Origin of the sequence: Streptomyces sp. NPDC096205 (assembly GCF_044763135.1) — a bacterium.
Taxonomy (GTDB): domain Bacteria; phylum Actinomycetota; class Actinomycetes; order Streptomycetales; family Streptomycetaceae; genus Streptomyces.
Genome location: NZ_JBIWFS010000014.1, coordinates 111,892 through 157,097, shown reverse-complemented (window position 1 = coordinate 157,097; position 45,206 = coordinate 111,892). Strand labels below are relative to the sequence as shown.

32 protein-coding genes (1 of these 32 running past the window's edge) are annotated in these 45,206 nt (G+C 71.9%); 13 read left to right on the top strand and 19 right to left on the bottom strand.

Translation table 11 applies throughout. From position 1 onward, the window contains the following. Positions 1–155 precede the first annotated feature (155 nt). Genes ACIQ6Y_RS38595 through ACIQ6Y_RS38575 form a run of 5 tightly spaced genes read right to left on the bottom strand, consistent with a single transcriptional unit; the run spans position 156 to position 5,730 of the window. Complete coding sequence (locus ACIQ6Y_RS38595; RefSeq protein WP_404047358.1) at positions 156–1,466, bottom strand: DUF58 domain-containing protein; 1,311 nt, start codon at positions 1,464–1,466, stop codon at positions 156–158. After that, the gene (locus tag ACIQ6Y_RS38590) at positions 1,466–2,455 is read right to left on the bottom strand and encodes an AAA family ATPase (RefSeq protein WP_404047356.1); all 990 of its coding nucleotides are present in this window, start codon (positions 2,453–2,455) and stop codon (positions 1,466–1,468) included. The genes ACIQ6Y_RS38595 and ACIQ6Y_RS38590 overlap by 1 nt, the downstream gene beginning before the upstream one ends. Further along, positions 2,455–3,654 (bottom strand): DUF4350 domain-containing protein, encoded by a 1,200-nt coding sequence (locus tag ACIQ6Y_RS38585; protein WP_404047354.1) that lies wholly within the window; start codon positions 3,652–3,654, stop codon positions 2,455–2,457. The genes ACIQ6Y_RS38590 and ACIQ6Y_RS38585 overlap by 1 nt, the downstream gene beginning before the upstream one ends. Then, positions 3,651–4,373 (bottom strand): DUF4129 domain-containing protein, encoded by a 723-nt coding sequence (locus ACIQ6Y_RS38580; protein ID WP_404047352.1) that lies wholly within the window; start codon positions 4,371–4,373, stop codon positions 3,651–3,653. The genes ACIQ6Y_RS38585 and ACIQ6Y_RS38580 overlap by 4 nt, the downstream gene beginning before the upstream one ends. Positions 4,374–4,377: 4 nt before the next feature. After that, a complete protein-coding gene (locus ACIQ6Y_RS38575; protein WP_404047349.1) occupies positions 4,378–5,730 on the bottom strand; it encodes a glycerophosphoryl diester phosphodiesterase membrane domain-containing protein in 1,353 nt (450 codons plus the stop codon). A 140-nt stretch (positions 5,731–5,870) separates the two neighbouring features. Here ACIQ6Y_RS38575 and mtnA point away from each other — a divergent pair, with 140 nt between their 5' ends. The 7 genes from mtnA (at position 5,871) to ACIQ6Y_RS38540 (ending at position 14,704) form a co-directional block, all read left to right on the top strand. Next, entirely contained in the window at positions 5,871–7,013 is a 1,143-nt protein-coding gene (gene mtnA / locus ACIQ6Y_RS38570; protein WP_404047346.1) for an S-methyl-5-thioribose-1-phosphate isomerase, read from the top strand. A gap of 144 nt (positions 7,014–7,157) precedes the next feature. Further along, positions 7,158–7,847, top strand: a complete 690-nt coding sequence (mtrA, locus tag ACIQ6Y_RS38565) for a two-component system response regulator MtrA (RefSeq protein WP_355939974.1) — start codon at positions 7,158–7,160, stop codon at positions 7,845–7,847. Between the two features lies 1 nt (position 7,848). Continuing rightward, positions 7,849–9,882, top strand: coding sequence for an MtrAB system histidine kinase MtrB (gene mtrB, locus ACIQ6Y_RS38560; protein ID WP_404047343.1), 2,034 nt, complete (start codon positions 7,849–7,851; stop codon positions 9,880–9,882). Next, positions 9,872–11,713 carry an LpqB family beta-propeller domain-containing protein gene (locus ACIQ6Y_RS38555; protein ID WP_404047341.1) on the top strand — a complete coding sequence of 614 codons (1,842 nt, stop codon included), beginning with the start codon at positions 9,872–9,874 and terminating at the stop codon, positions 11,711–11,713. The genes mtrB and ACIQ6Y_RS38555 overlap by 11 nt, the downstream gene beginning before the upstream one ends. A gap of 156 nt (positions 11,714–11,869) precedes the next feature. Beyond that, positions 11,870–12,751, top strand: coding sequence for a ComF family protein (locus ACIQ6Y_RS38550; protein ID WP_404047339.1), 882 nt, complete (start codon positions 11,870–11,872; stop codon positions 12,749–12,751). Positions 12,752–13,066: 315 nt separating this feature from the next. Then, positions 13,067–13,756 (top strand): ribosome hibernation-promoting factor, HPF/YfiA family, encoded by a 690-nt coding sequence (hpf, locus tag ACIQ6Y_RS38545; RefSeq protein WP_404047336.1) that lies wholly within the window; start codon positions 13,067–13,069, stop codon positions 13,754–13,756. A gap of 201 nt (positions 13,757–13,957) precedes the next feature. Then, positions 13,958–14,704 carry a response regulator gene (locus tag ACIQ6Y_RS38540; RefSeq protein WP_404047333.1) on the top strand — a complete coding sequence of 249 codons (747 nt, stop codon included), beginning with the start codon at positions 13,958–13,960 and terminating at the stop codon, positions 14,702–14,704. Between the two features lie 68 nt (positions 14,705–14,772). Here ACIQ6Y_RS38540 and ACIQ6Y_RS38535 read toward each other — a convergent pair whose 3' ends face one another. Then, positions 14,773–15,945, bottom strand: coding sequence for a winged helix-turn-helix domain-containing protein (locus tag ACIQ6Y_RS38535; protein ID WP_404047330.1), 1,173 nt, complete (start codon positions 15,943–15,945; stop codon positions 14,773–14,775). 47 nt (positions 15,946–15,992) lie between these two features. Further along, entirely contained in the window at positions 15,993–16,568 is a 576-nt protein-coding gene (locus ACIQ6Y_RS38530; protein WP_404047327.1) for a GNAT family N-acetyltransferase, read from the bottom strand. 251 nt (positions 16,569–16,819) lie between these two features. Here ACIQ6Y_RS38530 and secA point away from each other — a divergent pair, with 251 nt between their 5' ends. After that, complete coding sequence (gene secA / locus ACIQ6Y_RS38525) at positions 16,820–19,642, top strand: preprotein translocase subunit SecA (RefSeq protein ID WP_404047324.1); 2,823 nt, start codon at positions 16,820–16,822, stop codon at positions 19,640–19,642. Positions 19,643–19,761: 119 nt separating this feature from the next. Here secA and ACIQ6Y_RS38520 read toward each other — a convergent pair whose 3' ends face one another. Next, positions 19,762–20,805, bottom strand: coding sequence for an Rv3235 family protein (locus tag ACIQ6Y_RS38520; protein WP_404047321.1), 1,044 nt, complete (start codon positions 20,803–20,805; stop codon positions 19,762–19,764). 319 nt (positions 20,806–21,124) lie between these two features. On the opposite strand from ACIQ6Y_RS38520, the gene ACIQ6Y_RS38515 reads away from it, so the two are divergent. Together ACIQ6Y_RS38515 and ACIQ6Y_RS38510 are read left to right on the top strand one after the other, a co-directional pair. Continuing rightward, entirely contained in the window at positions 21,125–21,640 is a 516-nt protein-coding gene (locus ACIQ6Y_RS38515) for a DUF6912 family protein (protein ID WP_404047318.1), read from the top strand. Between the two features lie 58 nt (positions 21,641–21,698). After that, entirely contained in the window at positions 21,699–22,364 is a 666-nt protein-coding gene (locus ACIQ6Y_RS38510) for an HAD family hydrolase (protein ID WP_404047315.1), read from the top strand. Positions 22,365–22,477: 113 nt separating this feature from the next. Here the strand turns inward: ACIQ6Y_RS38510 and ACIQ6Y_RS38505 are convergent, their stop codons facing one another. Further along, a complete protein-coding gene (locus ACIQ6Y_RS38505) occupies positions 22,478–23,044 on the bottom strand; it encodes a DJ-1/PfpI family protein (protein ID WP_404047313.1) in 567 nt (188 codons plus the stop codon). Between the two features lie 642 nt (positions 23,045–23,686). Between ACIQ6Y_RS38505 and ACIQ6Y_RS38500 the strand changes: the two genes are divergently transcribed. Beyond that, entirely contained in the window at positions 23,687–28,621 is a 4,935-nt protein-coding gene (locus ACIQ6Y_RS38500; protein ID WP_404047311.1) for an NAD-glutamate dehydrogenase, read from the top strand. A gap of 67 nt (positions 28,622–28,688) precedes the next feature. Here ACIQ6Y_RS38500 and ACIQ6Y_RS38495 read toward each other — a convergent pair whose 3' ends face one another. Both ACIQ6Y_RS38495 and ACIQ6Y_RS38490 read right to left on the bottom strand, forming a co-directional pair. Beyond that, complete coding sequence (locus ACIQ6Y_RS38495; protein WP_404047308.1) at positions 28,689–29,552, bottom strand: ABC transporter ATP-binding protein; 864 nt, start codon at positions 29,550–29,552, stop codon at positions 28,689–28,691. Then, positions 29,545–30,480 carry an ABC transporter permease gene (locus ACIQ6Y_RS38490; RefSeq protein ID WP_404047305.1) on the bottom strand — a complete coding sequence of 312 codons (936 nt, stop codon included), beginning with the start codon at positions 30,478–30,480 and terminating at the stop codon, positions 29,545–29,547. Before ACIQ6Y_RS38490 ends, ACIQ6Y_RS38495 begins: the two co-directional genes overlap by 8 nt. Before the next feature lie 271 nt (positions 30,481–30,751). Between ACIQ6Y_RS38490 and ACIQ6Y_RS38485 the strand changes: the two genes are divergently transcribed. Beyond that, positions 30,752–31,375: a TetR/AcrR family transcriptional regulator gene (locus ACIQ6Y_RS38485; protein ID WP_404047302.1), complete on the top strand. Its 624-nt coding sequence runs from the start codon at positions 30,752–30,754 to the stop codon at positions 31,373–31,375. Between the two features lie 155 nt (positions 31,376–31,530). On the opposite strand, the gene galE is transcribed toward ACIQ6Y_RS38485, so the two are convergent. Together galE and ACIQ6Y_RS38475 are read right to left on the bottom strand one after the other, a co-directional pair. Beyond that, the gene (galE, locus tag ACIQ6Y_RS38480; protein WP_404047299.1) at positions 31,531–32,511 is read right to left on the bottom strand and encodes a UDP-glucose 4-epimerase GalE; all 981 of its coding nucleotides are present in this window, start codon (positions 32,509–32,511) and stop codon (positions 31,531–31,533) included. Positions 32,512–32,650: 139 nt separating this feature from the next. Then, entirely contained in the window at positions 32,651–33,157 is a 507-nt protein-coding gene (locus ACIQ6Y_RS38475) for a MarR family winged helix-turn-helix transcriptional regulator (RefSeq protein ID WP_404047296.1), read from the bottom strand. A gap of 156 nt (positions 33,158–33,313) precedes the next feature. On the opposite strand from ACIQ6Y_RS38475, the gene ACIQ6Y_RS38470 reads away from it, so the two are divergent. Then, positions 33,314–33,727, top strand: a complete 414-nt coding sequence (locus ACIQ6Y_RS38470; protein WP_404047293.1) for an organic hydroperoxide resistance protein — start codon at positions 33,314–33,316, stop codon at positions 33,725–33,727. 48 nt (positions 33,728–33,775) lie between these two features. On the opposite strand, the gene ACIQ6Y_RS38465 is transcribed toward ACIQ6Y_RS38470, so the two are convergent. The 6 genes from ACIQ6Y_RS38465 to ACIQ6Y_RS38440 all read right to left on the bottom strand — a co-directional run. Beyond that, entirely contained in the window at positions 33,776–35,329 is a 1,554-nt protein-coding gene (locus tag ACIQ6Y_RS38465; protein ID WP_404047290.1) for a hypothetical protein, read from the bottom strand. Between the two features lie 200 nt (positions 35,330–35,529). Further along, on the bottom strand, positions 35,530–37,803 hold the full coding sequence (locus tag ACIQ6Y_RS38460; RefSeq protein ID WP_404047287.1) for a CDP-glycerol glycerophosphotransferase family protein: 2,274 nt from the start codon (positions 37,801–37,803) through the stop codon (positions 35,530–35,532). A gap of 125 nt (positions 37,804–37,928) precedes the next feature. Next, a complete protein-coding gene (locus ACIQ6Y_RS38455) occupies positions 37,929–38,786 on the bottom strand; it encodes a carbohydrate ABC transporter permease (protein ID WP_404047284.1) in 858 nt (285 codons plus the stop codon). Then, positions 38,783–40,132, bottom strand: a complete 1,350-nt coding sequence (locus ACIQ6Y_RS38450; RefSeq protein ID WP_404047281.1) for a carbohydrate ABC transporter permease — start codon at positions 40,130–40,132, stop codon at positions 38,783–38,785. The genes ACIQ6Y_RS38455 and ACIQ6Y_RS38450 overlap by 4 nt, the downstream gene beginning before the upstream one ends. A gap of 7 nt (positions 40,133–40,139) precedes the next feature. After that, on the bottom strand, positions 40,140–41,525 hold the full coding sequence (locus ACIQ6Y_RS38445) for an ABC transporter substrate-binding protein (RefSeq protein ID WP_404047278.1): 1,386 nt from the start codon (positions 41,523–41,525) through the stop codon (positions 40,140–40,142). Positions 41,526–42,080: 555 nt separating this feature from the next. Next, a protein-coding gene (locus ACIQ6Y_RS38440) for an FHA domain-containing protein (RefSeq protein ID WP_404047377.1) crosses the window boundary here: on the bottom strand, positions 42,081–45,206 show its 3' portion. Its footprint extends 75 nt past the window's final position; 3,126 of the gene's 3,201 nt are visible here — the last part of the coding sequence; the start codon falls outside the window, past its right edge; it ends in the stop codon at positions 42,081–42,083.

Sequence of the window (45,206 nt, the reverse complement as noted above, 5' to 3'; positions counted from 1 at the left end):
ACTGCAGGGGGGACCCTGTGGGAGAGTAGGACGCCGCCGAACAATCATTGAAGAAAAGGCTCACACCTTATGGTGTGGGCCTTTTCTGCGTTTACGGGAAAATGCAACCTGCCGTAGGAATAGGAGGGGGCTCTCCGAAGAGAGCCCCTCTGCTCTCAAAGCCGACCAGCCGTCTTCAATGCCAGGTAGGCGTCCGCCAGGGCCGGAGCGAGTTCGTCCGGAGTGGCGTCGACGACCGTGACGCCGTGGCGGCGGAGTTGCTCCGTGGTGCGGTTGCGCTCCGCCTGGGACTGGGCGGCGGCTGCGGCTTCGTAGACCGCGTCCGTGTTGCCCCTCGCTTTGGCCATGCCGGCGATGTGCGGGTCGGCCACCGACGCCAGCAGGACGGTGTGGCGCTGGGTGAGCCGGCCGAGGACGGGGAGGAGGCCCTCCTCGATCGGGGCCGCGTCGAGAGTGGTCAGCAGGACGATCAGGGAGCGACGCGGGGCGGACCGTAGAGCAGTGGCCGTAAGGCCTCGGGCGTCGGTCTCGAGGAGCTCGGGTTCCAGCGTGGCCATGGCGTTGACCAGGGACGGGAGGAGGTCTCCTGCCGTGCGGCCCTGGACGAGGGCGCGGATGCGGCGGTCGTAGGCCAGCATGTCGACTCGGTCGCCGGCGCGGGAGGCCAGGGCGGCCAGAAGCAGTGCGGCGTCCATGGAGGCGTCGAGGCGTGGGGCGTCTCCCACGCGGCCCGCTGAGGTGCGGCCGGTGTCGAGCACCAGGAGGATGTGGCGGTCGCGTTCAGGGCGCCAGGTGCGTACGGCGACCGTGGTCTGGCGGGCGGTGGCGCGCCAGTCGATGGACCGGGTGTCGTCGCCGGGGACGTACTCGCGGAGGCTGTCGAATTCCGTGCCCTCGCCGCGTTGCAGGACGCTGGTGCGGCCGTCGAGTTCGCGCAGGCGGGCCAGCTTCGAGGGCAGGTGCTTGCGGCTGGTGAACGGGGGCAGGACGCGTACCGCCCAGGGGACGACGTGGGTGCCCTGGCGGGTGAAGAGGCCGAGGGGGCCGTAGGAGCGGATGGTGACGCGGTCGGCTCGGCGTTCGCCTCGGCGGGTGGGCCGTAGGCGGGTCGTGGCGCGGCGGCGTTCGCCTGCGGGGACCGTCAGGCGGTGGCGGGAGGCCTCGGCCTCGGTGCCGGGCTGCCAGCTGCTGGGGGGCCAGGCGTCGCGGAGGTGGGCGCGCAGGGGGCGGCGGGACGGGTTGGTGACCGTCAGGGTGACGTCGGCCGTGTCGCCGAGGCGGACCGAGGTGTCGCCGGAGCGGGTCAGGCCGAGGCGGCGTACGGGGGCCGCCAGGGCGTAGTCGCAGGCGCAGGCCAGGGCGAGGGGGCCGTTCACGGCGAGGATGCCCGTCCAGCTGGGCTCCCAGATGCCGACGGGGAGGGAGCCGAGGGCCGCGAGGAGGGCGGCGCGTCCGGTGAGTGCCATCAGCGGGGGACGGGGACGTGGGACAGGATCGCGGTGATGACCGAGTCGGCGGTCACGCCTTCCATCTCGGCTTCGGGGCGCAGTTGGACGCGGTGGCGGAGGGTCGGGAGGGCGAGTGCCTTGACGTCGTCGGGGGTGACGTAGTCGCGGCCGGTGAGCCATGCCCACGCGCGCGAGGTGGCGAGGAGGGCGGTGGCGCCGCGGGGGGAGACGCCCAGGGTGAGGGAGGGCGACTCGCGGGTGGCGCGGCAGATGTCGACGACGTAGGCGGTGATCTCGGGAGAGACGGTCGTCTTGGCGACGGCGGCGCGGGCGGCTTCCAGGTCGGCGGCGGTCGCGACGGGGCGTACGCCGGCGGCCTTGAGGTCGCGCGGGTTGAAGCCGGCGGCGTGGCGGGTGAGGACGTCGATCTCGTCCTGCCGTGAGGGCAGAGGGATCGTCAGCTTCAGCAGGAAGCGGTCCAGTTGGGCTTCGGGGAGGGGGTACGTGCCCTCGTACTCGACCGGGTTCTGGGTCGCCGCGACCAGGAACGGGTCGGGGAGCAGGCGGGGGGTGCCGTCGACGGTGACCTGGCGTTCCTCCATGGCCTCCAGGAGGGACGACTGGGTCTTCGGGGGCGTGCGGTTGATCTCGTCGGCGAGGAGGAGGTTGGTGAAGACGGGGCCGGGCTGGAAGGAGAACTCGGCGGTGCGGGCGTCGTAGACGAGGGAGCCCGTGACGTCGCTCGGCATGAGGTCGGGGGTGAACTGGACGCGCTTGGTGTCCAGTTCCAGTGAAGATGCGAGCGCGCGGACGAGCAACGTTTTGGCGACTCCAGGGACTCCTTCAAGGAGAACGTGTCCGCGGCAGAGGAGGGCGACTACGAGACCGGTGACGGCGGGGTCCTGGCCGACCACGGCCTTGGCGATCTCGGCGCGCAGGGCCTCCAGAGCGGCCCGGGGGTCGCCCGAATGCCCGGTCTGCCCGGCGTTGTCAGTGGTCGGGTCCATCATGGACGGCGTACCTCTCTTTCGAGGGCGTCGAGTTGGTCGGTGAGTGCGATCAGAGCTGCGTCGTCGCTGGGCGGCGGGCCGAAGAGGAGGGTGTGCAGGGGCTGTCCGTCCCGGTGGAGGTGGGTGGACAGAGCCGGCAGCAGGGCTTCGGGGGAGTGTGCCTGGGAGACGGGGACGCCTACGAGGGGAGCGAGGCGGGTGCGGGTGGTGGAGCGAAGAGCGGCGGCCGCGCGGTCGCGGGCGTTGGCCTTGCGGTAGAGGCGGGCTCGGCCTTCGACGGTTTCGGAGGCGCGGATCGCCACGGGGAGTTGTTCGGGCACGAGGGGGCCCAGTCGGCGTGCCCGCCAGAGGGCGGCGAGGGCTGCGGCGATGAAGAGTTGCAGGGTGCCCCAGAGCCAGCCCGAGGGGAGCAGGTCGAAGAAGCCGCGCTCGTCGTCGCCGGTGTCGGTGGCCGAGCTGTCGGAGAGCGAGGGGAGGTACCAGACGAGATGGGGCCGGGAGCCGAGGAGTTGGAGGGCGAGCGAGGCGTTGCCCTGCTCGTCGAGGTGGTCGTTGACGAGGATGTCGGTCGCGCCGAGGACGACCGTGTCGCCGTCCCCGGTCGTGTCGGGGATGCGGACCAGGGTGGGCAGGCGTCTGCTGGGGTAGCACTCGTCGGCGTCGGGGCGGGTGACGGTGTAGCGGATGCCGCCGGTGTCGGCGTCGCCCGCGCGCCGGGCCTCGGGGAGCGGGCAGCCGGCGGAGAGCGTGGTGTCGATGCTGGTTGCGGGGTCCGCGGTGACCCCGGGGGCGAGGCCTTCTACGGAGGCGATGCCGGGGGCGACGAGGACGGTGCGCCCGCCGGAGGCGGCGGTCGCGAGGAGCAGCCGGGCCTGTTGACGGTCGGTCAGCAGGTCGGGGACGGCGACCAGGAGGGTCGTGTCGGGTGCCGCCGCGGCGCGGGCCTCGTCGAGGGTGGTGACCGTGCGGGTGTCGACGCCGCGGTCGGCGAGGAGTTCGGCGACGGCCCGGCTGCCCTGCGGGGCGGCGGAGCGCGGGTCGAGGGCGCCGGTGCGGGTGTCGGAGCGGATGAGAGCGAGGACCACCGCACCGGCGACGAGCAGCGCGAGCGCGAGGGCGATGCCCCGCGTGCGGGTCCACACTTGGCGGGCTGTGGGCGAGACGGACGTGGTGGGGAGCGTGGTGTCGGCGGTCATCCGGCTGCTCCCTGGCGGCTGTTGTCGGCCGTGCTCGCCGTACTGCTGTCGCTCAGTTGGGGTTTGGTGCGTTCCAGGTCGCGGTCGAGTTCGGCGATGTCGCGGTACGACGTCCCGGTCGCTGTGCGGCCGCCGTATGTGACGTCGTCGAAGTGCCGGGCGGCGGCGCGCAGTCGGTCGGTGTGGGCGGGCAGGGCGCGGCCCGCGGCGGCGGCTGCCTCGTCGGCGGTGCGGCCTGGCCGGGCGTCGAGCAGGGCGCGTTCCTCCAGGGAGCGGACGATGGCCCGCATGCGTTCCTGGACGGCCTGGTCGAAGTGGCCCTGGGCGGCGTGTGCCTCTGCTGCGGCGCGATGTTCGGCGGCGCTGCGGGGGCGGTCGTCGAACAGGGCGGGGGCGGAGACGGGGCCGCGCTGCGGCGTGCCCAGGCGCCACCACAGGGCGCCGAGCACGGCGAGGACGGCCAGCACGATGACGACGAGTCCGAGTGTCCCGCCGGGGGCCAGGCCGCCCGCTGCCTCGAAGGTGCTGCCGAGCCAGTCCCAGAAGGCGTCGAAGGCGCGTTCCAGCAGGCTCGGTTCGTTCTCGTGGTACATCCGCTTGGCCAGCTCACGCCGGGCCGCCTCCCGCGCGGGGTCGCGCGGGACGGTCAGGGGCGGCTCGGTGTCACCGGTTCGCGCCAGGATGGGCAGCGCTGCGAGAACTCCCCCCGTCAGGATCACCGCATCAGCTCCCGGTGGGGGCGCCGTGGCCCTGGACGCCGGCGGCGCGGGCCAGGTCGAGGTCGAGGGCCTCGCGGCGGATGCGCTGGTCGATGTAGAGGAGCACGGTCACACCGGCCGAGATCGGGTAGGTGATCATGGAGCCGATCACCGAGCCGATGCCGCTGATGATGAGGTACGTCCAGCCGAACTCGGCGTTGCCGGTGAGGAGGTTGCTGACGCCGTCGTCGCTGACGAGCAGGGCGACGACAGCGAACGGTACGGCGATGACCATGGCGACGACGTTCGCGATGATCACAGCGAGCAGCTGGATGCCGAAGATGCGCCACCAGGAACCGCGGACGAGTTTCACGGAGCGGCTCATGGCCTTCCGGATGCTCTGCTTCTCGAGCATCAGGGCGGGCGAGGCCAGCGAGAAGCGGATCATCAGCCACAGCACGAGGACGAAGGCCCCGGCGAGGCCCAGGAAGACGAGCGTGACCGCGGCGGGCGGGGAGCCGGCCAGGCCGGCGAGGGCGCCGGGCAGGAGGCCCACGGCGAAGATGCCGGTGGCGATGAGCGGCAGCAGCAGGAGCAGGCCGAGCAGCTTGAGCACCTGCGGGCGGGCGTCGCGCCAGGCCTCCTTGGCGGTGACGGGCTTGCCGAGGACGGCGCGGCTGGTGACGGCGGTGAGCAGGGCGGTCACCGCGACCGTGGCGATCAGTGTCACCAGGGACAGCAGGGCCAGGCCGAGCAGGCTCTCGCCCATGGCGCGGGTGACCTCTTCGAGGCTGGCGTCGGGGTCGCTGAGGCTGTCGGTGCTGGCGGTGTCGTTCAGGACGAAGCCCTGGAGCAGGATGACGACGATCTCGGTGAGGACCGCGATGGTCAGCGAGATGCCAAGGACCGTGCGCCAGTAGGTGCGCATGGTGGAGACGGCTCCGTCGAGTATCTCGCCGACGCCGAGGGGGCGCAGCGGGATCACGCCGGGCTTGGCCGCGGGCGGCGGGCCGCCCCAGGGCGTGCCCCAGCCGCCGGGGGCGCCAGGGTGGCCGCCGTACCCGCCCGGACCTGCGGGGCCTCCCCAGCTGCCGGGAGCGCCGGGGGGCGGGGTGCCCCAGCCCGGGCCGGGCGGTGGGGGCGGCGGGGTCCGGCCCTGGCCGGTGGGGGCGGACCACTGTCCGGGCGGCGGTTGCTGCTGCGACCACTGCGCGCCGGGTGCCGGTGGCTGGTCGGCCGGTTGCGCGGGTGCCGTCGGCTGGTCGGCGGGCTGCGTGGGAGTCGGGCGGTCGGCGGGCTCGGGGGAGCCGGATGCGCCGGGTTGCTGCCCGTCGGACGGGGCGGATCCGGGCGAGGCCCAGCCCGGAGTGTCGTTCATCGTCGCTCCTTCACGGTGCCCGTCCGCGGTCGCGGCGGCAGGTTGGCCAACATCGTGCCATGGGGCCGTCGGGGAGGGACCGGCCGCGGTAGGGGCTGTGCACCTTCAATTGTCCGCCGGATACGGGGCAGACTGACCGCATGGCTGATCAGTACGCGCAATCCGGCGAGGACGGCCGGCCGACCGGAATACCTGTCATCCGCTGGGAGGAGCCGCCCGAAGGGCCCGTGGTGGTCCTGCTCGACCAGACGCGGCTGCCCACCGAGGAAGTCGAGTTGGTGTGCACGGACGCGCCCGCGCTGGTGGAGGCGATCCGTTCGCTCGCCGTGCGCGGGGCGCCGCTGCTCGGGATCGCGGGGGCGTACGGTGTCGCGCTCGCCGCCGCCCGTGGCTTCGACGTGGACGAGGCCGCTGTCGCGTTGGCCGGGGCCCGGCCGACCGCGGTGAACCTGTCCGTCGGTGTGCGCCGTGCGCAGGCCGCCCATCAGGAGGCGGTTGCCCGCGGTGCCGGTCCGGAGCAGGCCGCGGTGGCCGCCCTGGCGGCGGCACGGCAGCTGCACCGAGAGGACGCCGAGGCCAGCGCCCGGATGGCCGCGCACGGGCTGGCGCTGCTCGACGAGCTCCTGCCCGGTGGCGGGCACCGGATCCTCACGCACTGCAACACCGGGTCGCTGGTGTCGGGCGGTGAGGGCACGGCGTTCGCGGTGGCGCTCGCCGCGCACCGGCAGGGAGAGCTCAGGCGGCTGTGGGTCGATGAGACGCGGCCTCTGCTGCAGGGTGCTCGCCTGACGGCGTACGAGGCGGCGCGCAGCGGCATGGCGTACACCCTGCTCACGGACAACGCGGCGGGTTCGCTGTTCGCGGCAGGCGAGGTGGACGCGGTGCTGATCGGGGCGGACCGCATCGCGGCCGACGGGTCGGTGGCGAACAAGGTGGGGAGCTATCCGCTCGCGGTGCTCGCGCGCTATCACCATGTGCCGTTCATCGTGGTGGCGCCGGTGACCACCGTGGATCTGGGGACGCCCGACGGGGCGTCGATCGAGGTCGAGCAGCGCCCCGGCTTCGAGGTGACCGAGGTCACAGCGCCTCAGGTGTCGGTGTCCGGACAGGGCGGCGGGATCGCGGTGGCGCCGCTGGGGACGCAGGCGTACAACCCGGCGTTCGATGTGACGCCGCCGGAGCTGGTGACGGCGATCGTCACCGAAGAGGGTGCCGTTTCGCCCGTGACGGCCGAGGGGCTGGCCGAGCTGTGCGCCAGGTCCGGACAGGTGCCGATCGCTTAGGCCGGGGCCGTGCCTGCCGGGGGCAGTGGACGCCGTCGGCGTCCGCCCCGGCGGGCGCGGGCAGACAGTGACCGCGTCGTACGACTATCGTCACTGGCCAGTGACCTCGCTCACCAGCGTGTCTGTCGCCGTTATGAGAATGGGATGATGTCGTTTATGAAGGGACGAGTCCTTGTCGTCGACGACGACAGCGCACTGGCCGAGATGCTGGGCATCGTGCTGCGCGGGGAAGGTTTTGAGCCGTCTTTCGTAGCCGACGGCGACAAGGCGCTGGCCGCTTTCCGCGAGGCCAAGCCGGATCTGGTGCTGCTGGATCTGATGCTGCCCGGCCGCGACGGCATCGAGGTGTGCCGCCTGATCAGGGCGGAGTCCGGGGTGCCGATCGTGATGCTGACGGCCAAGAGCGACACCGTCGATGTGGTGGTGGGGCTCGAGTCCGGGGCCGACGACTACATCGTCAAGCCGTTCAAGCCCAAGGAGCTGGTGGCCCGTATCCGGGCGCGGCTGCGCAGGTCGGAGGAGCCGGCGCCGGAGCAGCTCGCCATCGGTGACCTGGTGATCGACGTGGCCGGGCACTCCGTGAAGCGGGACGGGCAGTCGATCGCGCTGACGCCGCTGGAGTTCGACCTGCTGGTGGCGCTGGCGCGCAAGCCGTGGCAGGTGTTCACGCGTGAGGTGCTCCTGGAGCAGGTGTGGGGCTACCGGCACGCGGCGGACACGCGCCTGGTGAACGTACATGTGCAGCGGCTGCGCTCGAAGGTCGAGAAGGACCCGGAGCGGCCGGAGATCGTGGTGACCGTCCGTGGCGTCGGTTACAAGGCCGGACCGAGCTGACATGTCCGGGGACAGCGCCGCTTCGGCCCCCGGACGCTCCGGGGCCCGTCCCGGGCGGCCTGTCGGCCGGAGGAGGGCGTCCTCGCGCTGGGGACGGTTCCTGGAGGGCGGGCTGCTGCAGGGCGGAGTCCAGGGCAGCCCGGTCCTGAGGTTGTTCATGCGCTGGGTGCGCCGGCCGCTGCTGCCGGTGATGCGGCTGTGGCGGCGCAACATCCAGCTCAAGGTGGTCGTCACGACCCTGCTGATGTCGCTGGGCGTCGTACTGCTGCTGGGCTTCGTCGTGATCGGGCAGGTGCGCAACGGCCTGCTGGACGCCAAGGTGAAGGCTGCCCAGAGCCAGGCCACGGGTGGCTTCACGGTGGCCAAGCAGAGGGCCGACGAGGCCGCCAGCGCCACCGCCGACGACGCGCCCGGGGTGGACGGCCGGCCGGAGCAGAACGTCATCCAATGGATGAGCGACCTCGTCGGCTCGCTCTCCAGCGGCGGTCAGGGCGCGTTCGACGTGGTGACCATGCCCGTCGGGGACGACGGCGGCAGCGGGCGCAGTCCGCGGGCCTCCGGCGGCGTGAAGCCCGACAAGAGCATCCCCGCTGACCTGCGCGAGCGCATCGGGGGCGGCGAGGCCGCGCAGAAGTACACGCGCGTGTACTACAGCGAGCGCGGCAAGGAGTCCCAGCCGGCGCTCGTCATCGGCAAGGAGGTCAACGACCCCAACGGCGACCCGTACCAGCTGTACTACCTCTTCCCGCTCACGCAGGAGGAGAAGTCGCTCAGCCTGGTCAAGGGCACGCTGGCGACCGCCGGTGTCTTCGTCGTCGTCCTGCTCGGGGCGATCGCCTGGCTGGTGGTGCGGCAGGTCGTCACGCCGGTGCGGATGGCCGCGGGGGTCGCCGAGCGGCTGTCGGCCGGGCGGCTCCAGGAGCGGATGAAGGTCACCGGCGAGGACGACATCGCGCGTCTGGGCGAGGCCTTCAACAAGATGGCGCAGAACCTCCAGCTGAAGATCCAGCAGCTGGAGGACCTGTCGAGGATGCAGCGGCGGTTCGTGTCGGACGTGTCGCACGAGCTGCGGACGCCGCTGACGACCGTACGGATGGCCGCCGATGTCATCCATGAGGCACGCGAGGACTTCGACCCGGTGACCGCGCGGTCGGCGGAACTGCTCGCCGACCAGCTCGACCGGTTCGAGTCGCTGCTCGCGGACCTGCTGGAGATCAGCCGGTTCGACGCGGGCGCGGCGGCGCTGGAGGCGGAGCCGATCGACCTCAGGGAGGTCGTGCGGCGGGTGGTCAGCGGGGCCGCGCCGCTCGCGGACCGCAAGGGCAGCGAGATCCGGGTCGTGGGCGACCAGCAGCCCGTCGTCGCCGAGGCGGACGCCCGGCGGGTGGAGCGCGTGCTGCGCAACCTCGTCGTCAACGCAGTGGAGCACGGCGAGGGCAGGGACGTCGTGGTCAAGCTGGCCGCGGCGGGCGGGGCGGTCGCGGTCGCGGTGCGCGACTACGGCGTCGGACTCAAGCCCGGCGAGGCCACGCGCGTGTTCAGCCGCTTCTGGCGCGCCGACCCGGCACGCGCGCGTACCACCGGCGGTACGGGACTGGGTCTGTCCATCGCCCTGGAGGACGCCCGGCTGCACGGCGGCTGGCTGCAGGCGTGGGGTGAGCCGGGCGGCGGGTCGCAGTTCCGCCTGACGCTGCCGCGCACCGCGGACGAGCCGCTGCGGGGCTCGCCGATACCGCTGGAGCCCAAGGACTCGCGGCGCAACCGCGGACTGGACGGGGCGGGGCTGCCACGCGGCGAGAAGAGTGCCACTGTGCCCGCGCAGCAGCCGGCCGGTCAGGCTCCGCTGGACCGGATCGGGCCGCGCACGGCCGCCGCGCCGCCCTCGGCCGATCCCACCGCGCTGCCGGGCAACGGCGCGCGCGTGGTGTCCCGGCCCCCGGGCGGCGCACGGCCGGCGGACGAGCCGCCCGCGTCGCGGCCGGGTACGGCACGGACGGAGCCGGACGAGCAAGGGGAGGCATTTCGTGGGCGCTGACCGCGAGGGGGGCGCCCGGCGGATGCCGCGGCGCGCGGTGGCCTACGCCGCCTGTGGTGTCGTACTGCTGTCCGGATGCGCGTCGATGCCCGACGACGGGGAGCTGCGCGGGGTGGACTACACGCCGCGGCAGGACTCGCAGGTACGGGTGTTCGCGGTGCCGCCGGCGGAGGACGCCACCCCGCAGGACATCGTGGACGGCTTCCTTGAGGCGCTGACCAGCGACGACCCGCACTATGAGACGGCGAGGCTGTATCTGACGCCCGCGGCGGCGAAGAAGTGGGAGCCGGAGCGCTCCACCACGGTCCTCGCCAACGGCATGGAGACCTACGTCGACGCCGCGGAGAACCGGGACAGCGGGTCCTCCTACTACGTGACGCTGAGCGGCACCCAGATCGGCGCGCTCGACGCGCAGGAGTCGTACAGCCCGGCCGGGGGCGACTACCGGCGGCAGATCCAGCTGTCGCGCAGCAAGAAGACCGGGCAGTGGCGCATCACCAGGCCGCCGCAGGGCATCGTGATCGGCCAGTCGGACTTCCAGCGCAACTACATGTCCGTCAACAAGTACTACTTCGCCTCCAACGGCGTGGCGGGGACTCCGTCGCGGCCGATGGCCGTGGCCGACCCGGTGTACGTACGCGAGCGGGTGGACCCCATGACGCACATGGTGCGTTCGCTGCTGGACGGCCCCACGGTGTGGCTCGACCAGGTCGTCAGGACGAGCTTTCCCACCGGCGCGAAGCTGAAGGCGGGCGTGGAGGCGCTGGCGCCCGACGATCAGAACAAGCTGACCGTGCCGCTGAACGACAGCGCCGCGCGGGTCGGGCCGGCCAAGTGCCGTGAGATGGCTGCGCAGTTGCTGTTCACACTGCAGAACCTCACCTCCGCGGTGGACCAGATCGAGCTGGAGGCGGCCGGGCGGCAGCTGTGCCTGGTCACCGACGACGGCGCGGAGGCAGCGGCCGCGCGCGGTGCGACCGAGCGTCCGGGTTACCTGTACTTCCTGGACGGCAGGCACCGGCTGGTACGGATGCCGGCCGGCAGCGAGGACAAGGAGGCGCCGGCGGTGCCGGGCGCGCTCGGCACCGGGGCGAAGCAGCTGTGGGCGGCAGCGGTGTCGCGGCGCGAGGACCTCGCGGCCGGGGTGAGCCTGGACCGCCACGAGCTGTACGTCTCGCCGCTGGAGTCCGAGGGTGCGCTCGGGGAGCCCCTGCTGGTCAGCCAGGGCAAAGCGGAGACCGACCGGCTGACCGCGCCGAGCTGGGACGCCGCGGGGAACCTGTGGGTGGCCGACCGGGACCCGAAGCGTCCGCGGTTGCTGGTGTTCGACGACGGCAAGGGCAAGCCGCTGGAGGTGGAGACGCCCGGGCTCGACGGCCGTATCGACTCGCTGCGGGTGGCCGCCGACGGGGTGCGGATCGCTCTCGTGGTGGAGAAGGACAAGCGGCAGTCGCTGCTGATCGGGCGCATAGAGCGGTCCGACAAGCCGGCCGAGTCCGATGAGCGGGCCCGTATGTCGGTGATCGAACTGCGCTCCGCCACCCCGGTGTTGGAGGAGGTCACCACCATGTCCTGGGTCGGCGAGAGCCGGCTGGTGGTGGTGGGGACCGAGCAGGGGGGCGTGCAGCAGATGCAGTACGTCCAGGTCGACGGCTCCACCCCGGAGGCGCCCGCGCCCGCGGCGCTCACGGGCGTGGAGGAGATCGCCGGGACCGAGGACGGCGGGGCGCCGCTGGTGGCCCACTCGGAGGACGGGATCGTGCGGATGCCCACGGGAGAGCAGTGGCAGAAGGTCGTCAAGGACGGCTCGGCGCCGGTGTATCCCGGGTGACGCGCTGAGATTGTGTACGGCGTTCACGGCCGTTCTGCCGGGCTGGGTCCGGCGGGGCGGCCGTTTTCGTGCGGTCCCTCGCGGGCCGCGGAGTTTTCCACAGGGAGTTATCCACAGGGGTGGCCGGTCGGCGCGGGCGTTGGCACAGTGGTCGCCATGCGGGGGTGGTGGCAGGACCTCACGGATCTGGTGCTGCCGGCCGAGTGCGCAGGCTGTGGCAGGCCGCGTACGGTGCTCTGCCCGGAGTGCCGTGCCGTCCTGAGCGGTGCCGCACCGCGCCGGGTGCGGCCGGTGCCGGAGCCGACCGGGCTGCCGGCCGTGCACGCGGCCGCGTGGTACGAGGACGAGGTACGGGCCGTGCTGCTGGCCCACAAGGAGCGCGGGGCCCTGTCCCTGGCGCGGCCGCTGGGCGCGGCCCTCGCGGGCGCGGTACGGGCAGGCTTGCCCCGTCCGGTGGCCTCGGGGCTCGGGCCCGACCGGCCGGTGCTGCTGGTGCCTGTGCCGTCCGGGCGTGGGGTCGTGCGGGCGCGGGGGCACGATCCCGCGCGGCGGATCGCGCTGGCGGCGGCCGGGGAGCTGCGGCGGGGCGGCACACCGGTCCGGGTGGTGTCCGTGCTGCGGCAGCGCCGGCCGGTGGCCGACCAGGCGGGGCTCAACTCCCGGCAGCGGCAGCGCAATCTCTCCGGTGCGCTGAGCGTGGTGCGCGGCGGGGCCGGGCTGCTGCGGGGCGGCACGGTGGTGCTCGTCGACGACCTGATGACCACCGGGGCGTCGCTGGCGGAGGCGGCGCGAGCCGTGCGCGAGGCCCTGGACGGGGCGGAGGGCGTGGCCGGTTCTGGGTACCGCGATGTGATGACGGCCGTGTACGCGGGGGTGAGTCGGGAAAGGACAGGGGAACAGATGACTGGAGGGACAGAAGGGAGCACGGGCGGACGAGGTGTCGCACCGGGAATGTCAGCGTCGAACACAGCCGGAGACGTGGTCTGCGCGGCTGTGGTCGCGGCCTCGCCTGATGCTTTCGCTATAAACCGGAACTGACTGAGAAGTTGCATCGTTGCAGGTAATGAGAGCGTCAATTCACCTGAACGGAGGTACGGCGCTGTAGAGGGTGACGACATCCGTCCGGGCGAGATATGTTCGGTTGTGAGAGAAAGCCGCAGGCCATCCCTCGCAAATCCGAATGCCGTGCCGCTGGTTTTCCGCAATCACCGCGGCGGCGGGGTGGAGATCCTGCCCATGGGGGAGGAGGAGGTGGAAGTCACCGAGTCCGCGGTTCCGGAACTGGCCGGAACCTGGTGCACAAGGGAGATGCTCCGCCACTGAGAGCGGGGCGATCCGGGAACGGAGTTCTGCGTGGACATCGTCGTCAAGGGCCGCAAGACCGAGGTGCCCGAGCGGTTCCGCAAGCACGTGGCCGAGAAGCTGAACCTGGACAAGATCCAGAAGCTCGATGGCAAGGTGATCAGCCTCGACGTCGAGGTGTCCAAGGAGCCCAACCCGCGACAGGCCGACCGCTGCGACCGAGTGGAGATCACGCTCCGCTCCCGCGGTCCGGTGATCAGGGCAGAGGCAGCGGCCAGTGACCCGTACGCGGCACTCGACCTCGCCGCGGAGAAGCTGGATGCCCGGCTGCGCAAGGAGCACGACAAGCGTCACACGCGCCGCGGGGCCCGCCGGCTGACAGCGGCCGAGGTTCCTGACCACGTTCCGGGCGCGGCGACGCTCAACGGCAACGGCCACACCGTCTCGGACGAGGAGCCGGGCGGAGTGCCGACCAAGAAGATCGGTTCGCTCGAGATCCAGGGCGAGGGCCCTCTCGTCGTCCGAGAGAAGACCCACGTCGCTTCCCCCATGACCCTCGACCAGGCCCTCTACGAGATGGAACTGGTCGGGCACGACTTCTACCTGTTCGTCGACTCCGAGACCAAGGAGCCCAGTGTCGTCTACCGGCGGCACGCCTACGACTACGGCGTGATCCACCTCAGCACCGACACGATGGTCACGCAGCCGCCCTCGCCCGAGGCGGGCGGTTCGATCGGCTGAGCCACCCGGATGACAGATCCGGTGCCCCTGGAGCGCGCGTGCGCCCCCAGGGGCACCGGTGTGCGACCGCACGCGCCCCGCTCTGTCACCTCGGTGTCGTCCAGGCATGAAATCATGGCCGCTACGGCTCAACCGATGGGCCGTTGCCTTGGGTTGGCGATGGCTCAGGACCACAGGCCACGGCCTTCAGGGGGAGGAACGATGGCGGACAGCTTCGGACCGATGCATGACGGGGATGCCGGCGACGGCGTCGCCGGCATGGGCCCGGACACAGGCCCACGACGCGCGGAGCCGATCCGGGTCCTGGTCGTCGACGACCACGCCCTCTTCCGGCGCGGCCTGGAGATCGTGCTCGCCGCCGAGGAGGACATCCAGGTCGTCGGGGAGGCCGGTGACGGGGCCGAGGCCGTCGACAAGGCCGCTGACCTGCTGCCCGACATCATCCTGATGGACGTACGGATGCCCAAGCGGGGCGGTATCGAGGCGTGCACCTCCATCAAGGAGGTGGCCCCCAGCGCGAAGATCATCATGCTGACAATCAGCGACGAGGAAGCCGACCTCTACGAGGCCATCAAGGCGGGCGCGACCGGCTATCTGCTCAAGGAGATCTCCACCGACGAAGTGGCCACCGCCATTCGCGCGGTGGCCGACGGACAGTCGCAGATCAGTCCCTCCATGGCGTCGAAACTGCTGACCGAGTTCAAGTCGATGATCCAGCGCACCGACGAGCGGCGGCTCGTGCCCGCGCCCCGGCTCACCGACCGTGAGCTGGAGGTCCTCAAACTCGTCGCCACGGGGATGAACAACCGCGATATCGCCAAGGAGTTGTTCATCTCCGAGAACACGGTCAAGAACCATGTGCGCAACATCCTGGAGAAACTGCAGCTGCACTCCAGGATGGAGGCGGTGGTGTACGCGATGCGGGAGAAGATTCTCGAGATCCGCTGACGCCGGCCGCTGAGGCCGAGGCTCGACCCAGGCCAGGCCCAGGCCCAGGCCCAGACCCAGGCTGTGCTTCAGCCGAGCAGGCGGGCCAGCTCCGCCGTGAGGGGTTCGCGCAGCTCGGGTGCCTCCACCCGCTCCAGTCGTACGTCCGTGCAGTCCACCCAGCTCGCCGCCTCGACCAGCGCCTGCGCCGCCGGTGCGACCGCCTTCGGGCCCTCCAGGGAGATCTGCCGCGCCACCAGGGTGCGGCCCTCGCGGGCCGGGTCGACCCGGCCGATGAGACGGCCGCCGGCGAGGAGGGGCATCGCGAAGTAGCCGTGGATCCGCTTCGGCTTGGGCACGTACGCCTCCAGCCGATGGGTGAAGCCGAAGATCCGCTCGGTGCGGGCGCGCTCCCAGATCAGCGAGTCGAACGGCGACAGCAGCGTCGTACGGTGCCGTCCGCGCGGGGGTGTGGCCAGCGCGGCCGGGTCCGCCCAGGCCGGCTTGCCCCAGCCCTCCACCGTCACCGGCACCAGGCCCGAATCGGCGATCACCGCGTCCACCTGCTCGCCCTTGAGGCGGTGGTAGTCGGCGATGTCCGCGCGCGTGCCCACGCCCAGGGCCTCGCCGGCCAGGCGGACCAGACGGCGCAGGCACTCGGTGTCGTCCAGCTCGTCGTGCAGCAGATGGCCGGGGACCGCGCGCTCGGCCAGGTCGTAGACCCGCTTCCAGCCGCGGCGCTCGACGCAGACCACCTCGCCGTACATCAGTGCGCGCTCGACGGCGACCTTCGTCCCCGACCAGTCCCACCACTCGCTGGTGCGCTTGGCACCGCCCAACTCGGTGGCGGTCAGCGGGCCTTCGGCGCGCAGCTGCTTGACGACCTGGTCGTAGACCCCGTCCGGCAGCTCGTGGTTCCACTGCGGGCGGGAGCGGTAGCCGCGGCGGCGGAAGGCGAAGTGCGGCCACTCCTCGATGGGCAGGATGCAGGCCGCGTGCGACCAGTACTCGAAGGCGTGCGTGTCCTTCCAATAGGCGTCCTCGACGGTTCTGCGGCCGACCGCGCCCAGACGCGCGTACGGGATCAGCTCATGGGAGCGGGCCAGCACCGAGATGGTGTCGAGCTGGACCGCGCCGAGATGCCGCAGCACCCCGCGCACGCCAGACCTGCGGTCGAGGGCGCCGAGGAAACCCTGGGCGCGCAGGGCCAGGCGGCGGGCCTCGTCGGCGGAGAGCTCTGCGATCGGGCGCGAGGTCGTCATGGCTCGCACGATAGGGCCTGCCACTGACAATGCCTCCTGACCTGCGGCTACGCCCTGGGCGCCGGCAGATACGGGGCCGCGGACGGCAGGCCCATGTCCGAGGGCAGCAGCGAGCCGACCCAGCAGTCGCGGCGTACACCCTTGTTGTTGATTGCCGAGCGCAGGGTGCCCTCCAGGGTGAAGCCGACGCGTTCGGCGACCGCGCGGGAGGGGTGGTTGCCGACCTCGGCCCGCCACTCCAGCCGGTCGACGGCCAGCGACGTGAAGGCCCAGCGGGCGGCGGTCAGCGTCGCCTCGGTTACATAGCCGCGGCCGCGGTGCTCCTTTACCGCCCAGAAGCCGACCTCGCCGACCCCCAGGGCACGCATGCTGATGCCCAGCATCCCCGCCAGCTCGCCCCGCGGCAGGAACACACCGAAGGTGTACATCGAGTCGTGCGTCCAGCCGTCGGGAACCACTTGCTGCGTGAAGCTCTCGGCGTGCTCGCGCAGATACGGCGACGGGAACTGGGGGATCCAGCGCTGCATGTCGGCGTCCTGGGCGGCCGCGAGAACCGCGTCGGTGTCCTGCGGTCCGACCGTGCGCAGCAGGAGGCGTTCGGTGGTGAGCGATACGGGTTCCATCGGCCGATTCTGCTCGTCCGGCCGCGCGCGGGCCATCAGGTTTCGCCCTGTGTGAGCGCGCGATCACATATCGCGCAATTCTTCGCGCCGGTGCGGCACCATCCGATTGCCCCGTCCGTTGTTCTCGGTGAAACAGCCGTCGGCCGACAGGCCTCCCGGCCCAGCCGGGTCCTCGCATACGATGGCCGTTGCTCAGTAAGTCAAATCGAAACCGACCGTCCCAGGCCCGACCGGCAAGGAGACCAACCCCCGTGTCCGTCCTCTCGAAGATCATGCGTGCAGGCGAAGGCAAGATCCTGCGCAAGCTGCACCGCATCGCGGACCAGGTCAACTCCATCGAAGAGGACTTCGTCGACCTCTCCGACGCCGAGCTGCGGGCCCTCACCGATGAGTACAAGCAGCGCTACACCGACGGCGAGAGCCTGGACGACCTGTTGCCCGAGGCGTTCGCCACCGTGCGTGAGGCCGCCAAGCGCGTCCTCGGCCAGCGGCACTACGACGTCCAGATCATGGGCGGCGCCGCGCTGCACCTCGGCTACGTCGCCGAGATGAAGACCGGTGAGGGCAAGACGCTGGTCGGCACCCTGCCCGCCTACCTGAACGCCCTGTCGGGCGACGGCGTTCACCTCATCACGGTCAACGACTACCTGGCCGAGCGCGACTCCGAGATGATGGGCCGAGTCCACCGGTTCCTGGGCCTGTCCGTCGGCTGCATCCTCGCCAACATGACGCCGGCGCAGCGCCGCGAGCAGTACGCGTGCGACATCACGTACGGCACGAACAACGAGTTCGGCTTCGACTACCTGCGCGACAACATGGCGTGGTCGAAGGACGAACTGGTGCAGCGCGGGCACAACTTCGCCATCGTCGACGAGGTCGACTCCATCCTCATCGACGAGGCCCGTACGCCGCTGATCATCTCCGGCCCGGCCGACCAGGCCACCAAGTGGTACGGCGACTTCGCCAAGCTGGTCACCCGCCTCAAGCGCGGTGAGGCCGGCCAGCCGCTCAAGGGCCTCGAGGAGACCGGCGACTACGACGTCGACGAGAAGAAGCGCACCGTCGCCATCCACGAGTCCGGTGTCGCCAAGGTCGAGGACTGGCTGGGCATCGACAACCTCTACGAGTCGGTGAACACCCCGCTCGTGGGCTACCTGAACAACGCCATCAAGGCCAAGGAACTCTTCAAGAAGGACAAGGACTACGTCGTCATCGACGGCGAAGTCATGATCGTCGACGAGCACACCGGCCGTATCCTCGCCGGCCGCCGCTACAACGAGGGCATGCACCAGGCGATCGAGGCGAAGGAAGGGGTGCCGATCAAGGACGAGAACCAGACGCTCGCCACGATCACCCTGCAGAACTTCTTCCGCCTCTACAACAAGCTCTCCGGTATGACCGGTACGGCGATGACCGAGGCCGCCGAGTTCCACCAGATCTACAAGCTCGGCGTCGTCCCGATCCCGACCAACCGGCCCATGGTCCGCAAGGACCAGTCGGACCTGATCTACCGCACCGAGGTCGCCAAGTTCGAGGCGGTCGTCGACGACATCGTCGAGAAGCACGAGAAGGGCCAGCCGATCCTCGTCGGCACCACCTCGGTCGAGAAGTCCGAGTACCTCTCGCAGCAGCTCAGCAAGCGCGGTGTGCAGCACGAGGTGCTCAACGCCAAGCAGCACGACCGTGAGGCGACGATCGTCGCCCAGGCCGGCCGCAAGGGCGCCGTCACCGTCGCCACCAACATGGCCGGCCGTGGTACGGACATCAAGCTCGGCGGCAACCCCGAGGACCTCGCCGAGGCGGAGCTGCGCCAGCGCGGCCTCGACCCCGAGGAGCACATCGAGGAGTGGGCGGCGGCGCTGCCCGCGGCCCTGGAGCGAGCAGAGCAGGCCGTCAAGGCCGAGAAGGACGAGGTCGAGTCCCTCGGCGGCCTGTACGTGCTGGGCACCGAGCGGCACGAGTCGCGGCGTATCGACAACCAGCTGCGCGGTCGTTCCGGCCGTCAGGGCGACCCGGGCGAGTCCCGCTTCTACCTGTCGCTGGGCGACGACCTGATGCGGCTGTTCAAGGCGCAGATGGTCGAGCGCGTGATGTCCATGGCCAACGTGCCGGACGACGTGCCGATCGAGAACAAGATGGTCACGCGCGCGATCGCGTCCGCGCAGTCGCAGGTCGAGACGCAGAACTTCGAGACCCGTAAGAACGTTCTGAAGTACGACGAGGTCCTCAACCGCCAGCGTGAGGTCATCTACGGCGAGCGGCGCCGCGTCCTGGAGGGCGAGGACCTGCACGAGCAGGTGCAGCACTTCATGGACGACACCATCGACGCCTATGTCGCGGCCGAGACCGCCGAGGGCTTCGCCGAGGACTGGGACCTGGACCGGCTGTGGGGCGCGTTCCGCCAGCTGTACCCGGTGCGGGTCACCATCGAGGAGCTGGAGGAGGCGGCCGGCGACCGGGCCGGGCTCACCGCCGAGTTCGTCGCCGAGTCCATCAAGGACGACATCCGCGAGCAGTACGAGGCGCGTGAGGCGCAGCTCGGCTCCGAGATCATGCGTGAGCTGGAGCGCCGGGTCGTGCTGTCGGTCCTGGACCGCAAGTGGCGCGAGCACCTCTACGAGATGGACTACCTCCAGGAGGGCATCGGCCTGCGCGCGATGGCGCAGAAGGACCCGCTGGTCGAGTACCAGCGCGAGGGCTTCGACATGTTCACCGCGATGATGGAGGGCATCAAGGAGGAGTCCGTCGGCTACCTGTTCAACCTGGAGGTCCAGGTCGAGCAGCAGGTCGAGGAGGTCCCGGTGGAGGACACGAAGCCGGTGGCCGACCTGGAGAAGCAGGACTCCGTGCCGGCACAGGCGGGCGCGCGTCCGGAGATCCGCGCCAAGGGGCTGGACGCCCCGCAGCGGCGCAACCTCCACTTCTCCGCGCCGACCGTGGACGGCGAGGGCGGCACCATCGAGGGTGACTTCACCGAGGACGGCGAGCCGGTGCGCTCCGAGGCGGACGGCCTCACGCGCGCGGAGCGCCGCAAGCAGGCGCGTGGCGCCGGTGGTCGTCGTCGCAAGAAGTGACATCGAGCGCGGTGTCATGACGCCGTGACGCTGTCGCGCCTTCGCGGCAGGGCCGCACTGGCTTGAGCAGTGGCTGAAGGGCCGGGTCCCCCTGGGGGACCCGGCCCTTCGTCGTCGGTTCAGGGGGCGTGGGTGCGGGGTTGCCCGCCGCCCGTCGCGCCGAGTTCGACCGCCGTGCAGCGCCAGCGGTGGTCCTGGCCCAGCTCCAGACGGAAGGCCATGGCCCGGAGCCGGTCGCCCGCGGCGATCCGGGCGAAGGCCTCGATGGCGTCGTTGCTGGGGACGTAGTACCCGATGTCACGGACGACCGGGCGCACCCCGCCCCGCGTGCGCAGCGGACCGCGCTCGGCCAGTCGCGCCAGATCGTCGTAGGCCTGGCCGACGGTGTGCCGCAGCATCCAGTGGACGGGCCGCTGGCCGCTGAGCACGAGCACGAGACGGTCGGCGAAGAGGTCGGTGGGCCGGGGCTGGGGGGCGAAGCGCCGCGTCTGCGTGGGGACTGTGGCGGGGCGTGCGGGAGCGGTCGGGGCGTTCCTGGAGTGCAGCGGCGCCGTGCCGGGCGGGCCTGACTGCCGGCGGGTGGTCGCGGGCATCCGCGAGGCCGTCGGTACGGGGCTCAGCGGGCGCTGGAGCGCACGGGCCGGGGCACCCTGAGGTGCTGGGCCGCCGTAGGCCGTGGGGCCCGCGATGGGCGCTCCCTGGGCCGGGACGGCAGTGCCGGCCGCGCGGCCCAGGGCGGGCGAGCCCGGGGGCGGAGTCGTGGCGTTGCGAGTCCCTGGCGGGCGGGTGCCCGCCGGGCCCGTGCTGCCACCGGCTCGGGTGGAGGGGCCACCCGGGCGGCGGGGGTCGCGGCGGGTCGGGGGCCGGGTGATGTCCCGGACGGGCGCGTGGCCCTGGATACCTGCGTTCCCGTGAGCCTGAGTCTGTGCGGCGTGCTGGGTCTGCGCAGTGGTGCCGGGTTGGACGGGGCTGTCGAGCTGAGTGGTGCCTGAGGTCTGCTGGGTGGCCTGCGGCTGGGCGGGTGCCGAGGTGTGGGGCCGTCCGCTCGGGGGCGTCGTGCGGGCGACGGTCGAGGTGGAGGGGTGGGCTGGGCGGGGGTGCGGTGTCCTGGTCATGACCTTGTCCATGACGCGCAGGCCGGTCATTGCGGTGATGACGTCCATGAGGTCCCCGTTCGACGAGCCCGGGAGATACCGGGCAGTAACTTCGCGGTGGGGATCTTGTACGGGGTCGCGGACAAGTCCGGCAAGGAGGGGCAAGTCGCGTGGCCGGGCTGTGGGCGATTCACCTATCAGGGGGACGTGATGGGGAGGATGCCCAGGTCAGCGAGGTGCCGGGGGGTGAATCGGCGGCGTGAGGTGGACGGCTTCTCGGCCGTGGGTGGGGGCTCGAAAGGGGACGCCGGAACGTATCCTGAAGGCTCTTCGGATGCTGGAGGCCCTCCGGGCTTCGTCAGTCCCTCGACACGAAAGCGGCCGGCCCATGCGCGTCTACGTCCCCCTGACCCTCTCCGGTCTCGCCGAGGCGTACAGGACGGGTGAGCTGGGAGCCGGCCCGCTCGTCGCCTACGCCGTCACCCCGGCCCTGCGCGAGTGGTACCTCTCCGACGACATCGAGGAACTGGAGTACGCCGCCCTCGGCCGCGCCGCGCTGGCCTCGCTGCGGCTGCTCGCCGGGGAGCCCGGTGCCGTGCGGCGCCGCGTCGTGGTGGCCGTCGACGTGCCGGACGGCTCCGCCGTGGCCGACCCCGACCGCGGCCTCGACCCGGCCGCGCTGGGCGAGGTGCGGGTCGCCGGGCCCGTACGGCTGGCGAAGGCGGCGTCGGTGCATGTCGACGCCGACGACGCGGAGGCGGACGTGACCGCGGCGGTCGAGGCGCTGCCTGCGGCGGACGGCGGGGACGACGACGCGCAGTTCGTGGTGGACGGCGCCGAGGACCACGAGCTGCTGTGGTACGCCACGCAGGAGATCCCGAACCTGGTCGCCCGGCCCGCCTGAGCTGCGGCCTCGACCTGCCGGTCTCCTCATTGTCAGTGGCGGCGGGTAAGTTTTTGGCATGGGGATGCACAACGGGGCGCACATCGTCTGGGATTGGAACGGCACGCTGTTCCACGACAACGACGCCATCATCGGGGCGACGAACGCGGCCTTCGCCGAGCTGGGGCTGGAGCCGATCACGCTGGAGCGGTACCGGGCGCTGTACTGCGTGCCGGTGCCGAAGTTCTACGAGCGGCTGATGGGGCGGCTGCCGACGGACGCCGAGTGGCTGGTGATGGACGACACCTTCCACCGGTACTACGCCGAGCACCGCGTGCGGTGCGGTCTCACCGAGGGCGTGACGGAACTGCTCGTGGACTGGCGGTCGGCGGGGCGCAGCCAGTCGATCCTCAGCATGTACGGGCATGAGGAGCTCGTGCCGCTGGTGCGGGGCTTCGGCATAGCCGATCACTTCATACGCATCGACGGGCGGACCGGGCCGTCCGGCGGCAGCAAGGCCGAGCACATGGTGCGACACCTCGGGTCGCTCACCGGCGTGGAAGCACGGCGCACGGTGGTGATCGGGGACGCCGCCGACGACGCCGTGGCCGCGCTGCACGTGGGAGCCCGGGCCGTGCTGTACACCGGCGGGTCGCACGGCCGGGCCAGCCTGGAGACCGTGGGCGTGCCCGTGGTGGACACGCTCCAGGAGGCGGTCGCCGAGGCCGAGCGGCTCGCCGCCTAACGGGGCCGGCTGTACGCCGTCAGGGGCGCGGGGAACTGCGCGACCAGCACCCCACGACCCGCGCCCGCCGACCGGCAGCGAGCGGCACCCGCATAGGGCGCACCGGCCGCCCCTTACGTCACCGGTGCCTTCGCCCTGAGCACCGTAAGGAATTCGCGCATCCAGGCCGAGTGGTCCGGCCAGGCGCGGGACGAGACCAGGGTGCCGTCGACGACCGCCTCGGCGTCCTGGAAGGTGGCGCCGGCGGCCTGCATGTCGAGTTCGAGGGCGGGATAGGCGGTGACACGGCGGCCACGCAGGCCGTCGACGGCAGCGGTGAGGAGGGGGCCGTGGCAGATCTGGGCGACGGGTTTGTCCGCGTCGAAGAAGGACTTCAGGATCTTGCGGAGTTCGGGGTCGTTGCGCAGATACTCGGGCGCGCGGCCGCCGGGGATGACGACGGCGGCGTAGTCGCCCGGTTCGACCTCGGAGAAGGCGAGGTCGGCGGGCCAGGTGTAGCCCGGCTTCTCGGTGTACGTGTCGAAGCCGGGTTCGAAGTCGTGGACGACGAACCGCAGCTTCTTGCGCTCGGGGGCGGCGATGTGGACCTCGTAGCCCTCCTCGCGCAGACGTTGGTAGGGGTAGAGGACTTCCAGGGACTCCGCCGCGTCTCCGGTGACGATGAGGATCTTCGCTGTCATGGCCGTGCGCTCCCCTCAGGACCGTGGCTTCATGGCCAACCTGCCTCCTGGGCGGCGCGCTGCCAAGAGGCGCAGTCGCTTTCAGGCTGCGCGCCCCTGCCGCGAGAGTCGACTTTTCGCCCCGTGCGGAGGCAGGGGGAGAGGTTCTCGCCCGGTCGCCCCTGTGCAGAACGTCAAAGTTCGCCCCCCAGTTTTGTACACATACGGCTCATGACGTGCCCCCCTGAAGGAGCGATAGCCTTGGTGGCGTGATCAGCGCGATATCTCGCGGGGGCACCGATGCCCCTGCCCTGCGCCCGGAGAGCACGGAGTACATCCGTGACCGGGCGGCGGTCGCTGGTCTTCGCGGGCGGGCCGGGGCCATGGCGGCCCCCAGGACGCCGCACACTCCCCGGATCCAGGCGGCGCCGACAGCGGTGCCGTGTCCCTTCGATCGCTTCGGTCCATGTGATCGTTCCGGTCTTTCGGGCTACCCGGGTCCTATGGGGGCGTCGGTGTCGACTGTCGGCCTTCCGCTCTTCTCCCTTTGCGGCACTGCGTCGAAGCAGACCGGACACCCCGCGTCGCGGCGCAGGTCCGGAGGGGGAGAGACCGTACATCCTTCAACGTCACGCAACGGCGCGCGACAGGAGTCAGAGGACAATGCAGACCAAGCTGGACGAAGCCAAGGCCGAGCTGCTCGATCGGGCTGCCCGGGTAGCTGAGAACAGCCCGGTCGGGGGGAACCTACCGACTGGGACGACGGAACACGGCACCCCGGACCGGGCCGCTGTGCTCTCGTTCCTCCAGCGCTACTACCTGCACACCGCCCCGGAGGACCTCACCGACCGTGACCCGGTCGATGTCTTCGGAGCCGCCTACTCGCACTACCGACTGGCCGAGAACCGCCCTCAGGGCACGGCCAACGTGCGCGTGCACACCCCGACGGTCGAGGAGAACGGCTGGATGTGCAGCCACTCCGTCGTCGAGGTCGTCACCGACGACATGCCGTTCCTCGTGGACTCCGTCACCAACGAGCTGACCCGTCAGGGCCGCGGCATCCATGTGGTGATCCACCCCTTGGTCGTCGTCCGCCGAGACGTGACCGGCAAGCTCATCGAGGTCCTCGGCAAGCCGTCGACCGGCGATCTGCCGCACGACGCGCACGTCGAATCCTGGATCCACGTCGAGATCGACCGCGAGACCGACCGCTCCGACCTCAAGCAGATCACCGCCGACCTGCTGCGCGTCCTGTCCGACGTCCGTGAGGCCGTCGAGGACTGGGAGAAGATGCGCGACGCGGCGCTCCGGATCGCCGACGGCCTGCCCGAGGAGCCGGTCGCCGACGACCTGCGCCGCCAGGAGATCGAGGAGGCCCGCGAGCTGCTGCGCTGGCTGGCCGCCGACCACTTCACGTTCCTCGGCTACCGCGAGTACCAGCTGCGCGGCGACGACTCCCTGGCCGCCGTGCCCGGCACCGGCCTCGGCATCCTGCGCTCCGACCCGCACCACGCCGGCGACGACCAGCACCCGGTCAGCCCGTCCTTCGAGCGGCTGCCCGCCGACGCGCGTGCCAAGGCCCGCGAGCACAAGCTGCTGGTGCTGACCAAGGCCAACAGCCGCGCGACCGTGCACCGGCCGTCGTACCTGGACTACGTCGGTGTGAAGAAGTTCGACGAGAACGGCGAGGTCGTCGGCGAGCGCCGCTTCCTCGGTCTGTTCTCCTCGGCCGCCTACACCGAGTCCGTGCTGCGGGTGCCGGTCATCCGCCGCAAGGTCGACGAGGTGCTGCAGGGCGCCGGGTTCTCGCCCGCCAGCCACGACGGCCGCGACCTGCTGCAGATCCTGGAGACCTACCCGCGCGACGAGCTGTTCCAGACGCCCGTCGACGAACTGCGGGCCATCGCGACGTCCGTGCTGTACCTCCAGGAGCGGCGCCGGCTGCGCCTGTACCTGCGCCAGGACGAGTACGGCCGCTACTACTCCGCGCTGGTCTACCTCCCGCGCGACCGCTACACCACCGGTGTGCGGCTGCGGATCATCGACATCCTCAAGGAGGAGCTCGGCGGCGTCAGCGTCGACTTCACCGCCTGGAACACCGAGTCGATCCTGTCCCGGCTGCACTTCGTCGTCCGGGTCCCGCCGGGCACCGAGCTGCCGCAGCTGTCCGACAGCGACAAGGAGCGCATCGAGGCGCGCCTGGTCGAGGCCGCCCGCTCCTGGGCCGACGGCTTCGCCGACGCGCTCAACGCCGAACTGGGCGAGGAGCGCGCCGCCGAGCTGCTGCGCCGCTACAACAACGCCTTCACCGAGGGCTACAAGGCCGACCACAGCCCGCGCGCGGCGGTCGCCGACCTCGTCCACCTGGAGCGGCTGACCGAGCAGGACAACTTCGCGCTCAGCCTCTACGAGCCGGTGGGCGCCGCCCCCGACGAGCGCCGCTTCAAGATCTACCGCCGGGGCGACGCGATCTCCCTGTCCGCGGTCCTGCCGGTCCTGAACCGGCTCGGCGTCGAGGTGATCGACGAGCGGCCCTACGAGCTGCGCTGCTCCGACCGCAGTGTCGCCTGGATCTACGACTTCGGCCTGCGCGTGCCGAAGGCGCAAGGAGGCTCGGGCGGCGACTACCTCGCCGACGACGCCCGTGAGCGCTTCCAGGAGGCGTTCGCCGCGACCTGGACCGGCAAGGCGGAGAACGACGGCTTCAACGCCCTCGTGCTCAGCGCCGGTCTGTCCTGGCGGCAGGCGATGGTGCTGCGCGCGTACGCCAAGTACCTGCGGCAGGCCGGCTCCACCTTCAGCCAGGACTACATGGAGGACACCCTCCGCGACAACGTCCACACCACCCGGCTGCTGGTGTCGCTGTTCGAGGCGCGGATGTCGCCCGACCGGCAGCGCGCCGGACACGAGCTGGTCGACGCCCTCCTGGAGGAGCTGGACGCCGCGCTCGACCAGGTCGCCTCGCTGGACGAGGACCGCATCCTGCGCTCCTTCCTCACCGTCATCAAGGCGACGCTGCGCACCAACTTCTTCCAGGAGGCGGCGGGCGGCAGGTCGCACGACTACGTCTCCATGAAGTTCGACCCGCAGGCCATCCCGGACCTCCCGGCGCCGCGCCCGGCGTTCGAGATCTGGGTGTACTCGCCGCGGGTGGAGGGCGTGCACCTGCGCTTCGGCAAGGTCGCGCGCGGTGGTCTGCGCTGGTCCGACCGGCGTGAGGACTTCCGCACCGAGATCCTCGGCCTGGTCAAGGCGCAGATGGTGAAGAACACCGTCATCGTGCCGGTCGGCGCCAAGGGCGGCTTCGTCGCCAAGCAGCTGCCGGACCCGGCCGTGGACCGTGACGCGTGGCTGGCGGAGGGCATCGCCAGCTACAAGACGTTCATCTCGGCGCTGCTCGACATCACCGACAACATGGTCGCGGGCGAGGTCGTGCCCCCGGCGGACGTGGTCCGCCACGACGAGGACGACACCTACCTCGTCGTCGCCGCCGACAAGGGCACCGCGACGTTCTCCGACATCGCCAACGGGGTCGCCGCGGAGTACAACTTCTGGCTCGGCGACGCCTTCGCCTCCGGCGGCTCGGCCGGCTACGACCACAAGGGCATGGGCATCACGGCCCGCGGCGCCTGGGAGTCCGTCAAGCGGCACTTCCGCGAGCTGGGCGTGGACACGCAGTCCGAGGACTTCACGGTCGTCGGCATCGGCGACATGTCCGGTGACGTGTTCGGCAACGGCATGCTGCTCAGCGAGCACATCCGCCTGGTCGCCGCCTTCGACCACCGGCACATCTTCATCGACCCGAACCCGGACGCGGCCACCTCGTACGCCGAGCGCCGCCGTTTGTTCGAGCTGCCGCGCTCCAGCTGGGCCGACTACAACACCGAGCTGCTGTCCGCGGGCGGCGGGATCTTCCCGCGCAGCGCCAAGGCCATCCAGCTCAACGGCCACATCCGCGAGGCCCTCGGCATCGAGGAGAAGGTCGCCAAGATGACCCCGGCCGACCTGATGCGGGCGATCCTGGCCGCGCCGGTCGACCTGCTGTGGAACGGCGGCATCGGCACCTACGTCAAGTCGTCGCACGAGTCGAACGCCGACGTCGGCGACAAGGCCAACGACGCCATCCGCGTCGACGGCAGCGACCTGCGCGTCAAGGTCGTCGGCGAGGGCGGCAACCTGGGCCTGACCCAGCTCGGCCGGATCGAGTTCGCGCTGCACGGCGGGCGGATCAACACCGACGCCATCGACAACAGCGCGGGCGTGGACACCTCCGACCACGAGGTGAACATCAAGATCCTGCTCAACGGCCTGGTCACCGAGGGCGACATGACCGTCAAGCAGCGCAACAAGCTGCTCGCGGAGATGACCGACGAGGTCGGCCGTCTGGTGCTGCGCAACAACTACGCGCAGAACACCGCGATCGCCAACGCCCTCGCCCAGTCCAAGGACATGCTCCACGCCCAGCAGCGCTTCATGCGTCACCTGGTGCGCGAGGGGCACCTCGACCGGGCGCTGGAGTTCCTGCCCACCGACCGCCAGATCCGCGAGCGCCTCGGCACCGGCCAGGGCCTGACCGGTCCGGAGACCGCGGTCCTCATGGCGTACACGAAGATCACGGTCGCCGAGGACCTGCTGGCCACCACGCTGCCGGACGACCCGTACCTGCGCGGGCTGCTGCACGCCTACTTCCCGAGCGCGCTGCGCGAGGAGTTCGGCGAGCACATCGACAGCCACCCGCTGCGCCGCGAGATCACCACGACCGTGCTGGTCAACGACACGGTCAACACCGGCGGTACGACGTATCTGCACCGGATGCGCGAGGAGACCGGCGCGTCGCTGGAGGAGATCGTGCGGGCGCAGACCGCCGCGCGGGCCATCTTCCGCTCGGCGGCGGTGTGGGACGGCGTCGAGGCGCTCGACAACCAGGTCGAGGCCGCGGTGCAGACCCGCATCCGGCTGCACTCGCGCCGCCTCGTCGAGCGCGGCACGCGCTGGCTGCTCAACAACCGGCCGCAGCCGCTGGAGCTCGCGGAGACGGTCGCCTTCTTCGCCGAGCGGGTGGAGCAGGTGTGGCAGCAGCTGCCGAAGCTGCTCAAGGGCGTGGATCTGGAGTGGTGGCAGCAGATCTACGACGAGCTGACCGAGGCCGGTGTGCCGGACGAGCTGGCCACGCGCGTGGCCGGGTTCTCCTCGGCCTTCCCGGCGCTGGACATCGTCTCGGTGGCCGACCGCATGGGCAAGGAGCCGCTGGACGTCGCCGAGGTCTACTACGACCTCGCCGACCGGCTCAGCATCACCCGGCTCATGGACCGCATCATCGAGCTGCCGCGCGCCGACCGCTGGCAGTCCATGGCCCGTGCCGCCATCCGCGAGGACTTGTACGCGGCCCACGCGGCGCTCACCGCGGACGTCCTGGCGGTGGGCAACGGCTCGTCCACTCCCGAGCAGCGCTTCAAGCTGTGGGAGCAGAGGAACCAGGCGATCCTGGGCCGCGCCCGGACGACCCTGGAGGAGATCCAGAGCTCGGAGATGTTCGACCTCGCCAACCTGTCGGTGGCGATGCGGACGATGAGGACGCTGCTGCGGACGCACTCGTAACAGCGACAGCATGACGGAGAAGGCGCCCCGGGCCGTGCGGCTCGGGGCGCCTTCGTGTGTGAGGCCTTCAGGCGGAGACGGTCTGTGCGGTGGCGGCGGCAGGCTTCGGCTGCGCGGCCTTCGGCTTCGGCCTGGGCCTCGCCCCGGGGTCGCCGGTGAACTTCTCGTACTCCTTCATGACCTCCTCCGTCGGCCCGTCCATGCGCAGCTCCCCGCGCTCCAGCCACAGCACGCGGTCGCAGGTGTCGCGGATGGACTTGTTGTTGTGGCTGACGAGGAACACCGTGCCCGCGTGCTTGCGCAGTTCGCGGATACGGGCCTCGGAGCGCTTCTGGAAGGAGCGGTCGCCGGTGGCGAGGGCCTCGTCGATCAGCAGGACGTCATGGTCCTTGGCGGCGGCGATGGAGAAGCGCAGCCGGGCGGCCATGCCGGAGGAGTACGTCCGCATGGGCAGGGTGATGAAGTCGCCCTTCTCGTTGATGCCGGAGAAGTCGACGATCTCCTGGTAGCGGTCCCTGACCTGCTCGCGGGACATGCCCATGGCGAGGCCGCCGAGGTGGATGTTGCGCTCGCCGGTGAGGTCGTTCATCAGGGCGGCGTTGACGCCGAGCAGGGAGGGCTGGCCGCCGGTGTAGATACGGCCGTTCTCCACGGGGAGCAGTCCGGCGACGGCCTTGAGCAGGGTGGACTTGCCGGAGCCGTTGGTGCCGATCAGGCCGACGGCCTCGCCCTTGTACGCCACGAAGGACACGCTCTTCACCGCGTGCACCTTGCGCACGCCCGACGCCTTCTCGGTCTTCTGGCGGCGCAGGATGCGGTTCAGGGCGGCGGTGGCCGAACCGCGGCCGGCGCCGGTGCCGTTGACGCGGTAGACGATGTCGACGCGGTCGGCGACGACGGTGGGGACCTTCTCTTCGGTGTGCTCAGCCACGGCCGTAGGTCTCCTCAGCCTTCCAGAAGTATATGAAGCCGCCGACTCCGGCGAGCAGCGCCCAGCCGGTCGCGAGCATCCACACGTGCGGCGGGAGCTGGCTCGAGTGGAAGCTGTCGATGAGGGCGAAGCGCATCAGGTCGATGTAGACGGCCGTCGGGTTGGCCTGCAGGACGGTGCCCACCCAGGACGGCAGATCGGTGTGGGTGCGCAGGATGTGGTCGATGCTGAACATCACGCCGGACGCGTACATCCACGTCCGCAGCACGAACGGCATCAGCTGCGCCAGGTCCGGTGTCCGGGAGCCGAGGCGGGCCAGGATCATCGCCATGCCCGCATTGAAGGTGAACTGCAGCACCAACGCCGGGATCGCGAGGACCCAGGACGCGGTGGGCGGTACGCCGAAGCCCAGCAGGATGACGACCAGCGCGGCCATCGAGAACAGCAACTGCTGCAACTGCTGCAGACAGAACGAGATCGGCAGCGCGGCCCGCGGGAAGTGCAGGGCGCGCACCAGTCCGAGGTTGCCGGAGATCGCGCGCGTGCCCGCCAGGATCGAGCTCTGCGTGAAGGTCCAGATGAACACGCCGGTCACCAGGAACGGCACGTAGTCCGGTACGCCTCGCTTGGTCTGCAGCAGCACGCCGAAGATCAGGTAGTACACGGCCGCGTTCAGCAGCGGCGTCATCACCTGCCACAGCTGGCCCAGCTTCGCCTGGCTGTACTGCGCGGTGAGCTTGGCCGTGGAGAACGCCGCGATGAAGTGACGGCGGGCCCACAGCTCACGGATGTACTGGGGCAGGGACGCGCGAGCGCCGCTGACCGTGAGCCCGTGGCGCGCCGCGAGCGCCGCGAGGTCGCCGTCGTCTGCCGGGGCGGGGGCCTGGGCGGGCGCCGTGGGGGGCGGTGAGTGGAGGACCTGGCTCACATCCGCTGCTTTCGCTCGGGGGAGGGGTGCGGCGGGTTCCTTACCGCGCTCTTACGTCGGGACGGGACCGTATCGTCGCAACGCGAGCGTAGGCGGAGGGGGCGTCGGGACGCAACCGTTTCGTCGTGACGCGGTGGTGCGGGCCAGCGTCGGGACGGGGCCGGTTCGTCGTGACGCGGTGGTGGGATGGGCGTCGCGACGGGACCGGTGTGTCGTGACGTGATCCACGTTGCGACGCAACCGTTTCGTCGCAACGCCCTATGCTGTCCGCATGACCAACGCCGACGGATCCCAGCCGCGCCCGCGTCGCCGGGCACCCGCAGGTGCTGCCGTGCTGCGGGAGGACGTGACGGAGGCGATCCGGGCGGCGGTCTTCGAGGAGCTGGCGGCCGTCGGGTATGCGCGGATGTCGATCGAGGGGATCGCGCGCAGGGCGGGTGTCGGCAAGACGGCGGTGTACCGGCGGTGGCGCTCGAAGCTGCACCTGGTGCTGGACATCGTGTCGGCGATCGCGGTGCAGGGCCTGCCGGCGCCGGACACCGGCTCGCTGGAGGGGGATCTCCGGCTGCTGTACGAGGTCACGGCGCGTGCCCTGCGGCATCCGGTGGCTTCACAGATCATCCCCGACCTCCAGGCGGAGGCGGCCCGCAATCCGGAGATCGCCGAGCTGATGCAGAAGGCGTTGCGGGAGGGGCAGGAGGGCGTCGCCCTCAAGATCGTGGCGGCGGCGGAGCGGCGGGGCGAGATCCGGACCGGCGTCGACGACGAGCTGGCCCTCGACCTGATCTCCGGCCCCCTCTACTGGCGCTCGGTCGTCATCCGCAGCCCGAAGCTGCCCAAGGGGTACCTGGCGGCGCTGGCGAGGGCGACGACCGGCGCGCTGATGGCTCTCTAGGCCGCGCAGTGTCAGTGGCCCCTCATAAGGTGCGTGCAGCATCTGAAGGTGCGTGCAGCATCTGGATGAGGGGGTCCCATGGGGTTTTCAGGCCACTTGGTCTTCGCGTGCGGCGACGGTTCGTTGCTGCGGGCGCCGGTGTTCGACGAACGGCCTTACACCCGAGCCGCCTCCGGATGGAGGCGTACCCAGCCCTCCCAGGCTGAGGTGATCATGTCCTGGAGGTCGTGGCCGGCTTTCCAGCCGAGTTGGTGGGTGATGCGGTCGGCGCAGGCGACGACGCGGGCGGGGTCGCCGGGGCGGCGGGGGGTGATGAGGGGTGGGCGGTCGTAGCCGGTGACGGCGTTGATGCGGTCGATCATCTCGCGGACGGAGACGCCCTCGCCGCGGCCGATGTTCAGGGTGAGGGCGCGGCCCCGTGACGTGGTCAGGGCGCGGGCCGCGGCCACGTGGGCCTCGGCCAGGTCCACCACGTGGATGTAGTCGCGGACGCAGGTGCCGTCCGGGGTGGGGTAGTCGTCGCCGAAGATGCGGGGCGGGGCGTTCTCGGTGAGCTTCTCGAAGACCATCGGGATCAGGTTGGACACGCCCACGTCGGCCAGCTCCGGGCTCGCCGCCCCGGCCACGTTGAAGTAGCGCAGGCAGGCCGTGGACATCCCGGTCGCCCGGCCGGTCGCGCGGACCAGCCATTCGCCGACCAGCTTGGTCTCGCCGTAGGGGGACATCGGCGTGCACGGGGTCTCCTCCGTGACCAGGTCCGTGTCCGGGGTGCCGTACACCGCCGCCGAGGACGAGAAGACGAAGGATGGCACCCCCGCCGCCGTCACCTCCTCCAGGAGCACCCGCAGGCCCTCCACGTTCTGCCGGTAGTAGTGCAGGGGGCGGTCCATCGACTCGCCGACCTGCTTCTTCGCCGCCAGATGGACGACTCCTGTGACCTCGTGCCCGGTCAGTACCTCGCGCAGCCGCTCACCGTCCAGCGTCGAGCCCACCACCAGGGGCACCTCCCGCGGCAGCCGCTCGGCGATGCCCGACGACAGGTCGTCGTACGCCACCGCCTCCTCGCCCGCCGCGCGCAGCGCACGCACGACGTGCGCCCCGATGTATCCGGCGCCGCCGGTGATCAGCCACGTCATACGGCCGTCCCCTCGTCGTGTCCCCTGAGGACCCGTCATGTCCCACTGAGGGCTGTCGTGCTTCCCCCGCCCCACAGTCAACCAGCCGACGCGCCCGCATGACTCCCGAATGTCACTCCTCGTGCCCGCATCGACGCACTCAGTGTCCGGCTGGCGCCGCTGAAGCCGAAGCCGACGCCCCCTCCTGCTCGGCCGCCGCGTCCAGCGCGCCCGTCAGCCGGTCCAACCGCTCCCGCAGTTCGCGGATCTCCGCAAGGTCGAAGCCCGTCGCCTCGACGATGCGGCGCGGCACGGCGAGGGCCCGTTCGCGCAGGGACTCGCCCTCCTCGGTGAGGCGGACCTCCACCGAGCGCTCGTCGCGGGCGCTGCGCTCGCGGCGGACCAGGCCGGCTGCCTCCAGGCGCTTGAGGAGCGGGGAGAGGGTGCCGGAGTCGAGGCGCAGGTGTTCGCCGAGCTTCTTGACCGGCTGCTCGCCCCGTTCCCAGAGGACCAGCATCACCAGGTACTGGGGGTAGGTCAGGCCGAGGTCCTTGAGGATCACGCGGTAGACGCCGTTGAAGGCGCGTGAGGCGGCGTGCAGGGAGAAGCAGATCTGGCTGTCCAGGCGGAGCCAGTCCTCCTGGTCGGCGGCCGGTGTCGGGGTCATGGCTCCAGGGTAGCGCTTGGCTCCTATTTAATTGTGCACAACCAAGTTGTGCCCATCTAAGTTGTGTGCTCTACTTGTCGTCGTGAGGCGGCCGACCAAGCCGTCGAAACCACCGGAACCCACCGGCACGACTTCTCCGAGAGGGATGGTTCATCCATGGACGCGCTCTACACCGCAGTCGCCACCGCCACCCACGGCCGCGAGGGCCGTGCCGTCTCCTCCGACGGCAAGATCGACCTCGCTCTCGCCATGCCGGTGGAGCTGGGCGGCAACGGTCAGGGCACCAACCCCGAGCAGCTCTTCGCCGCCGGGTACGCCGCCTGCTTCGGCAGCGCCCTGGGCCTCGTCGGCCGCCAGGCCAAGGTCGACGTCAGCGACGCCGCCGTCACCGCCGAGGTCGGCATCGGCAAGCAGGGCGAGGGCTTCGGCCTCGCCGTCACCCTCCGCGTCGAGCTGCCCGCGCACCTGGACGAGCCCACCGGTCGCAAGCTGGTCGAGGCCGCCCACCAGGTCTGCCCCTACTCCAACGCCACCCGCGGCAACATCGACGTCGAGCTCGTCATCGAGTAATCCCGGCCCGTCGAACAGTCCCGGTCCGGTGCATCGGGTGATCCCCGGTCAGCCGCCCCCGACCCGCGCCAGCACCTCTCCCGTCCGCTCGCTCCACGCCACCACCACGGCCTCCTCGGGCACCGTGTGCCGGGGTGTGAGCAGCAGCCACCGCACATGGTGGCGCCGGACGACGGCGGAGCGCCCGGCGCGGGTCGAGTCGTCGGCGAGGTACGCGTGGACGTCCGCCAGCATCCGCCGCCGTACGCGCTCGTCGAGCGCCGGGTCCGGCCGGGCGGGCGCGACGAGGTTCGCGCCGTGTCCGGCGAGCGCGTGGGCGGCGCGCAGGTCCCCGGTCAGCACGACTTCGCGGGGGCGGACGTACTGCGCCGCCCAGTCGTACGACGGTCCGCGCGGCGGCTGGTCGAAGCCGACGGGGTCCAGCGAGCGCGGGACGACCGCCCCGGCGTGCACGGTGAGGAAGCCCGCGCAGGCCGCCACCGCCGCGCCCGAGCCCAGCAGGCGCCGCCACACCGGCCAGGGCCGGGGCGCCGCGAGCTCGATCGCGAGCGCGAACTGCAGCGGGACCAGGGCGAGTCCGAGGATGCCGCCGTAGGCGTGGTGGCCGCTGAGCCGGCCGTACGCCACCACCAGGCAGTCCAGCGCGAACATCAGCACCAGCGGGTCACGCCGTCCGCCGCGCCGCCACCGCAGCCACAGCGCGGGCAGGCCCACCGCGAGCGCGAGCCAGAAGCGGCCGAACAGGTCCTCGTACGGCTGCCCGTGCCCGGCTGAGACGAACGCCTCCCACACATCGAAGTACGGCCAGCTCAGTGCGGTCCCCGCCGCCACCGCGCCGGTCAGTGCCCAGCGGCCCGCCACGGCCGCGCCCCACCCGCGCTGCCGGCCGGCGACCGTCGCCGCGCCGCCCGCCGGCGCGGCGACCGAGATGATCGGGTGGACCAGCGCGATCAGGCCGTAGAGCAGACCCAGGCCCGCGTAGCCGGTCAGGCTCGGCAGCCCGCGCGGCCCGACGAACCGCACCCGGGCCGTGTCCAGGGCGCGCGTCCCCGTCAGCGCCCAGGCCCAGAAGGCGAGGCCGATCGCGAACGCCGACGGGTCGGCGAGATTGCCGCTCATCGGCATCAGGCCCAGGAAGCCGCTCCACCAGGCCCGCTCGGTGCCCCACAGCAGCGTCACCGCGCCCAGCGCGAGCACCGGCGCCCAGGGGCGGGGCGTGAGCATCCGCACGAAGCGGCCCAGCCCCGTCAGCACCACCAGCAGGTTCAGCGGACCGGCGAGCCGGACCGTCTCCCAGCCGGACAGCCCCGTCAGCCGCGCGAACACGCCCTGGGCGATCGCGTACGGCGAGTAGAAGGGGCTGCCCGCGCCGGGCAGGTCGGCCACCGGATGGCGCGGATCGAGCAGGTCGGCCGTGAGGCGTTCGACGACCGCCGCGTGCAGGCCCGCGTCGCAGCACAGCGGGACGCGCCAGTACGCCAGCGTCATCACCAGCCAGAACAGGAACCCGAACACCTGGTACGGGGTCGGCCGCCACAGCCGGCCGCCGCGCAGGGCCGTGGCGCCGCGGGCGGGCCGGCCGGTCAGGACTCCGGCGCTCACCGGGCGGTCGCAGAACGGGGCGTGAGGCGCATTCGCCGTATATACCCGAGTGGGTCAACGGCACTGCCGTGACTCACCCCATCGAGTGAGGCGAGCGGGAACGGGGCGACGAGCCGCCCGGCCGTCCCGAGGGCCGCCAGGTGGACGGCCGCGACGGGGTCGGCCGCGACGAACTGCGGAGCATACGCACTCCCAGGAGGTCAGCTGCGGTCGGTGACGGTGAGCGGACCGGAAGGCCGCGGAACGGTCGCGAGGGGCGAGCGCGCGGACGAGGCGGCCGCCGACGGCACGGGACGGCGCGCCTCCAGCGGCACCACGGGCGGCAGGTCCGCCTCCTCGAAGCCCAGCACGACACGGCGTACGACCCGCTCGGCCGCGCGTCCGTCGTCGTACGGGCAGAACCGCTCGCGGAAGGCCGCACGCAGCTGGGCCGAGCGGGAGCCGCGCCAGTGCCCGGTCGCGAAGATGTCGATCAGCTCGTCCTCGCTGCGAGCGACCGCGCCCGGCGGGAAGGACCGCAGGTCGAAGTAGGTGCCGCGGGCGGCCTCGTAGGCCTCCCGGTCCTCGGCGTGGATCACGATGGGCCGGTCGAGGTTGGCGTAGTCGAACATGATCGACGAGTAGTCGGTGACCAGCGCGTCCGAGGCCAGGCACAGCTTCTCGACGCTCGGGTGGTCGCTGACGTCGATGACGCGCGCGGCCCCGTTGCCGCCCAGCGGGCCCGGCTGCGCGGGGTGGGCGCGGGCGAGGACCACGAACCGCGGGCCCAGGCGCCGCAGGACGCGCTCCAGGTCCAGGGTGGTCGCCCGGGTGCGGCGGTAGTCGCGGTGCGTGGGCGCGTACAGGATCGCCACCGAGCCGGGCGGGACGCCCAGGGACTCCCGCAGCCGGGTCACGTCCGCCGAGGTCGCCTGCTGGAAGACGTCGTTGCGCGGGTAGCCGTACTCCAGCGTGGTGTAGCGGCCCGGATAGACGCGCTCCCAGGTCAGGGTGGTGTGGCGGTTGGCGGACAGGACGTAGTCCCAGGTGTCGACGTGCCCGGCCAGCCGCCCGAAGTCCGTGCCGCGCGCGGCGGCGGGGCGTTCGCGCAGGTCCAGGCCCATGTGCTTGAGCGGGGTGCCGGCCTGCGTCTGCACGAACACCTGGCCGGGGCGCTTGGCCGGGCGGCGCTCGAAGCCGCCGTTGTCCACCAGGTACTTGGAGCGGGCCAGCGCCGTCCAGTACGCGGCTGTGCCCGGGGTCAGCCTGCGGACGCCGGGCGGGACGGTGTGGTGGTGCTCGGGGCGGGCGATCCAGGCCGTGCGGATGTGCGGGGCCAGCTCGCGGAAGGCCGCCTCCAGCGCGCCCGGGTTGCAGGAGTGGCCCCGGCCCTCGTACGCGGCGAACACCGCCCGGTCCGCGCGTACGGGCAGCCCGAGCTGGACGCGGTAGTGCAGCTGGAGGGCGGCCGAGCCGAACGCCCTGCCGAGGCGGGCCGCGAGCCGGGCCGTGCGGCGGGCCAGGCGGCCGCCCAGGAGCAGGGCCCGGTAGGTGCGGTGGGCGCCGCGGCGGACCAGGGCGTGCCGCAGCCGGGCGCGCAGCGCCAGGGGGCCGCCGCCCGGGGTGCGGTGGCGGCGGTAGTGGGCGCGGGCCCGGCGCAGGAACTCAGGCCGGCTGCCGCGAGGCAGCCGGTCGGGGCAGCGGAACACCGACGCCAGCCGGTCGACCATGCCGCGGAACAACACCGGGCGCCACTGGGCGAGTTCGGGCCGCGTGTCGAGATGCGCGAAGAGCCGGTCGTACTGCTCGAAGAGGTCGAAGTGCCGCTCGCTCATGGCCGACCGGAGGGCGCCGTGCCGGCGCTGCCGGTGCAGCACGCACACCCGGTCCAGCGTCGCGATCGACTCGGCCGCCGTCAGTACCTGCCCCGTCCAGGGCGTGTCCTCGTACCAGCCCGGCGGGAAGGTGAGGCCCTCGCGCTCGACGAACTCCCGTCGGCAGGCCTTGTCCCAGGCGGCCGGCGGCATCCGCAGCAGTCCCGGCCGGTCCTCCAGGCGGAACGGGGCCGGGCCGCGCTCGGTGAGCTGCCCGGCCGGCTCGTCGCGCACGTGCTCCCCGGTCCAGTCGACGCGCGCGAAGTCGTGCACCAGCACATCCGGCTCACCGGTCTCCTTCAGGCGGTCCGCGAGCGCCAGCAGCGCGCCCGGGGCGAGGGTGTCGTCGCCGTCCAGGAACAGCAGATAGTCGCCGGTCGCCACCTCCATCCCCGCGTTGCGGGCCGGGCCGGGCCCCGCGTTCTCCCGCAGCCGCACCGGCCGCACCCGTGGATCACGGGCCGCCACCTCGTCGAGGACCGCCCCGCAGGCGTCCGGCGAGCAGTCGTCCACGACGACCAGTTCGAGATCGCCGTACGACTGGGACAGGACCGATTCCAGGCAGGCGTGCAGATACGCCTGAACCTTGTACGCGGGGACGATGACACTGAACCTGGGCAACGGAACATCCATGGGTCGGCGCGGGCGTTCTGCCCGGGAACGGCCGATGGAGTGACGGGGTTACGCCGTGTACGCCATACGGGGGGAGGTGGAGGGCGGGACCGTGAAGTCCCGCCCCGCACCGGCTACTTCACCGCTCCGGCCATCACGCCCGACACGAACTGACGCTGGAACGCGAAGAACACGACCAGCGGGATCACCATCGAGATGAACGCGCCCGGCGCCAGCACGTCGATGTTGTTGCCGAACTGCCGGACCTGCGTCTGCAGCGCGACCGTGATGGGCTGGCTGCCCGCGTCGGTGAACACCAGCGCCACCAGCATGTCGTTCCACACCCACAGGAACTGGAAGATGGCGAGGCTCGCGATCGCCGGGGCCGCCAGCGGCATCACCACCCGCGCGAACAGCCGCAGTTCACCGGCGCCGTCCAGGCGGGCCGCCTCCAGCAGCTCGCGGGGGATCTCCGCGAAGAAGTTCCGCAGCAGGAACACCGCGAACGGCAGACCGAACCCGACATGGAACAGCACCACCCCGAGGATCGACCCGAACAGGCCGATCTTGCCGAACAGTTCGGCGATCGGGATCAGCGCCACCTGCACCGGCACCACCAGCAGCCCCACCACCGCCAGGAACCACCAGTCGCGGCCCGGGAACTCCATCCACGCGAACGCGTAACCCGCGAGGGCCGCGACGACGACCACCAGGATCGTCGCCGGGACCGTGATCAGTACGGTGTTGACGATCGAGTCGGTGATGTCGCTGTTGTTCAGGAGCTTGTCGTAGCTGTCCACGGTGAGCTGCGCGGGCTCGGTGAACACCGTCCACCAGCCGCTGGCGTTCATGTCCTCCGGCGAGCGCAGCGAGGACAGCAGCAGACCGAGCGTCGGCACCAGCCAGAACAGGCCCACGACGATCAGGAACACCCGCACCAGACTGCCGCTGACCCATCCGACGAGCCTGCCGCCCAGGGACTTGGCCGTCATCGCCGCACCTCCCGCCTGAGCCTGCGCACGTTGAACCACATCACCGGGATCACCAGCAGCAGCAGGAACACCGCGATGGCGCTGGCGATGCCCGGCTGGTCCTCCGAGAAGCCCTTGCGGTACAGCTCCAGCGCCAGCACGTTCGCGTCGTCCTGCGAGGAGCCCGGCGCGATGATGAAGACCAGGTCGAACACCTTCAGCACATTGATCATCAGGGTGACGGCGACCACCGCGAGCACGGGCGCCAGCAGCGGCACCGTGACCCGGCGGAACACCTGCCACTCGTTGGCGCCGTCCACCCGCGCCGCCTCCAGCAGATCCCGCGGAATGCCCGCGAGCCCCGCCGCGATCAGCACCATCGCGAAACCCGCCCACATCCAGATGTACGACCCGATGATCGCGGGCGTCACCAGCGACGGGCCGAGCCAGTCCAGACCGTTGTACGCCTCCTTGAAGTTGCTCGCCGGCAGCCGCAGCAGCGCCCCGTCCGCCTCCTCGGGCAGCGTGAACGAGCCGTCGTCGGCCGCCTTCGTGGACGCCACCACCTTGCCGTCCTTGACCGCCTCGATGCGCATCCCCGGATAGCCGACCTCGGCCGGGTCGGGCTTGCCGAGGGTGCCGACGCCCTTGCCGCGGGTGAAGTCCTGCCAGGTCGTGCCGGTGACCTTGCCCGGGTCGGCCTTCGGTGCGGCGGCCCGCTCCGCGCCGCCGGGCATCTGGTCGGGCGGGACGCCGACCAGCGGCAGGGAGACCGGGGTGCCCGCGCGCACCGGGTCCCTGGTGACGAACGCCCCGCCGCCCGCGGGCTCCAGCGGCGACTCACGGCCCGGGTGCGCCTTCGGGAACGCCGACGCCTGCGCGAACGTGTCGTGCACGCCCACCCACACCGCGTTCGCCACGCCCTTGTCCGGGTCCTGGTCGTACACCAGGCGGAAGATGATGCCCGCGGCCAGCATGGAGATCGCCATCGGCATGAAGACGACCAGCTTGAACGCCGTGCCCCAGCGCACCCGTTCGGTGAGCACCGCGAAGATCAGGCCCAGCGCGGTGGCCACCGTCGGCGCGAACACCACCCAGATGACGTTGTTCTTCAGCGCGGTACGGATGCCGTCGTCCGTGAAGAGCGCCTTGTAGTTGTCGATGCCGGCGAAGGAGTCGCCGGACTGGTCGTAGAAGCTGCGGAAGATCGAGTACCCGATCGGGTAGACCACGAGCGCGCCGAGCAGCACCAGCGCGGGCAGCAGGAAGAGCACTGCCACGGTTCTGCGGGTGCCGGTCACGCTCTTGCGCTGCTTACCAGGGGCGGCAGGGGTCTCAGGGACCCCTGCCGCCGGTGCCGTCACCATCGCCGGCTCAGTTTCCGAATGCCTTGGCCGCGTCCGCCTCCAGGGTCGCCTGCGTTCCCGCGATGTCCTTCGGGTTCTTCAGGAAGTCCTGCAGCGCCTTCCACTCGCCCTTGCCGGGCGTGCCGCCGAACGCCTGCGGCGCCTGGTCGGACATGTCGAAGCGGAAGTCGTCACCGGCCGCGATCAGGGCCTTCGCCATCTCCTGCTGCACCGCGTTCGGATACGCCGACGGGTCGACGTTCTTGTTCGGCGAGAGGTAGCCGCCCAGGCCCGCCTGGATCGTCGCCGCGTCCGGGGAGGCCAGGAAGGTGGCCAGCGCCTGCGCCGCCTTGGAGTCGTCCAGGATCACCGCCGCGTCGCCGCCGGACACCACCGGCGCGGTCTCACCGACCGCCGGGAACGGGAACACCTTGGCCTGCTCGCCGACCTTCGCGTCCGTCTCCGCGATGTTGACCTGCACGAAGTCGCCCTCGTAGACCATGGCCGCCTTCGGCTGGTCACCTCCGGTGAAGGTCTGCGTGACGGAGGCCGGGAACTCCGTCTGCAGCGCGCCCGCCGCGCCGCCCGCCACATAGTCCTTCTTGCCCCAGATCTCCGCGAGCTTGGACAGGGCGTCCTTCACGGACGGGTCCGTCCACTTGATCTCGTGCTTGGCGAGCTGGTCGTACTTCTCCGGGCCTGCCTGCGAGAGATAGACGTTCTCGAACCAGTCCGTGAGCGTCCAGCCGTCCGCGCCGCCGATCGAGAACGGGGTCACCCCCGAGTCGTAGACCGTCTGCGCGGTCGTCAGCAGCTCGTCCCAGGTCTTGGGCTCCTCGGCGCCCGCGTTCTCGAACACCGGCGCGTTGTACCAGATCAGGGACTTGTTGGCGGCCTTGTAGTAGACGCCGTACTGCTTGCCGTCGACCTTGCCGAGGTCCTGCCAGCCCTGTGAGTAGTTCTTCTTCAGCTGCTCCTGGGCCTCCGGGCCGACCGGTGTGGCCCAGCCCTTGTCGACGGCCTGCTTGATCGCGCCGACCTGCGGGAGGATCGCGATGTCCGGCGGTGCGCCGCCCGCGATCTTCGAGCCGAGGAAGTTGATGATCGGGTCCTGCGCGGGGACGAAGGTCACCTTCGCGCCGGTTCTCTTCTCGAACTCCGCCAGGACTTTCTTGAAGTTGGCCTGCTCGGGGCCGGTCCATACGGCGGCGACCTCGAGGCTCTCGCCGTCCAGTTTGGGGAGGGTGACGGTGGAGGGGGAGGGGGACTCCTGGGTGTTGCCGACGCCCTCCTGGCCGTCGTCGCTGTCGTTGTCACCGCAGGACGTCAGCGAGAACGCGAGCGCTCCCGCGAGGAGGGCCGTGGCGGCCCTGGCCGTCCTGCGTGTCCGGATCGTGTTGCTCGTGCTGCGCATCACTGCCCCGTTCTTCGTTCCTCGTCGAACGTCCGAACGCTGTCCGTGGGCTCTGGTCTACGCCGGGTCCGGGAGGTCGGCAAGTGCACGCGTCGTGTCAACCAGGTGATCGTGACCGCGTCGTGACGGGGGGCAGATGCCTGCGGCGGCCTGCGCGGCTCCGGTGGGGGTTGCTGTAGCGCGTTCGGTTTGGTTGTGGGTCGGGGCCGGGCCGGGGGGTTGTCCGTCCTCGGTCCGGCGATCTGGTCCCTCAGAGAGGTGCTCGGGGTTTCCGCCGGCCGCTGCGGGCGGACAACCCCCCGTCCCGTCCCCTTCCCGCCGTACGCGGCTGGCTGCAATGCCCACCATTCGTGGACCCGTCCCGCCGTGCGCGGCTGGCTGTATTCCCTTGCCTTCGTACGTGGCTGGCGGTCGTGCCTTAAGGGGCGCGGGGAACTGCGCGATCAGCCGACGGCGGCCCGCGGTCGCATACGGCGGGGACGGCCCACGTCCTCAGGGGCGCGGGGAACTGCGCGACCAGCCCAGGGCGGGCCGCGGTCGCGTACGGCGGCACGGTCAGAGCAGGGACGGTACCTCGGGGGCTGCGACCTCGCGGGTGGCGCGTTGGAGGGCGCTGGCGAGGAGGGCCAGGTCGGTGGGGCCGTTGCCGAGCTCGCGGACGGGGCGGCGGGTCGGGGGGTCGCCCATGCGCTCCCAGTCCAGCGGGACGACCGTCGGGCGCAGGGTCGCCGTACGGGGGATGCGGCCGGTGACGCGGCCCCCCTGGAACGGCGTTGTGCGGCCGTCCGCGCAGGTCAGCCGGCCTCGGCCGGGTGCGGGTTCGTCCGGCCCGGGTGTGGGTGCGTCCAGCGTGACGCGCAGAGCGGCCCGGCGGGCCGGTTCCGTCTCGGCCGTACGGCCGCCGGGGGCGGTCGCCGCGACGAGGTGCACGCCGAGGCGCTCGCCGTCGCGGGCCACCGCCTCCAGGGCCCGCATCACGGACCCGGCGGCGGGGCGGCCGGGGGAGCCCAGGGCGGGGGAGACCAGGGCGTCCAGGTCGTCGACGACGACCACGAGGCGGGGCAGGGGCGGGGGTACGTCCGTGGTCCGGCGGGCCGCGGCGGGGCGGAGCCGGAGGGTGGAGCTGGGCGGGGTGTCGAGGTCTGCGGCGCCGGACGTCGAGGCGGTGTGGGCGCGTGCGTGGGTCGCCGCCGGTGCGGTGCGCTGGGCGACCAGGCGGCCGGAGAGCTGCTGCCGGGTGTGCCAGGCGGCGAAGTCCTCCTGGCCGAGCAGCTCGGCGCGCCGCTTGAGCTCGGCGGTCAGGGACTGGGCGAAATCGCGCATGCGGACGGGGTCGTTGGCCAGCAGGTGGGTGGTGACGTGCGGGACGTCCGTGCATACGTGCAGCCCGTCGCCGTGGCCGCTGCCCGCGCCGACGGTGTCGCGGCCGTCCATGAGGACGATGCTCAGCCGGTCGGGACGCTCGGCCGCCGCGAGCGAGGCGACGACCGCCCGCAGCAGCTCGGTACGGCCGCTGCCGGAGGGTCCCTCGACCAGCAGGTGCGGTCCGTCCGTCACCAGGTCGGCCACCACCGGGCCGCGCGGACCGGCGCCGAGGACCGCCGAGGCGCGGCCGCCGGGCGTCGAGGTGTCGTCGGCGGCGTCGGCCCAGCGCGCCATCAGCGACGCCGGGGTGGCCCGGGCCAGGCCCAGCTCGTCCAGCAGCCGCGCGGCCTGCGGCAGCGGGGCGGACACTCGGGGGTGCCGCTCGCCGGAGCCGTCGGTGCGCAGTGGCGCCAGGGCCCGCGCGAACCGCTCGGCCCATGGGGCGGACACCGCGTCCACCCGGCCGACGGTGCCATGGCCGACGGGTGCCCGGTCCCCACTGGAGCCGGTGCGGGCCACGCGCAGCAGTCGCAGGGCTCCCGCCACATCGCCACTGAGCAGCGCGACGGCCCCGCACTCGCGGAACACCGGCGCCACCGCGCAGGCCGCCTCGTAGGTCTCGGTCACCGGGGAGGCGGGGGAGGCCGCCGTCGTCTCGGCCAGGCACAGCACATGGATGCCGGCCCGCGGGCCCTCCGCCGCCAGCCGCGCCACCGCGTCCCGCAGCCCGGTCCCGCCGGGGTCGCCGTCCACGACGACCACGGTGTACGGGCCCGGGAAGCCGCTCACCCGGTCCGTGCCGTCGTCGTCGCGTGCCCAGGAGGGGCGGCGGGCCGCCGCGCGCGGGGAGGAGGCGGGCTGGGGTATCGGGGCCGGGCGGCTTCCGCGCGACCGCTGGTCGGCGAGGTGGTCCTCCAGGCGGCGCAGGAGCTCCTCGGTGCGGGCGGCGGCCTGTTCGCGGTCGTAGGCGAGGAGCAGGCGGCAGTCCTGGCCGTGACCGGGCCGCAGATGCGGCAGCCAGCCGAGCCAGGACCACTCGGCGGTGCGCTCCGCCACGGGCCGGGCCCGGTCGGTGCTGATCAGCACCAGGTCCAGGGTGTCCGCGGAGTGCAGCGCCGCGAGCTGGGCCAGCACCGCGCGGGCCAGTCCGGCGAGGCGGGGTCGCGGTCCGGCCAGGCCCAGCGCGCCCGCCTCGCGCAGGTCGGCGGTGACCGGCACGGCGGGCAGCAGGCCCGAGCCGTCCGGTGCGGTGCGGTCGGCGGTGCCCAGCCGGACCGTGAGGGCCTCGGGGTGTCCCGGGCCGCGCTCCCAGAGCCGGGGGCCGGGGCCCAGCGCGGTCAGCAACAGGGCGGCGGGGTCGGGCCAGGTCTCGGGCAGCCCGGGTGCGGTGGGCTGCGCGGGGGCGTCGGCGTCCTGGGCGTCGTAGGCCGTGGGGGCCGCTGTCTGGTCCTCGGGCTCGGGCCTGCCGCCGGCCAGCCGTCGGGCCCAGGCGGAGAGTCCGCCCCGGCGTCGGCCGCCCTCGCGGCCGGGGGCGCCTTGGGGGGTGTCCTCCTGGGTGAACCGGCCCACGCCGAACGGGCCGGCGTGGGTGTCGGCCTCCGCCGAGGGGCGGTGCTCGATGAGGGGGGCGCCGCCCTGGCCGGGGACGACCGGGGGCTCGGGCCGGTGGGACGGCGTGGCAGCCACCGCGGGCGTTCCGGGCTCCTCGGGGTCCGGCGTCACGCGGATGTGGCCCTCGCCGTCGGGTGCCGTCGTCATCCGGGGCATGGGGCCGGACGCCGGGGCGGTCAGCCGCAGGGCCGACTCGCCGATCCGCAGCAGCGCTCCGGGCGCGAAACGGACCGGGCGGGTGTCCACGCGCGTGTCGTCGAGGACGGTGCCGTTGGTGGAGCCGAGGTCGGCGACCGTGACACGGCCGTCGGTGCCGAGCGTGACCGCGCAGTGCAGCCGTGACACGTCCGGGTCGTCCAGGGGGACGTCCGCGTCGGCGGAGCGGCCGATGCGCACCTGGCCGCCGTGCAGCAGATGGACCCCTCCCGCGTCCGGGCCGGCCACCACATGCAGCTGGGCCGGGGCGTCGTCCACCTCCGGGTGCGGCTCGGGGCCCGCGGGGGCGCCGACCGACAGCACGGCGCCGTCCACCAGGGGCGGCTCGCCGAGGGTGCAGCGCTGGGTGTCGAGGCGCTCCTCGCCGGCGTAGAGCACGGGGGAGCCGCCGCGCTCGGGCCGGTCGGCGGTGCCGTCCCCCGAGACCGCCGAGGCCAGTGCCGACGCCACCGCGGCCAGGGCCGTCCCCGCGGGCGCCGTGACCAGCAC

What these genes read in the sequence shown, in the direction of transcription:
- ACIQ6Y_RS38595 (WP_404047358.1), bottom strand. Translation starts at nt 1,466, where the DNA reads ATGGCACTCACCGGACGCGCCGCCCTCCTCGCGGCCCTCGGCTCCCTC.
- ACIQ6Y_RS38590 (WP_404047356.1), bottom strand. Translation starts at nt 2,455, where the DNA reads ATGGACCCGACCACTGACAACGCCGGGCAGACCGGGCATTCGGGCGAC.
- ACIQ6Y_RS38585 (WP_404047354.1), bottom strand. Translation starts at nt 3,654, where the DNA reads ATGACCGCCGACACCACGCTCCCCACCACGTCCGTCTCGCCCACAGCC.
- ACIQ6Y_RS38575 (WP_404047349.1), bottom strand. Translation starts at nt 5,730, where the DNA reads ATGAACGACACTCCGGGCTGGGCCTCGCCCGGATCCGCCCCGTCCGAC.
- mtnA (WP_404047346.1), top strand. Translation starts at nt 5,871, where the DNA reads ATGGCTGATCAGTACGCGCAATCCGGCGAGGACGGCCGGCCGACCGGA.
- mtrA (WP_355939974.1), top strand. Translation starts at nt 7,158, where the DNA reads ATGATGTCGTTTATGAAGGGACGAGTCCTTGTCGTCGACGACGACAGC.
- mtrB (WP_404047343.1), top strand. Translation starts at nt 7,849, where the DNA reads ATGTCCGGGGACAGCGCCGCTTCGGCCCCCGGACGCTCCGGGGCCCGT.
- ACIQ6Y_RS38550 (WP_404047339.1), top strand. Translation starts at nt 11,870, where the DNA reads ATGCGGGGGTGGTGGCAGGACCTCACGGATCTGGTGCTGCCGGCCGAG.
- ACIQ6Y_RS38540 (WP_404047333.1), top strand. Translation starts at nt 13,958, where the DNA reads ATGGCGGACAGCTTCGGACCGATGCATGACGGGGATGCCGGCGACGGC.
- ACIQ6Y_RS38535 (WP_404047330.1), bottom strand. Translation starts at nt 15,945, where the DNA reads ATGACGACCTCGCGCCCGATCGCAGAGCTCTCCGCCGACGAGGCCCGC.
- ACIQ6Y_RS38530 (WP_404047327.1), bottom strand. Translation starts at nt 16,568, where the DNA reads ATGGAACCCGTATCGCTCACCACCGAACGCCTCCTGCTGCGCACGGTC.
- ACIQ6Y_RS38520 (WP_404047321.1), bottom strand. Translation starts at nt 20,805, where the DNA reads ATGGACGTCATCACCGCAATGACCGGCCTGCGCGTCATGGACAAGGTC.
- ACIQ6Y_RS38515 (WP_404047318.1), top strand. Translation starts at nt 21,125, where the DNA reads ATGCGCGTCTACGTCCCCCTGACCCTCTCCGGTCTCGCCGAGGCGTAC.
- ACIQ6Y_RS38510 (WP_404047315.1), top strand. Translation starts at nt 21,699, where the DNA reads ATGGGGATGCACAACGGGGCGCACATCGTCTGGGATTGGAACGGCACG.
- ACIQ6Y_RS38505 (WP_404047313.1), bottom strand. Translation starts at nt 23,044, where the DNA reads ATGACAGCGAAGATCCTCATCGTCACCGGAGACGCGGCGGAGTCCCTG.
- ACIQ6Y_RS38500 (WP_404047311.1), top strand. Translation starts at nt 23,687, where the DNA reads ATGCAGACCAAGCTGGACGAAGCCAAGGCCGAGCTGCTCGATCGGGCT.
- ACIQ6Y_RS38485 (WP_404047302.1), top strand. Translation starts at nt 30,752, where the DNA reads ATGACCAACGCCGACGGATCCCAGCCGCGCCCGCGTCGCCGGGCACCC.
- galE (WP_404047299.1), bottom strand. Translation starts at nt 32,511, where the DNA reads ATGACGTGGCTGATCACCGGCGGCGCCGGATACATCGGGGCGCACGTC.
- ACIQ6Y_RS38475 (WP_404047296.1), bottom strand. Translation starts at nt 33,157, where the DNA reads ATGACCCCGACACCGGCCGCCGACCAGGAGGACTGGCTCCGCCTGGAC.
- ACIQ6Y_RS38470 (WP_404047293.1), top strand. Translation starts at nt 33,314, where the DNA reads ATGGACGCGCTCTACACCGCAGTCGCCACCGCCACCCACGGCCGCGAG.
- ACIQ6Y_RS38455 (WP_404047284.1), bottom strand. Translation starts at nt 38,786, where the DNA reads ATGACGGCCAAGTCCCTGGGCGGCAGGCTCGTCGGATGGGTCAGCGGC.
- ACIQ6Y_RS38450 (WP_404047281.1), bottom strand. Translation starts at nt 40,132, where the DNA reads ATGGTGACGGCACCGGCGGCAGGGGTCCCTGAGACCCCTGCCGCCCCT.
- ACIQ6Y_RS38445 (WP_404047278.1), bottom strand. Translation starts at nt 41,525, where the DNA reads ATGCGCAGCACGAGCAACACGATCCGGACACGCAGGACGGCCAGGGCC.